The following is a 57,671-nucleotide window of genomic DNA, read 5'->3' as shown; positions in this document are numbered from 1 at the left end:
GGCCGACCGCGTCACCGCGGAGAACCCGCTCAACACCATGGTGGTCAACGTCTCCGTCACGGCCGGCACGGCCGAACAGTCGGTGCAGATCGCCGACGAGCTGACCAGCACGCTCAAAACGGCGATCGAGCGTTTCTCGCCGACCAGCGCCGAAGAGGGAGCGGCACGGGTGGAGGTTCGCCTCCTCGCCGCCGGCCCCGAGCCGCGCTTCCCCATCGCTCCGGTCACGCGCAACTACGTCGCCGTCGGAGTCTTCCTCGGTCTCATCGCCGGCGTCGCTTACGCGCTCAGCCGTGACGCACTCGACCGCAGCCGCGCAGCACGACTGCGGCACGAGCAGCGCGTCGTCCGCACGCCATGACTCAGCTCGACGCACTGACGGGCATCGACGACGCCGACCCGGCCGACCGAAGCCAGGCGGCGGAACGCACCCGCACGCGCTCGCACGTCGCGGAGCCGGTGGGTCCCGGGAAGTGGCTGGATTACACTACCCGTGAGTGGCTCGCGCCCGCAGTCGCGGTCATCACGCTCTACCTTCTCGGAGCTCGCGAAGAGCTGGTCGAAGGCCTGAGCTTCGGTTACCTGCTGTCATTCGCCCTCATTCCCGTCTGGGTGCCCGTGCTGAAGCAGTACAGCGGGGCCCGCGGGTTCATCGCCCTGGGCATCGCCGCGACCGTCGCCGGATTGGTGCTGACCGAGTTCTCCTCCGTCGACCATGAGATCTCCGCGCGCAACACGTTCACCAACACCTTTCTCGTGCTGGGCACGGTGTGCGGCGTCGGCGTCGTACTGTGGGCACGCGCCTTCCTCTCCGTGCGCGTCATCGGGCTGTCGTTCGGTCTCGGCATGCTCGTGACGGCCCTCACCAACTCGGCCCTGTCGTCGGAGAACCCGTGGAAGTTCTTCGTGGGTGTGCCGATCGCGATCGTCGCCCTGTCGATCGTCGCACGGGCCCACCGTCGGGTGCTGCAGATCATCGTGCTCCTCGCGCTGGCGATCGCGTCCGCGCTTCAGGACTCCCGCGCCTTCTTCGCTGACCTCCTCCTCGCCGCTACCCTCATCCTCGGCGCCATCGTCGCGTCGGCCCACTCGAAGCGCCTGACCGCCAAGGCCACCTTCGGTCTTTTCGTGCTGGTCGCGGTCATCGTGTACCAAGCAGGCACCATGCTGCTTCTGGCCGGTGTGCTCGGCCCGGAATCCCAGGCCCGATCGCAGGAGCAGTTCGACCGCGCCGGTTCCGTGCTCCTCGGTGGGCGTCCCGAGTTCGCCGCGACCGTGGCCCTGATGACGACGAAACTGTGGGGTTACGGCGCGGGAACTCTGGCCAACGCCAACGACATCCTGCAGGCGAAGATCGGAATGACGGAGCTGGCGTACGACCCCGACAACGGATACGTCGAGAACTTCATGTTCGGAAGCAAGATCGAACTGCACTCGGTGACCGGTGACCTGTGGGCCATCTGCGGGGTACTCGGCCTCGCCCTCGCCATTTACATCGCCGTAATCCTGATCCGTTACCTCTCGGTGTCGCTGTCCAACGCGAGTGCGACCGGTCTCGTTCTATTCCTCTCGGTCATCACGCTGTGGAATCTCGGCTTCAACACCATCTACACATCGTCGCTTCCGCTGATCCTCGGGGTGGGCCTCGCCCTCCTCCCGGTTCCGCAACGGCGCGCTCGGCACGTCAGCGAGACGCCGCCCGTCTGATCGCGACTTCCGTCAGATCGCGCGATCCGCTTCGCCGGCGGTCGGCTTCGTTCGCGGTCAGGCGCGGTAACGCAGGATCTTCGCGGGGATGCCGGCGACCACAGCGTTGTCGGGCACGTCGCTCGTCACCACACTTCCTGCCGCCACCACGACGCCGCGGCCGATGGTGACATTGGCGGTGATGGTGGCGCCGCTGGCGATCCAGCAGTCATCGCCGATCACCACCGTGCCCCGGACGACTCCCTGGCTCTTGATCGACGCCGCGGTGTCCTCGAACGCGTGATTCTCGGAGAAGATGCGCACCCCCGGGCCGAGCATCACGTCATTTCCGATCTCGATGCGTCCGGAGCAGCCGATGAAGCAGTTCGCGCCCGTGCTCGAGCGGTCGCCCATGAGGAGTCCCTCGCCGACCTCTCCGCCGTAGTAGCTCGACGGGCGGATCATCGAACCGGGTCCGATAGACACATCGCTGCCGAATCGGAGGCCCCGCCTGGCCAAGCCCTGCACTTCGGCACCGTCCTCGATCACGAGCCTGCCATCGTGGCGGATACGGCCGAGGTTCGAGAGACGCGCATTCCGTCCCACGAACAACGGCCCAGCGCTCTTTCCCAGCAGCGGCTTGCGAAGGAGCCCGCGAAGGAACATGGGAACGACGCGGCGCACGAAGCCGACGTCGGCGGCAATACCGGCCCGAGGCGACTCGAGGCCGGAGAAACGGCTCATGCGGCACCCTGGCCGAGGCGGGAGACCGCCCGGAACCAGCGCACGAGGGAGGCCGCGAGGATGAGCGCGTTGGCGACGAAGAGCGCCGTGTAGAGGCCCACGAAGAAGGGGCTGATCCAGGCGAACAGGAAGACGAGGCACAGCAGTCCGTAGTCGGCGGGGATGACAGCGAGGGAGTAGGCGAGGGAGGTGCGCCCGTCGTGCTTCAGGATCATGGCCGACGACCCGCGGTTGAGTCGGCGCAGCTGGTCGGTGAGGATCATCCCGAAGAAGAAGACGGCGGAGACGATCGTGTACCCCAGCGGTACGAGCAACCAGACGGGGTCGAGGTCGAGGAATCGGAACCAGCCGATCAGCACCGCGGCGTGCAGCGCGCTCGACTTGATCGCGTCGACGATGTGGTCGAGCCACTCACCGACCATGCTCCCCCCACCGCGCAGCCGGGCGAGTTGTCCGTCTGCCGAGTCGAGCGCGTAGCCGAGAATGAGCAGCACGCTCGTCAGCACGGCGAAGAGCGGCGTAGGCGGAAGCAGGGCGATCATGGCGATGCCGGCGAAGGTGACGAGCGCGCTCACCGACGTGACCATGTTCGGCGTGAGTCGCAGCACGTAGGCCAGTGCGGCGAAGCGACGGCCGAGCGGGCGGTTGACGTACCGCGAGTAAGCGGGAGCGCCCTTCGACGATTTCTGCGAGGACGCGAGCGAACGCACGGCTGCAGAGTAGGTGCGCGGCGTCGCCGTGTTCTCGACGACGGGTCGCGTGGTCCTGGTCACCCGCTCACCCCCTGTTTCGTCCGTCATGCGTTCTCACTTCCTGTTGTATTCCGAATAGGTCACACCGGCCGCGCCGGCGAGAAGGCCGGCTCCCCGGGCGAGAGTGCGAAGTCCGCGAGCCCGTTCCGACATTCTGCCGGTCACGAGGCCTCCCACGTAACGAGCGCCGCCGCCACTGAAGCGCACCAGTCCGCGGAACACGTGCTGGACGCGCAGCTGGGTGCGGGCGGTGCGCGAGGGAGCGGCTGCAAGCGTGGTGACAGCCCAGGAATTGCCCATCCGTCGCGCGCGCTGCAGCACCCATTCGCGGGTGAGCCGTTTGGCGGGTACGACGTCGTGCACGATGGCGTCGTCGTTCCACAGCATGGTTCCGCCGTGCTGAGCTATGCGCAAGCTCAGCATGGTGTCCGACCCTCCGCTCAGGCCGAAGCGCTCGTCGAAACGGATACCGAAGGCGGTCAACTGGTGCACGTCGAGGATCAGGTTATTGGTGGCCACGAGAGACACCGCGGTACCCGTAGGCAGGCGTCGACGGTCGAAGAAGCTCCCGGAGGCGACCCACGCGTCAGGCTGGGCGGCGAAGGTGGAGATCACCGGTCCGGCGACCGCGGTTGCGCCGGTCGACGTCGCACTCGTGAGGAGGGCGATCAACCAGCCCCGGGTCGGTCGCTCGTCGTCGTCGATGAACACGAGGTAGTCCGCTGCGGCCGCTTCGGCCAGCGCGCGATTGCGTGCGGCGGCGATCCCCGGCGCCGCCTCATGCGCGTAGCCGATGTGCTCAGCGCCCGGCATGCCCCGCACCTGGTCACGGGCGCCCCCAGCCGGGTCGTTATCGACGATGAGGAGCCGGCACTCGGCCAACGGGCCCGTCGCCTCGATCTCCTGCAGCAGGAGCGGTACCACCTCGTCCAGGTCGTCCGGCCTGCGATAGGTGAGAACGGCGACGACGACCTGCTTTTTCGTGCTCGTGAAATCCATAGCGCACACCTTTCCCCCGTGTTCCGCAATCGAACACTATCGCGTGGCAACGCGCCGAACGGCCGATGACACCAGGAAGGGGGGCCTCGGCGCAGCCGTAGCCCCCCTTCCCGATGCTGGTCGGGTCGTTCGGATTACTGGATGGGGGTGACGGTGAAGTCGTCCCAGCTGACGGTCAGGGGGAGGCTGGTCATGCCGGAGCCGATGTAGGAGCTGACTCCGGTGTGACCGGCGGTCTGGAGGGCCGCCGTGCCGTCCGTGGCCTGCACCTGCCAGGTGGTGGGCTCGGTGGTGCCGACCTTCCAGATCTTCGCCCGGATGGTGGTGGGCGAGGTCCCGGTGGTCTGGATGCGCAGGCGCATCTGATCGCCGGCGGCGTAGGTGAGTCCGCTGACGGTGGTCGAGTCCAGGGTGGTGCCGCCGCTGTAGATGCGGAGGGTGATGGATCCGTTCGCTGCCACGACCGCGCGGGTGCGGTAGTCGACGGTTCCGACCCGGCGACCGATGACGGACGCGAAGACGCTGCCGCCGACGTTCATCGGGGTGATCGCGAAGGTCGCCTGCACGTCGGTGTCGGTGCTGGTGACGCCGGGCAGGTAGTTCTCGATCGTGCGACCCGCGGTGCTGGTGGTGTGCCGTCCTACACCGTTGGCGACGGAGTAGTAGGACGAGGTGCTGCTGCTGTTCGTCCAGGCGCCACCGGTGTCCGCGCTGCCCCAGGTGACCGTGGCGGTGCGGGCGAAGGCGTCCGCCGCCAGGACACCGGCGGGCGGGGCGGTCGGCGCGGCCACCGTGACCGTTCCGGTCCGCGTCGCCGTCGCACCGTCATCATCGGTCACCGTCAACGTCACCGTGTACGTGCCAGCAGCCGCGTAGGTCCGTGACGCGGTCGCGCCGGTACCGGTACCTCCGTCGCCGAAGTTCCACGCGTACGACGCGATCGTGCCGTCGGCATCCGACGACGCCGATGCGTCGACGTTCGCGGTCAGGCCGTCGACCGAAGACGTGAACCGACCCACGGGAGCCGCATTCGGAACGGGAGCCGGCTCTTCGGTTCCCGGCTCTTCGGCGGGGGTGCTCCCCGCCGTGGTGGCCGTGAAGTCGTCCCAGCTGACGGTCAGGGGGAGGCTGGTCATGCCGGAGCCGATGTAGGAGCTGACTCCGGTGTGACCGGCGGTCTGGAGGGCCGCCGTGCTGTCGGTGGTTTCGACCTGCCAGGTGGTGGGCTCGGGAGTGCCGACCTTCCAGATCTTCGCCCGGATGGTGGTGGGCGAGGTCCCGGTGGTTTCGATGCGCAGGCGCATCCGATCACCGGCCGAGTAAGTCACCCCGCTGACGGTGCGGCTGTCGAGCGTCGTCCCCCCGCGGAAAATCCGGAGCGAGATCGATCCATTCGGTGCGATGACGGCACGGGTGCGGTAGTCCTCCGACCCGACGCGACGACCGATGACGGACGCGAAGACGCTTCCGCCGACGTTCATCGGAGTGATCGCGAAGGTGGCACGCACATCGGAGTCGGTGCTCGTGACCCCCGGCAGGTAGTTCTCGATCGTACGGCCCGCTGTGGATGTGGTGTGCCGTCCGACGCCGTTCGCGACGGAGTAGTAGGACGAGGTGCCGCTGCTGTTCGTCCACGCACCCCCGGTGTCCGCACTGCCCCAGTTGCCTGTGGCGCTGCGGGCGAAGGCATCCGACGCCAGCGGACCGGTCGCGGGCGGTGCAGCCGGAGCGGTCACCGTGACCGTGCTGGTCCGGGTCGCCGTGGCACCGTCGTCGTCCGTCACCGTCAAGGTCACCGTGTAGGTGCCGGCCGCCGCATAGGTGTGCGACGCCGTCGCACCGGTGGCCGTACCTCCGTCACCGAAGGACCAGGCGTAGGACGCAATCGTGCCGTCCGAGTCCGTCGAGCCGGAACCGTCCACGCTCACCGCGAGTTCGTTCACCGCACTCGTGAAGGATGCGACCGGGGCCGCATTGGGGACCGGGGTCACGGCGACCGTGACCGTCGACGTGGACACCGCGGTGGCGCCGTCGTCGTCCGTGACCGTGAGGGACACCCGGTAGGTGCCCGCCTCGGCGTAGGTGTGGCTCGCTCGAGCACCGGTGCCGGTGCGACCGTCGCCGAAGGACCAGGCGTAGGACGCGATGGTGCCGTCCGAGTCCGATGAGGCGGACGCGTCGAAGCTCGCGGCGAGCTCGTTCACGGAACTGGTGAACGATGCCGTGGGGGCTGCATTCACCGGCACACCGCTGGCGAGCGCGTAGTGCGCACGCACCTGCTCCGCGCTGAGGGCGGTGCTGTACACGGCCGCCTCATCGATGCGGGCGTTGACGAACGGGCTGGAACCCCAGGTGTTGTCCCCACCGATGCGCCAGTAACCGGCGTAACTGTCCGAACGATTGGCCGGATGAGTGCCGAGGAGCTCCCCGTCCACGTACAGACGCAGACCATTCGCCGCCTGGGTGGCGACTACGTGGTGCCAGCGTCCGTCGTTGTAGGCGGCGGGAGAGGTGATGATGTTGGCGGTCCCGTTCCAGATCCCGAATACGAGGCGCCCGTCGGGCTGCAGGTAGACGTGACGGTCGTAGTTGCCCGATGTGCCGGAGGATGCGTTGCCGAATCCGATCAGCTTGCCGCCCTGCTGGGAGGTGGAGGAGAACCAGAGCTCGGTCGAGTAGACCTGCGGGCCGCTGACCTGCCTGGAGCTGACGACATGCCCGCTGGAGCCGTCGAAGGCCGCGGATGCGTTGCCCTGAAGGACGCCCTCCTGCTGCTTCGTGACTCCGCCGATGTAGGTGCCCGGAGTGCCCGAGGGGCTTGCATCCGCGGCGATCGATCCGGAGGAGTCGTCGAGACGCCAGTAGAGGTCGGGGTCGTCGGCGAAGACCCGCGCACCGTAGGCGTCGGAGGGCGCCTTGGGGAGGGCGGACGGCCGACCCGACAGCGTGTAGTGGCGATCGACCTGCGCGGTGCTGAGGGCGTTGCCGTAGATGGCGACGTCGTCGATGTCCCCGGCGAAGTACGGCGCGGTGCCGCCCCACGAGGAGTCGCCGCCGATGCGCCAGTAGCCGTCGTAGGCCTGGGCGCTCGTCGTGTCGGTCCGCTGGGCGACGCGCTTGCCGTCCACGAACAGCTGCATGCCGATCGGGCCGAGGTTCGCGACGATGTGGTGCCAGTTGCCGTCGTTGAAGCCGGTCCCGCTGCTCACCGTGCGCTCGGCATTCGGGTACACGCCGAAGATAATGCGTCCGGCCCCGTCCATGTAAACGTGACGGTCGTAGCTCGACGAGTTACCGGTCTTCGCGTTGCCGAAGCCGACGATCTTGCCTCCGGCGGTGCTCGTGGTGCGCACCCAGCTTTCGATGGCGAAGCTGTTGCTGCCCGGCTGCGCCACCTGGCTGGCGACGAGCCCGGTGTTCGTGCCCGAGAACGTGGCGGACGAGTTGTCGTCGCCGCCGATCGCTCCGGCGGTTCCCCGGGTCACCCCGGCGCCGGCTACGGCGTCATCGAAGCCTGCCCAGTCGTAGACCGCTAGGCCGCTCGCTTCACCCAGGCGCCAGTACGAGGTCGGCGCATCGTCCAGCACGCCGGATGCGTACGCGCTGGAAGTACCCTCCGCGGCAATCGTCACCGGCACCGTGTTGCTCCAAGCCACGTTGCCGAAGGGATCCTCGGCGCGGAGGCGATAGGTGTAGGTCTCCCCCGGCACAAGTCCGGTGTCGAGGTAGCCCATGGCCGGTCGGTTCCATGGCGACGACTCGCCCACGATCTCGTGCACCGGCGACCCGGTGTTGCCGTTCCGGATGACCCGGTAGGTCAGGGAAGTATTGTCGCGGTCGAAGTTCGCGGGCCACGCCACGCGCGCGGTGCCGGCGGACAGCGAGACCACCGACGGCACCCAGTTGGAGCCGCTCACGCGCGGACCGTCGGCGTTCGGGGCGGAGTCGGCGACGACGAAGCGGGAGAGTCCCTGCTGGCGCGTCCCGTTGACCGTGGTGAATTCACCCGCGAATACGACGTACTTGCCGTTCCCCGTCACGCTCCAGGGGCCCTGGCTGGCGCCGGAAACGGTTCCGGTGTTGAAGGTGGGGTAGAAGTGCAGCAGCGTGGGCGAAGGGTTGCCCTCGAAGTTGAAGTATCCGTGCTTCTCGCGCTTCAGGGTGCCGGTCGCGTAGTTGGTGAAGGCGACACCGCGGTAGAACGTCCACGGTTCGGTCTGCTCGAAGCCGCCGTTGACGTTGCCGCAGTAGTGGGGGTGTCCCGCGACGTAGGCGACGTCGCCCGTGGCGTAGGCGGAGTAGCTGTCACCGTGGCAGTCTTCGAGCCAGACGAGGTCGCCGTTCTTCCAGTCGGCCCGGAAAGCGCCCTCGAGGTTGCCCCCGGACCCGAACACGTACCCGGTGCCGTGGACGCTGGTGCCGTCGGACGTGAGGCTCGTGATCGACGCGTCGGGGCCGCCGTTGCGGACGACGCTGTTGACGTTCCAGGGAAGGTTCGCGCCGGTGATCGCGTCGACGGAGGCGAGCCCGTAGCCGGGGTTGCTCGACCCGTTCATGGTCGTGAAGCTGCCGCCGAGCACGAGCTTGGAGTTATCGGGCGAGAGCACCATGGCCAGGACCCGGCCGTCGGGGTTGGCGAGAGGTGCCCAGGGCAGCACCGCGCCGTTCGAGGCCGATACGGCCGCCGAACGGCCAGGACGGGACACCCCGCTGACGGCGCTCATCGTGCCGCCGAAGTAGACGGTGTCGTTCGTGGCGACGACGGCGCTCACCCGGGAGTTCGCGCTCGGCGCGAACGACGTCACGAGCGCGCCCGTGGCGGTGCTGAAGGCGGCGATGCGGTTGCGGCTGACGCCGTTCACCGTGGTGAACTCGCCGGCCGCGTACAGGCGGGAACCATCCGGAGAGGCGGCCAGCGAACGCACCTGACCATTGAGGGTCGGCGCGAACGAGGTGACGAGCGCACCCGTCGTGAGGTTGTAGGCGAGCAGGTTCGCCCGGGGAACCGTCGAGGCGCCGGCCGCAGCGCCGGCCGGGCGGGCGGTGGTGAAGCTGCCGCCCGCGTAGACGGTGTTGCCGACGATGACCTGAGACCAGACGATGCCGTCGATCTGCACGGTGGGCAGCGAGTCCGTCGATACCGTGGCGGGGAGCGGCGGCACCGGGGATGTGTCAGCCGAGGCGGCCATGGTTCCGGTGAACAGCGACGCGATGAGCGCGGTAGCGAGGCCGAAGGCGACGATTGTTTTCTTGCGCGCGAAAGGAACTGGGGTGGGTAAGCCCATGAAGGTGTGCCTGTACTTTCGGGGGAATGGTGACGGGGGATCACCGGCGGGTACGGTCACCCTACGGGCTGCCGGGCACCCCCGGCTTTCGTTTGCTAAACGCACAGCACATTGACAGGTTCGGGCCGGTTCACCCGCGAACGGCAACGAAATCGTCGAAGGCGAACACGACGGTCCCGGTCGACGTGGAGGTCTGATCTCCACGCAACCCTACGTATCCGGCCTGCTGCAGGCCCGCCGTGGAATCGGTCGCACTGACCTGCCAACCGGCGGGCTCCGTCGTGCCCTGCGCCCACACCTTCGCCCGGATCGTGGTGGGCGCCGATCCCACCGCCTGCACGCGGATCATGAGCCGATCGCCCGTCGTATAGCGGATGCCGGGAACGCTCGCGTAGTGAAGGCTCGTGCCGCCCCGGGTGACCTGGATGCTGACCGCTCCTGTCGACAACACCTTGACCTTGCCGATGTACTCCCCCGCCGCGTTCTTCCGGGCGAGAAGGGAGAGATAGGACCCGCCCCCGGTGGCGGGCTGCAGCATCGACACGGTCGCACGCACGTCGCTGCCGATGGCCGAGACGTTCTGCAGGTATCCGCTGCGGACGGCGCCGGGCGGCGTCGATAACCGCGCGATACCACCGGATACCGAATAGCTCGAGGCGGACGACCCGAGGGTCCAGGCGCCGCCGGCATCGGCTGTGCCGAGGCCTCCGGTCACGGACCGGTCGAACCGGTCGGACGCGAGCACCTGCGGGTCGGGCGGAGGCGGTGGCGGCGGTGTGGAACCGGAACGACCCGATAGTGACCAGTGGGCGGCGACCTGGCTGTCGGACAGGGCGGCGCGATAGACCGCGACGTCGTCGATGTCGCCCCGGAAGTACCCCGACGTGCCGGCCCACGAGGTGTCACCGCCGATGCGCCAGTACCCGTTGTATGCCTGGCCCGTGGTCGTGTCGGTCCGCTGGGCCACCCTGACGCCGTCGAGGTGCAACTGCATGCCGGTGGGCCCGAGGTTCGCCACGACGTGATGCCACTGTCCGTCGTTCAGCCCGGCCGCCGTGCTGAGGGTGCGCTGGGACCCGGGATGCACGCCGAAGAAGACGCGCCCGGTGTTGTCCATGTAGATATGCCGGTCGTAGGTGGTGGAGCTGCCGGTCGAGGAGTTCCCGTAGCCCACGATCTTGCCGCCCGACGTTGTGGTCGTCCGGAACCACGCCTCCAGAGCGAAGCTGTTCGTCGTGGGCTCCACCGCGCCACCGGTCGAGACGAAGCCCGAACTGGTGCCGGAGAACGTCGAGGCGCGGTTGGCGTCATTCACGATCGCGCCCGACGTGCCACGGGTCACCCCGGAGGATGCCGCCGCGTTGGTGTACCCCGCCCAGTCGTACACGGTGGTCCCGGATCCCTCGCCGAGGCGCCAATACGACTCGGGGCGGTCGGCGAGAACCCGGGACGCGTACGAACTCACGGTGCCGGATCCGTTCACCGTGACGCTCACGGTGTTGCTCCAGGCCACGTTGCCGAACGGGTCCTCCACCCGGAGACGATAGGTGTGGGTCTCCCCGTTGCGCACTCCGGTGTCGAGGTAACTCATCGAGGGTCGATCCCACGGGGCGGAAGAGGCCTGCACCTCGTGGATCGGCGAGGAGGTGGCGCCGTCGCGGATGACGCGGTACGACAGCATCGCGTTGTCCCGATCGAAGTTGGCCCGCCAGCCGACCCTCACGGAGTCCTGCGCGAGCGACACGACGTTCGGCACCCAGTTGGATCCGCTGAGCCGAGGCCCGTCATCGTTCGGCGCGCCGGCGGCGGTGGTGAAGCGGGCGAGGCCCTGCTGGCGATTGCCGTTGACGGTGGTGAACTCACCGCCGAAGACCACGTAGTTCCCCGAGCCGGTCACGCTCCAGGGTCCCTGACTCGCTCCGGACACCGAGCCGGTGTTGAACGCCGGGTAGAAGTGCAGCAGGGTCGGGGACGGGCGTCCCTCGAAGTTGAAGTACCCGTGCGGTTCGCGTTCCAGCACCCCGGTTGCGTAGTTCGTGACGGCGATGCCGCGGTAGAAGCTCCACGGCGCGGTCTGCTCGAAGCCCCCGTTGACGTTTCCGCAGTAGTGCGGGTGCCCGGCGACGTAGGTGACGTCGCGCACCGTGTGAACGGAATAGGAATCGCCGTGACAGTCCTCCATCCACACCAGCCGGCCATCGCTCCAGTCGGCGCGGAACGCGCCCTCGAAGTTGCCTCCGCCCCCGAACACGTATCCGGTGCCGTAGACGCTGGTGCCGTCGGACGAGAGGTTGGTGATCGCCGCGTCGGGACCGGCGTTGCGGATGATCGAGTTCACGCTCCACGGAAGGCTGGCACCGGTGATGGAGTCTACTGCCGCAAGCCCGTAACCGGGGTTGCTCGAGCCGTTCATCGTCGTGAAGTTGCCGCCGAGGACGAGCTTGGTGCCGTCGGGGTTGATGGTCATGGCACCGACTCGACCCTCGGTGTTTGCGCGCGGAGCCCACTGCTGCACCGCACCGGTGCTCGCCGACACGGCTGCCGCCCGGCCCGGACGGGACACGCCGCTCACCGAGGTCAGCGTGCCGCCGAAGTAGACGGTGCTGTTGGTGGCGGCGACGCTGCTGACCCGAGCGTTCGCGCTGGGCGCGAACGATGGGACCAGCGCGCCGGTCGCCGTGGAGAATGCCGCGATGCGATTGCGGGTGGTCCCGCTCACGGAGGTGAACTCACCGACGGCGTACACCCGGGATCCGTCGGGAGAGGCGGCGAGACCGCGCACCTGCCCGTTCAGCATGGGGGCGAACGAGGTGATCAGCGCCCCGGTGTCGAGCCGGTAGGCGAGGAGGTTGCCGCGGGCGACCGTATTGACTCCCGCTGCGGCTCCCGCCGGCTGGGCGGTGCTGAAACTGCCCCCCGCGTAGACCGTGTTCCCGACGATCACCTGCGACCAGACGATGCCGTTGATCTGCACCGTCGGAAGAGAGTCCGAGGACACCGTCGCGGGAGTCCCGGACGGCGGTCGCGTGTCGGCCGAGGCGCCGGCCGGCGCCACCAGCATGCAGGCGGCGAGGAGCGCAGCCAACGCACCGCCGAGAAGTCGTCTTGAACGTGTCGGACCGGTGGCGACTGTGCCCATGGTGATGCTCAGCTCTGCTTGATTCCGTGGGGGAATGCGGACGGGTCGACGTCGGGTATTACGTCGTCGGCGATCGAGCGGTCACCGAAGTCTTGATGGTATCGCGCGGGCCGGGAGCCACCCGGTCCGCGCAGAACTGTTACCCTCCCGTTATTCCGGGCGGCACGGTCGGTTTCTCAACGCACGACCTCAGCGTGCGGTGCTGGCCACGAAGTCGTCGAACGTGAACGTGGACGAGGCGGACGCCGCCGAGCTCACGTCGGAGCGAAGACCGACGTGGCCCGCTTCCTGCAGCCCTGCCGTGCTGTCGGTGACGCTGACCTGCCAGCCGGTCGGCTCGGCGAGGCCATCACGCCACACCTTGGCACGCACGACGGTCGGCGACGTACCGACGGTCTGCACTCGGAGGTTCATCCTCTCGCCGGGAACGTAGGTGAAGTCCGGCACGTTCGCGTATTGCAGACTCGTGCCGCTGCGGGTCACCTGGATGCTCACGGCGCCGCTCCCAAGGATTTTCACCTTGCCCACGTACTCACCCGCGGCTGTACGGCGCGGCATCAGCGAGACGTACGCCCCGGTGCCGGTCACGGCCTGCGCGTGCGTCACGGTGGCGCGCACGTCGGTGCTGACCGATGCCACGTCCTTCAGGTACGCGCTCCGCACGGTACCCGCGGGCGTCTCGAGTCGAGCGGCCCCGTTCGAGATGGAGAACGCGGACCAGGTCGATCCGAGCGTCCATGCCCCACCCGCGTCCGCGGTGCCGAGGCTGTTCACCGCGACCCGCTCGAAGGCGTCGGACGCGAGGACCGCGCTCGCGGGCGGTGCGGCCACCTCGACGACGCTGGTGGTCTTCGCCGTGGCTCCGGCGTTGTCCGTGACGGTGAGGGTGACGGTGTACGTGCCTGCTGCTGCATAGGTGTGCGACGCGATCGCTCCCGTCGCCGTGCCACCATCACCGAACGTCCAGGCGTGCGACGTGATCGACCCGTCGGGGTCCTTCGACGCCGACCCGTTGGCGGACACCGACAGCCCGTCCACCGAGGTGGTCATCGATGCCGTCGGTACCACGTTGGCGGGCGGGGCGGTTGCTCCGGCGGAACGCAGCGTGAAGTCGTCGAAGGTGAACACCGACGTGGCCGTGGCGGCCGAGCTCAGGTTCCCGCGGATGCCCGAGTACCCGGCCTGCTGGAGGCCCGCGGTCGAGTCGGTGGCGGTGACCTGCCAGTCGGCGGGCTCCGCTGTTCCGTCGGCCCACACCTTGGCGCGCACCGTGGTCGGCGACGAGCCGACGGCCTGCACCCTCATGCGCACACGGTCACCGGGGGCGTACCGGAGCGCGGGCACGTTGGCGTAGGCGAGGCTCGTTCCCCCGCGGGTCACCTGGATGCTGACCGCACCGTCGGCGAGGATCTTCACCTTGCCGATGTACTCCCCCGCCGACGTCTTGCGGGCGAGGAGCGAGATGTAGGCACCCGTGCCGGTCACGACGCGCGAGTGAGTGGCGACGGCCTGCACATCGGCGTCGACCGCCGTGATCCCCGCGAGGTAGGCGCTTCGCGTCGACCCGGTCGGGGTGTCAAGTCGGGCTGCGCCGCCGGAGACCGAGAAGCTGGTCGATGCCGACCCGAGCGTCCAGTTGCCGCCGGTGTCGGCGGCTCCGAGGCCGGAAGCCACCGTCCGCTCGAAGGAGTCGGCCGCGAGGGCGGAGGGTGCGGGCGGCGGAGGCGGCGGAGTGGTGCCGGCGTCGCGACCGGAGAGGGCGTAGTGGGCCCGCACCTGGTCGGCGGTCAGGGCGGAGCGGTAGATCGCCACGTCGTCGATGGCGCCGCCGAAGTACATCGACGTGCCGGCCCAGGTGGTGTCGCCACCGATCCGCCAGAATCCGTTGTAGGCCTGGCCTTGAACGGCATCGCTCCGCTCCCCCACGAGCGCGCCGTCGACGTAGAGCTGCATCCCGGTCGATCCAAGATTTGCCACGACGTGGTGCCACTGGCCGTCGTTGAGGCCGGCGGCGGTGTTCAGCGTGCGGCGGCCGCCGTCGTTGACGCCGAAGAACACCCGTCCGGCATCGTCCATGTACACGTGACGGTCGTGCTGGTTCGATTCCCCGGAGAACTTGTTGCCGAAGCCGATGATCTTCCCGCCCCGCGTGGTGGTGGTCTTGAACCACCCCTCGATCGCGAAGTCGTTCGGCCCGGGCTGGATCGTCTTGGTGGCGGCCAGCCCCCAGGTGGCCCCGGAGAAGGTGGACGCGGTGTTCGTGTCATTGGCGATCGCCCCAGCGGCACCGCGGGTCACACCGCCGGACGCGTAGGCCGGATTCATGCCCGACCAGTCGTACACGGTGGTCCCGCTGGTCTCGTTAAGACGCCAGTACGCCTCGGGTCGGTCGGCGAGGACGCCCTTCGCGTAGTCGCTGATTGGACCGCTGCCGTTCACGGTGGCGGTGACGGTGCTGCTCCAGCCCACGTTGCCCAACGGGTCCTCGACGCGGACGCGATAGGTGTGGGTCGCCCCCGGAGCGACATCGGTGTCGAGATAGCTCATCGATGGACGGTCCCACGGCGACGACGACGCCGCGGTCGTGTAGATCGGCGACGCGTTGACGCCGTCGCGGATCAGCCGGTAGCTGAGCGACGCGTTGTCGCGGTCGTAGTTGGCGCGCCAGGCGACCCGCACGGAGCCGTCCGCGAGCGACACCACGTCCGGCACCCAGTTGGATCCCTGCGCGCGCGGCCCGTCGGCGTTCGGCGCCTTGGCCGTGGTGGCGAAGCGCGCGAGCCCCTGCTGACGTTTGTTGTTCACGCGAGTGAACTCGCCGCCGTATAGGAGGTAGCCGTTGCTGCCGGTTACGGTCCACGGTCCCTGGTTGGCACCGGACACCGCCCCGGTGTCGAACTCGGGGTAGAAGTGCAGAAGGGAGGGCGAGGGGTTGCCCTCGAAGTTGAAGTAACCGAGCGGTTCGCGACCGAGCGTGCCCGTCGCGTAGTCGGTGAAAGCGAGGCCGCGGTAGATGGTCCACGGCGACGTCTGCGGGAATCCGCCGTGGACGTTGCCGCAGTAGTGCGGGTGCCCGGCGATGTAGGCCACGCCGTTCGTGGCGTGGATGCCGTACGAGTCGCCGTGGCAGTCCTCGAGCCACACGAGGTCGCCGGTCTTCCAATCGGCGCGGAACGCACCCTCGAGGTTGCCCGCGCCCTTGAACACGTAGCCGGTGCCGTACACGCTCGTGCCGTCGGAGGTGAGGCTCGTGATCGACGCGCCGGACCCGCCGTTGCGCACGACGTTGTTCACGTTCCAGGGGAGGTTGGTGGTGCCGTTCACGGCATCGACCGCGGCCATGCCGTAGCCGGGACGGTCCGATCCGTTCATCGAGACGAAGCTGCCGCCGAGCACGAGCTTGGCGCCGTCGGGCGAGATGACCATCGACGTCACACGACCATCGGTGTCGGCGACGGGTGCCCACGGGAGTACGGAGCCGTCCTGCGCTTTGACCGCGGCCGAGCGACCGGGGCGCTGCACGTCGCTCACCGAGGTCAGGGTGCCACCGAAGTAGACGGTGTCGTTGGTGGCGACGACGCTGCTCACGCCGGCGTTGGCGCTCGGAGCGAAGCCCGGCACGAGCTGCCCGGTCGCCGTGTCGAACGCGGCGATGCGGTTGCGCTTCGTGCCGTTGACCTCGGTGAAGATTCCACCCGCGTAGACTCGCTTGCCGTCGGGAGAGACGGCGAGCGAGCGCACCTCTCCGTTGAGCGTCGGCGCGAACGAGGTGATGAGGTTGCCCGTCTCGATGTTGTAGGCGAGCAGGTTGGCGCGGGGCACCGTGTTCACGCCCTCGGCCGCACCCGCCGGCTGGGCCGTGGCGAAGCTTCCGCCCGCATAAACGGTGGTGCCGACCACCACCTGCGACCACACGATGCCGTCGATCTGCACCGTGGGCAGCGAATCGGTCGACACGGTCGCCGGGGTCGTCGACTCAGCGGGCCGGGTGTCGGCCGCCGCGACCGATGTGCCGGCGAACAGCGTCGCGATCAGTGCGGCCGTCGTTCCGACGGCGAGAAACCGCGTGCGGACGTGCGGGAGGAGGGTGGGTGAGCCCATGGGTGTGTGCCTGACGCTTGATGTCCAGGCGTTCGGGTAAACACCTGCGGGTGAGTTCATGGTATCGGCCAAGACCCGCCGGTGCGATACTGCCCAGAACTGGGGGTGACGGCCCGCCCGGGCGCGGAGAGAAGCCGCTGGCGTCAGCGCGGCGCGGCGCCCTGGAAGACGACCAGATCGACGTCGGTGGAGTAGTCGACGGCCACTCGCACGGTGTCGCGCTGATCCTCCGGCACGGTGAAGACGTACGCACCCGTGACGGTGGCGCCAGGGGCGGCCTCGGCCGGAACGTTGAAGACGTTCGGACCGCTCACGGACGGCGCGGGACGCTCATCCTCGCCGTAGTAGAGGTTGACGACGAGTGAGTCGAGATTCGCGGGCTCCGGGCCGGTGTTCGTCACATTGACCGTGAGACGGAGCGCCGGACCGGCGAGCTCGCCCGCACCGCGCGGCTCGCCCTCCACCGCGGTCAGTTCTCCCACCTCGACGCGGACGCCCGGGGCCGCCTCCGAAGTCTCATCGAACGCCGCAGGATTCTCCTCGGTGGCCTCCACGACCTCGGCGGAGGCGTTCGGCTGCTCCGCTTCCGGAGCAGGTTCCGCGGACGCCGTCTCCTCGGGTGTCGGTGCCTCGGTGGGCGTTTCCGATGGGCTCGGGGTTGGCGACGCACTCGCCGCGGGTGTGCCGTTCGGCGTCGGCGTCACCGCGTCGTCCGGGGTTCCCCTGCGGGTGAGCGACGCGACGATGGCCACGATGACGAGAACGATGAGGAGGAGCGCGACACCGCCCCAGATCAGGGCGCGTCGTCGCTGCGCCGTCGAGCGGTCACGTCCCCCGGGTACCGCATTATGTTCGCTCACGACGCTCCTGCTCCATCTTCATGTCGGGTTGACGTTCCATGCACCACAGCCCCCTGGCGCTGGTCGCCAGTGTACGGCGTGGCACCGGAGTGGACTAACGACCTCGGGTGATCGTTACCGGAGCGCCATCTGTGAAGAAATTTCCCCTCGACACCACCGTGGTGGACGGGGGTGCGATGATCGCGCAGTTGAAGTGCGAGGTGTTCCGGCCGAACACGTTGTTCGCGACGACGAGACCCCGAATGGGTCCGTAATCGTTCTCATCGACGTTCACGCTGCAGAATCCGTTGTCCACCTCGTTGCGGAGGAAGCGAACATTCGACACCGGACCCCGGTCCTGGGTGATCTGCATGACCGCTGCCCGCGGTCCGGTCATCACGTTGTCGGCGATCCTGATGTTCGCTCCGGCCTGGATCTGGATGGAGTCGTCATGGCTCGGCCCGCCGTTGTGATTCGGGTCGACGGCGAAGTGCAGATGGTCGCGTATCCATGACGACTCGACGACTACGTCGTCACCGGTGATGTGCACGCCGTCGACCACCGAGGAGATCACCACATTGCGCAGCGTGAAGTTCGACCCGATGACACCGTTGATGTAGGGCGAAGGATGGGTCGCGATCAGTTCGCTGTCGCGCACGGTGAAGGGGTATCCGGTGGTGAAGTTGCTCACCAGGGCCGAGTTCTTCTCCACCGGGCGTCCGCGCACGATCGTGTTCATGATGGTCACGTCAGGAGCCCGGATGAAGATCAGCCCGTGAACGTCGAGTCCGTCGACGTATGCCCCGGGCTCCTTGACGATGATGTCGCCCTCGTGCACGGTCAGGCGCGTCCCGGCCGGCACGCCCGGAGTGTTGGAGGTGAACTCCGCGCCGCTTACCTCCTCCTGCTGGTTCGCGCCGCGTCCGATGAACAGCACCGCGATGATGAGGAGAACGACGAGGACCCCTGCCGCCAGGGTGACCCTGTGGCGCCGAGGCGCGCGAGGGCCACTCCTCGCGGCTATTTCCGCGGTCGTCGACACATCCATGACTGGTGAGTGTACGTCGCCCGCCGGGGTGACTCATGCGAGCGGTTACTTGCCGAAAATCCAGATGGCCTGACCATTGTCGCGGAACGTGTTCGCGCTCATCGCGATCCTCGTGGTGTCGGGGGCGACGATGGCGCAATTCGGGTGACCCGTATTCCGACCGAAGGTGTTGTTCGACACCGTCAGACCCTGAATCGACGAGCGATCCCCCTCGGAGATGTTCAGGCTGCAGTGGCCGTTGTCGACGCGGTTTCCGGTGAAGGTGACGTTGGAGACGGCACCGGTGTCCTGGGTGATCTGCAGGACGGCGTTGTGCGGGCCGGTGAGGATGTTGCCGGCGATCCGGATGTTGTTGCCCGACTGTACTTGGATCGAGTCGTCGTGGCTCGGCGTGCCGCGGTGATTCGGGTCCCGGAGGAAGTGGAGGTGGTAGTGGAACCAGGACTTCTCGATCGTCACGTTGCTTCCGGTGATGTGCACGGCGTCGACCACCCGGCTGATCTCCGAGTTGCGGACGGTGAAGTTCGAGCCGATGATGCCGTTGATGTACGGCGAGCGGTGGTCGGCGATGAGCTCGCTGTTGATGACAGTGAACTTCGCGCCGGAGCGGTAGTTGCTGATGAGTGCGGAGTTGCCGTCGACGACCCGGCCCCGCACGATCGAGTTCTTGATCACGACGTCCGGCGCCTTGATGGTGATGAGGCCGCGGACGTCGAGGCTGTCGATCACGGTGCCGGCTCGCGTGACGACGATGTCCCCGTAGTGGACCCTGAGCCTCGTGCCCTCGGGCACGCCGACCTCGTAGCGCAGGCTCGCGCTGGCGGCTGTCGGCGCTGACAGCAGTGGGACGGCTGATGCCGGCGTGGACACGGGGCTGAAGCCTACGAGGACCAGCGAGAGGATGGATGCCGCACCGAGAGCGGTGAGCGGGCGGCGGTCGGATTTTGTGGCGCGCCGAAAGCGCGGTTTGGCGATGGCCATGACGGGGGATGTCCTTAAGTTCGTCCTGATGTGGGCGCATCAGGTGGTTGGAGAGGCGAAACTTTCGGGCGTTATGCGAACGTTACATTTCGCAGCTTCACAGTAACAAGAAAGCCGCGCATCTGCACGTTCACTGTGAATCGCCGTGTCGATTTGCTATTCCTTCGTATTTCCCCACTGTCCCTCGAAGGTGGGAAGGCGCCCCAATTCCACGCTCGAGGATGACAGGAAGGCCGCAGGCCGGATAATCTTCGTCAAGGCACGCGGTCGACTACCCACCGACAGCATTGCGAGCCGTCCACCCGAAAAGAAAAGCTGGCACGTGACCCGAAGAATTGGCTATGCAGCAGGCGCATTCGACCTGTTCCATGTTGGACACCTCAACATCCTCAAGCACGCGAAGAGCTCGTGCGACTACCTGATCGCCGGCGTCGTCTCCGATGAGATGCTCGAGTTGAACAAGGGCATCACCCCGGTCGTTCCGCTCGCGGAGCGCCTTGAGATCGTGAGCCACATCAGCTACGTCGATGAGGCGATCGCGGAGGTGCTGCCCGACAAGCTCGACACCTGGCGCCAGGTCGGTTTCGACATCTTCTTCAAGGGCGACGACTGGCGCGGCACCGAAAAGGGACTCCGCCTCGAGGAGGAGTTCGCCGCGGTGGGCGTGGAGGTCGTGTACTTCCCGTACACCGTGCACACGTCGAGCACGCGTCTCCGGAGCGCCCTGGATGCGCTCACCGGGCGCGTTACGCCGGTCGCTCAGGAGGCGTAGCCGCCACGACGGCGAGTACCCCCTCGCCGTACGACTCGAGTTTCTTCTGACCCACTCCGCCGATGACGGACAGGTCGCCGAGCGACGCGGGCCGGGCCGTCGCGATTTCCCGCAGGGTGGCGTCGCCGAACACGATGTACGCGGGCATACCCTGCTCGCGTGCCTCGGCGGCGCGCCAGGCTCGGAGGCGCTCGAACAGGTCCGCCGCGTCCGGTGACAGGTCGACGGCGGCGCCGCCCGCGCTGCGGCTCGTTCTGCCGTTCGTCGACGGACGCCTCGTGCGCTCGGCTTCGGCGCGCAGGGTGACGCTGCGCCGTCCGCTCAGCACCTCGGCGCTCGCCTCGGTGAGAACGAGCGTGCCGTAGCCGTCGTCGTTCACGGCGAGGAGACCCTGCGCGAGCAACTGGCGCACGACGCCGCGCCACTGCGCCTCGGCGAGGTCCTGACCCACACCGAACACCGTGAGCGTGTCGTGCTTCTGCTGCTCCACGCGCGGGGTTCGTTTGCCTCGGAGGATGTCGATGATGTGGCCCGCACCGAAGCGCTGGTTGCGCTCACGGTGCAGGCGCACGACCGCGGACAGCACTTTCTGCGCCGCCACCGTGCCATCCCAGCCCGCGACGGGTTCGAGACAGGTGTCGCAGTTGCCGCACGGGGTGCTCCGTTCCCCGAAGTAGTCGAGCAGCTGCACGCGCCGGCAGTCGATGGTCTCGCACAGGGCGAGCATCGCATCGAGGTGCGCGGACAGCCGGCGTCGGTGCGCCAGGTCGCCCTCCGACTCGTCGATCATGCGGCGCTGCTGAACCACGTCCTGCAGGCCGTACGCCAGCCAGGCGGTCGAGGGCAGTCCGTCGCGACCGGCCCGTCCGGTCTCCTGGTAGTACCCCTCCACCGACTTGGGCAGGTCGATGTGCGCCACGAACCTGACGTCGGGTTTGTCGATGCCCATGCCGAACGCGATGGTCGCGCACATGACGATGCCGTCCTCGCGGAGGAAGCGGGACTGGTGGGCCGACCGCGTGGCCGCATCGAGACCGGCGTGATAGGGAAGCGCGGGGATGCCCGAGTCCGACAGGAACTTGGCCGTCTTGTCCACCGTGGCCCGCGACAGGCAGTACACGATGCCCGCGTCCCCCGCATGCTGGGTGCGGAGAAGATCGAGCAGCTGCTTCCGCGGCTCGTCCTTCGACACGATGCGGTACTGGATGTTGGGGCGGTCGAACGACGACACGAACGTTCGAGCGCCCTCGAGCTTCAGTCGCGCGACGATGTCCGCCGCGGTTGCCCGGGTCGCGGTGGCGGTGAGGGCGATGCGCGGTATGTCGGGCCACCGGTCGGCGAGCAGGGAGAGCGCGAGGTAGTCCTTGCGGAAGTCGTGACCCCACTGCGACACGCAGTGCGCTTCGTCGATGGCGTAGAGGGATACCGTGGCGCGATCGAGCAGCTGACGGGTGCGCTCGAGGATGAGCCGCTCAGGCGCGAGGTAGAGCAGGTCGATCTCTCCGGCGAGCAGGCGCCGCTCCACGTCGCGGGACTCCTCGACGGACTGGGTGGAGTTCAGGTACTCCGCCCGCACGCCCACGGCGCGGAGCGCATCGACCTGGTCCTGCATGAGGGCGATGAGCGGTGAGATGACCACCCCGGTGCCGTTCCGCACGAGCGCGGGCACCTGATAGCAGAGAGACTTGCCACCCCCGGTGGGCATCAGCACGAGGGCATCGCCACCGGCGATCACATGCTCGATGATCTCTTCCTGGTCGCCGCGGAACGCGTCGTAGCCGAAGACCCGGCGCAGCCGTTCGAGCGCCGATCCGAGCGGGGCGGCGGGCGCCGTTCCCGAGGCGTTCCCCACGGCTCCTCCTGCGCCCTGCGGTGCTACGGCGGCGGGGCTGGAGTTCATCCCGGCAATGGTAACTCGGAAGACGCGGCACCGCACGGCCCACCCCACCACAACGACGGCGGCGGCGGCGGCGGCTCAGGAGAGTGCCCCACGAAAGCGGCCCCGCACGCGTGTCGCGTGCGGGGCCGCTTTCGCGACATGCGTCGGGGGGGGTGAACCTATTCGGTCTCCGCCGAAGCGGCGGCCTCTGCCTCGGCCTGCGCCTTGAGAGCCGGGATGTCGACGGCACGCACCTGCTCCAGCAGGGAGTCGAGCGCCTGCGGCGGCAATGCGCCCGCCTGGTTGAAGATCAGCGTCTGATCCTTGAACACCATCAGGGTGGGGATGGCGGTGATGCTGGCTTGCGCGGCGAGATCCTGCTGGGCCTCGGTGTCGACCTTGGCGAAGACGATGTCGGGGTTCTTCTCCGAGGATGCTTCGAACACGGGAGCGAACTGCTTGCAGGGTCCGCACCACTCCGCCCAGAAGTCGACCACCACGATTCCGTTGCTGTCGACCGTCGTCTCGAAGTTCTCTGCGGTCATCTCCATAGTTGCCATGCGGTTCATCCTTTCGTTTCGTCGTCGGGAATGCCAACCTCGACGGCCCGCCCAATATTTCATCGGGTGCACGGAGGCGGGGGCCCGGCATGCGCCGAGCCCCCGTGATCTTCCGGGTTGTGCGAGTAACGCCTAGCGCGAACGCCCCGGGCGGAGCGTGCCCGCGCGGCGAGCGACGACGCCCAGCCCGACGAGCAGCATGGCGATCAGCGCGATCGGGAGGGCGGCCGCATCGGCTCCGGTCGACGCGAGCTTGCCGCCGTTGCCGTTGCCGTTCCCGGCTCCGTTCCCGTTCCCATTGCCGTTTCCGGCTCCGTTCCCGTTGCCGGCCCCGTTGCCGTTCCCGTTGCCGTTCCCGTTCCCGTTCCCGTTCCCGTTCCCGTTCCCATTGCCAGGCCCGTTCCCGTCCTCGACGGAGACCGGGAGCGCGAGAACCGCCTCCGTGCCCGTCTCGGTCACGGCGACCGTGAGGTCGAAGACCCCGGCCTCGAGGCCGTTCGGCACCTCGAAGGACAGGGTGGCGCGACCCTGTTCATCCGTGGCGGGGACCACCGTGCCATCGATGGCACCGGAGGCCACTTCTTCCCCATTCAGCGACAGGGTCACCGTGCCCGTGGTCGGACCGCCGTTGCTGAACAGCAGCGATGACAGGTCGACCGTGACGGTCTCCCCCGCGACGTATCCCGCGGCGTCGGCCGGGGCCGACAGGGTGGCGCCTACCGAGCGCTGACGGTAATCCGGGGTCGCCTCGGGGTTGCCCTCGAAGTAGTCGACCATGCTCTGCAGGTCGATGCGTCCGGAATCCGCGCGATCGGTGCCCGCCGCGAAGGTGGTGAAGTTGTCACCACCGCTGGCGAGGAAGGCATTCACGACCACCCGGTAGCTCTCCGTCGCCTCGATCGGCGAACCGTCGAGGTACGCGGCGGTGATGCGCTCGCCACGCGCCGCGGTCGGGTCGTAGGTGTAGGAGAAGCCCTCGGAGACCCCGAGCTTGAGGAACGGTCGCGACGACCCCTCGGGCTGCCACTGCTCCTCGAGCACCGACACGATCTGCTCCCCGGTGAGGCTCATGGTGAAGAGCGAGTTCGCGAACGGCTGCACCTCCGCGGCTTCACGGTAGGTGACCACGCCCTCGGCGTCGCCCGTGGTGTCCGGGTCGGCCTCGTAGTCGAGGTCGGCGCGAAGGCCACCGGGGTTCATGAAGGCGATGTCCGTGTCCAGGTCCTCGGTGGCCGACAGCTGCACGTCGGCCACGAAGTTGCCGAGTGTCGACTCGCCGCCGCGGTTCTCGCCGATGCCGGCATCGGTCGGCTGAGTCGCGCGACCCAGGTCGGCCGTGATGCGGCCCACCTCCACGGCGCCCAGCTCGTCCGCGACCTCGACGGCGTCCGCCACGATCTGCACGACCTCCGGTGTTGCCCCGGACGGGTCGAACGTCGGCGTGGTGACCGTGTCCGGCGGTGTGCCGGTCGTGATGGTGAGCGGTACGACCTCGCTGACGATGGAGATCAGGTCGCCCGTGAGCGAGTCGATCTCCATGTTGAGGTGGCCGATCGCCGTGCCGTACTCGCCCGACTGGAGCACGGGGCGCACGGTGGTGGTTCCATCGATGGTGACCGGGTGGTTGTACTGCTGGTGCGTGTGTCCCGACACGATGGCGTCGACGTCGGACGACGTCTCGGTCGCGATCCGGCCGAACGCCGAGTCGTCGGTCGACGCGGAGATGTCGCTCACCGCGGCGCCCTCGTGCACGAGCAGCACGGTCACGTCGGCCTCGCCGTTGCTCTCGTCCCCGTCGCGCAGGTCGGCCGCCACGCGGTTGACCTCCGTCACGATGTCCCGGAACTCGAGCGTCTCGATGGCCGACGGCGTCACGAGCGACGGCATGTCCTCCGTGATCGCGCCGATGAAGCCCACACTCACCCCGTCGACCTCGGCGACGAAGTACTCGTCGTAGGCCGGCTCACCGGTGTTGCGGTCGTAGATGTTCGCGGCCAGGTACGGGAAGTCCGCATCCTGCAGCACGCGGTCGTCCACGTCGGCACGGCCCTGGTCGAACTCGTGGTTGCCCAGAGCGGACACGTCGAGTCCCATGGCATTCAGAGCGTCGAGAGTCGGCGCGTCGTCCTGAATGAACGACGTGAACGTCGACGCTCCGATGTTGTCCCCAGCCGACGCGAACAGGGTGTTGGGGTTGTTCGCGCGGAAGAAGTTGACGGCGCTGCTGAGGACAGCGGCTCCCGCCGTGGTCCCGTTCGCCTCGAGGCGCCCGTGGAAGTCGTTGATCGACACCACGTCGACCGTGACCGTGGGCGTGTCGATGCCGACGAGGATCGGGTCGTGGTCGCTCGAGCGGTAGACGGTTCCCGCCTCGGCGGCGCCGAAGCGGTACTCGCGGTCGCTCCACTCGGCGGAGTTGATGTTCCACACGCCCGCACCGGTGATCCGCTCCACGAGGGACGGCGTCGCGATCGCGTGGTCGAGCGATCCGAGCTCCCCGTCGAAGGTGTAGGTGTACGAACCGGGGGCGACGGCAGGCACCAGGTCGGTGTACCCCGCCGCCTCGAACACGTCGATGGGGTCTTCCTCGGAGTAGGCGTTGAAGTCGCCGACGAGCAGAACGTCGTCGCTGCCGCTGGCCTCCTGCACCGTGCCGACGAAGTCGACCACCGCTTCGGCCTGAGCCACCCGGTCGGCGTTGAAGAGGCCCTGGCCGTCGGCCGGTTCCTCGCCGTCGCCGCCCTTCGACTTGAAGTGGTTCGCGATGACCGAGATCGTGAGGCCGTCCACGTCGAACGCCTGGGCGATCGGCTCGCGGGCGTTGTCCCACACCGTCTCGTCCACCTGGGTGAGGCTGTCGCCCACCGGGGTCACCGAGGTGGCGCGGTAGATGATGGCGTTGGTGATCTGATCGGTCTCCGCGGTGCCGTCGACGAGCGGCGCGGGGGTCGGCACGTAGTCCCAGACCTCGGCGCCGATGGCGGCGTTGAGCGCGGCCACGAGGTCGGCGGTAGCGGTGTCGGCGGGCTTGCCGAAGGCGACCGAGTTCTCGATCTCCTGCAGCGCGACGATGTCGGCACCGAGCGCGTTGATGGCCGCGACGATCTTGCCCCGCTGCAGCTCGAAGAGCTCGGGAGTCGTGGCTCCCCGCTCGCCGAGAGTGGTGAAGTAGTTGAGCACGTTGAAAGCGGCGACGGATGCGTCACCGCCGACGGCGGGCGGCGCGATCGGGCGCGGGTTGGTCGACTCGAAGGTCGGCACGAGACCGGTCGCGTTCGTGTCGTTCACCGGCACGGTCGGCTGCAGGCGCCAGTCGTCGAACCCGTAGGAGAGCACGTACGGCGCCTCGGGGAAGACGACGGTATCGCCGTTGCGCACGACGGTGGCGGCGCTCAGGTACGGCTGCTCGCCCGGGTGATCGGCGTTCGAGATCTGGATGCTGTAGCCGTCGTCGAGCAGGATGCGGCTCGCACGGTTGGCGGCGGCGATCGCGTCGGCACCGGCGCCGGGCTGCACCTGCTCGGTGCTCTTCACGGGCAGGGTGTCACCGGCGGAGAGCCACAGCGAACCGAAGTTGTAGGCCTGGTGCGTGGAGGCGAGCAGGTAACTGCCCGTCGGTGCGACGAGCATGCCCTCGAAGGCCTCGCGGTCTCCGCCGACGACGTCGTCGGGGAGCGGTGTGACGGCCGGGGGCGCGAGCGGTGCGGACAGCGCCTCCAGAGCGCCGTCCGCCGAAGCGGTGATCTGCGTGAGCCCGAAGTACTCACTGACCGGCCCGGTCACCCGGATGCTGTCGCCCAGAGCGAGTTCCGTGGTCGCGGCGGCGCTTCCGAGGAAGACGAAGATTCCGTCGGAGGCGCCGGGGGTCGCATCCGAGTCGCCGCCGCTGGCGGCCGTCTGCAGGTAGAAGCCGGCGTAGCCACCGGTGCGGTGATCCGCCGTGACGACGCCCTCGACCGTGACGGTGGATCCGACCAGGGGGGACGCGCTTCCCGTGCCCTGCACGTCGGCGATGGTGTGCGTGACCTCGGCCGCGGAGGCCGGGATCGCAACGAGAGTGGAGAAGCCGAGGGCGCCTGCGGTGACCACGGCCGCGGTGGCGAGTCTCCCTGTGTGCTGGCGCGCACGACCTCTGGCGGCGTGGGCTGGTCGGACAGGGGATTGCATACCGGGGGACTCCTTCGTGCGAACGATGTGCCGGCTCACCCGCATGGGGGCCAGTGCTGAGCCTAGGGTCCGGGGCGCGACCACCGCTAGAGAGGAGTGCCCTCGCGTAACCCGCCGTTAACCCCGACTCGCCGTCCGGGTATCGCGCCCCGCCCGAAGTGCAACGGGGGCGGGGTGCGAAACGGCGAGCCCGGTACGGCGGCGTGCGGCGCGGCTAGAGCGCGGCCAGTTCGTCGAGCAGCACGTCTCCCGGTACGGCGGTCTGCGTGGAGGCCGAGATCTCCGCACGGTCGAGCAACTCGTCCATGCGACGGCGACGCGACCGGTTGATCAGCGTGACGACGGTGCCCTGCTTGCCCGCACGGCCGGTACGGCCGGAGCGGTGCATGTAGGTCTTGTACTCGTCCGGCGGGTCGGCCTGGATGACGAGGCTGATGTCGTCCACGTGGATGCCGCGAGCCGCGACGTCGGTCGCCACCAGCACTCGCACCCTGCCGCTCGTGAGCAGCTGGAGGTTGCGCGTGCGTCGCGCCTGGTTGAGGTCGCCGTGCAGCGATGTGGTGGGCACGCCGGCGTCCTCGAGCTGGTCGGCCAGCTGGTCGGCGAAGGCCCGGGTGCGCGCGAAGATCAGCGTCTTGCCCTCGCCCTGCGCCAGCTGCTCGATGATCGCGGTCTTGTCGCGCTGCTCGATGAGCAGCACCCGGTGGTCGATGGTCGAGGATGCCTGGTCCTCACCGGCGACCTCGTGCACGGTCGGGTTCGGCAGGAACTCGTTCACGAGCTGCGCCACGCCCTTGTCCAGCGTCGCGGAGAAGAGCAGCTTCTGCCCACCCTCTGCGGTCTGGCGCAGGATGCGCTGCACCGGCTCGAGGAAGCCGAGGTCGCACATGTGGTCGGCCTCGTCGAGCACGGTGATGAGGATCTCGCTGAGGTCGAGACGCCCCTGCTCGATCAGGTCCTCGAGGCGGCCGGGCGTCGCGATGAGGATGTCGACGCCGCGCTGGAGCGCACCGACCTGGCGGTGCTGGGGCACGCCGCCGAAGATCGTGGTGGTGAAGAGCCCGACGCTCCGGGCGATGGGCTGCACCGTGCGGTCGATCTGCATCGCCAGTTCGCGGGTGGGGGCGAGGATGAGCGCGCGGGGCTTACGGCCCATCTTGCGGTTCTTGCCACCGTTGTTCTCCATCAACCGCTCCACGAGGGGCGCGCCGAAGGCGATGGTCTTGCCGGAGCCCGTGCGGCCGCGGCCGAGGACGTCCTTGCCGGCGAGAACGTCGGGAATGGTGGCCGCCTGGATCGGGAACGGCGCGCTCGCACCGAGCTCGCCGAGCTGGCGCACGATGTTGCCGCCGAGACCGAGGTCCGCGAAGGTCACGCCCTCGACATCGGTCGCCGTAGTCGTCTGAGCCTCGAGGCGCTCGAGCACCACGTCGTCGTTCGGCGTGAAGCGGGCCTTCTCGTCGCGGCTGGGGTAGAAGGAGCTGTCGGATTGGCGGGGTGCGCTGTCCCGGCGGGGACGGTCGCCGTACGACGGACGCTCGCCCCGCGACGGGCGATCGTTGTAGGCCGGGCGCTCGCCCCGCGACGGGCGATCGTTGTAGGCCGGGCGCTCGCCGCGCGACGGACGGTCGTTGTACGCGGGACGCTCGCCACGCGACGGGCGATCGTTGTACGCAGGACGCTCGCCGCGCGACGGACGATCGCCGTACGCGGGACGCTCACCCCGCGACGGACGATCGTTGTACGCAGGACGCTCGCCGCGCGACGGACGGTCACCATACGCGGGACGCTCGCCCCGCGACGGACGATCGTTGTACGCGGGACGCTCGCGCGGCTCCCAGTTGGGTCGCTCGCTACGGGGAGCATCGGAGCCGCGTCGTGCTGCCCGCTCATCCGCGTTCCACCGCTGCTTCTTCGGCGCCGCGTCGTCGACCGGCTTATGGCCGCGATGGCCCGGACTGCGACTGCCGGACTTGGCCCCGCTGCGCTTCGGGTCGTAGTTCTTGGCGGCGCGGAGGCCGCCGGTGCTGGTGTTTTTCGGCATGACGATGTGTTTCTGGGTTTTTCTCGATTGCATGACAGAGCACAATGCAAGCGGCACGACGACTCGCCCCGGACGCCGAAGGCGGAGGGGGATCATCGGAACTACTAGAAACCCGGGCAGTCGTTGACCGGGGCCGTGTCAATACGTGACATTCTCGCGCGGAGTAGCGAAGAAACCGGCCCACCTGACTTACAAACCCATCCGCCCGGCGTGGAACCGAGGCAGTGTCAAGAGCCGACCGACCAACGTTACCCCACATCCCCGCTTTCCGCACGGCTTCGCTGGCAATAGGGTGCGGGCGCGCGAGTTCCGCCGCACAGCGGGTGGCACAGGAATAGCGTTTCGGAACACGCCATCTACGCGAGGAGAGTGCCATGAAGGTTCTTCCACCGTTCCGCTACATCTCGGTGCTCGAAAACGCCACGGGCCTTGATCCGGCCATTGACAAGGTGAAGTCGGTCGTCGTCGGCCTGCTGCACCCGCGGTGGCTCGAGGACATCCTGCACGGGGTGCCGATCGGGCATCCGTTGCACCCGGTGGCCGTGCTCGTGCCGGTCGGTGCGTGGACCTCGGCCGCGGTGCTCGATCTCGTGCCGGGCACGGAGAAATCCGCCCGGCTGCTCGTCGGCACGGGAATCCTCTCGGCCCTTCCCTCCGCGGCGGCGGGCTGGGCGGACTGGTCGCGACTGCACAAGCAGCAGCAGCGTGTCGGCCTGGTGCACGCGGCGACGAACATCACCGGCGTGGTGCTGTACAGCGCGGCCTTCGTGCAACGCAGTCGCGGGAAGATCCTCTCCGGCAAGGTCCTGTCGTTCGCCGGCTTCGCCGCCGTGATGACCGGGGGCGTGCTCGGCGGTCACCTGTCGTTCCGGCAGGCGTCCGGCGCGAATCACGCCGAGGACGTGCCGCATCGCATCGAGCCCGGCTGGCACGATGTCGGCACGGTGGCCGACATTCCGCTCGGCAGGCTGACGAAGCGCATGGTCGGCGACGAGCCCGTCGTGCTGCTCCGCTCGGGCGACGACATCCACGCCCTCTCGAACACCTGCAGCCACCTGTCCGGGCCGCTCGATGAGGGAGAGCTGATCGACGGGGACGACCCCTGCGTCACCTGCCCCTGGCACGCCAGCATGTTCTCGATGACGACGGGCGACGTGGTGCACGGCCCCGCTACCTCCCCGCAGCCCCGCTTCGAGACGCGCGTGTCGAACGGTCGACTCGAGCTGCGCCTCCCCACGACCGGCCAGATCTAGCCGACGCGCCCGGCACGTCGGCCGAAAGCGGCGCCCCCGACCCGGGGGTTTCGGACGCGTGCCCGCGTCCCCTAGTCTCGACCCAGCTCCCTTCTCGGCGTTCGCGGATCGGGTGAGTTCCACCACCCGATCCCGCGTTCCCCCGGAGCCCGAATGAAGCACAGGATGCTGATCCTGGCCGCCGCCCTGGCCACGACCACCATCGCCCTTGTGCACACCGCCACCCCGGTCGCCGTCGAATCGGCAGTGGCGGAGTCCCCGACGGTCGGCATCCTCAGCTGGCTCGGTTCACCCGACGTCACGGTGGTGCCCGATCTCGTCTACGGCACGGCCCCCGACGGTACGCCGCTCACCGCCGACGTATGCCTCCCCGCGGCCTCGGCAACCGGCGGAGAAGCCCCCCACGACGACGCGGTGGGTGATGCGGACGGCGCCGCGGCGCTCCGACCGGCGGTGATCGAGGTGCACGGCGGCGGGTGGTCCCGAGGTGACAAAGCGGAGCCCGAATGGCGACTCACCTGCCAGTGGCTCGCGTCCGAGGGTTTCGTCGTGGTGAACGTGAACTACCGTCTCGCTCCGCAGTTCCCGTTCCCCGCCGCGATCGACGACGTCACGGCCGCGGTCCGCTGGCTCCGCTCCCCCGCCGTGGCCGAACGCTTCGCGGTGGATCCCGAGCGGATCGGGGCGTTCGGCGGCTCGGCGGGCGGCAACCTCGCCGCCCTCCTCGGCACGCGGGGCTCCGGTGACGTCACGAGCGGCGAGCGCGTCGCCGCGGTGGTCGCCGTGTCCGCCCCGTTCGACCTCACTGCTCACGGCCAGACGCTCGGCGCCTACCCCGGCTGGCTCACGGATCGCGAACTGTCGTACCTGGGTTGTGCGGCATTCGACGGCTGTGCGGCCGCCATCGACGCATCACCGGTGTCCTTCGTGGATCGCACCGATCCGCCGATGCTGGTGGCGCAGTCCGCCGACGAGTTCATTCCCCTGGCGCAGGCCGAATCGTTCGCGGCCGCTCTCGCGACGGCGGGCGTGGATCACACGCTCGAGGTGGACGCGGGCATCGAGCACTCGACCGCCGCCCTGGACGAATCGCTGCGCGCCCGGGTGGCGGACTTCCTGCGCGACGCCCTCCGCTGAGCGGTCAACCCTGCGAGCGTCGCAGCCCGCGCACCACCGACCGGAGTCGACGCGCTGGGCGGCGCACCACCGCCCACACTCGACGCGCTAGGCGGCGCACCATCGACGGCTGGCCCTCCGCACGCCGCTCGCCGTAGCCCTCGACGAGGTAGTACAGCACCGGCAGCACTACCAGGGTGAGGAGGGTCGACGACACGAGCCCCCCGATCACCACGATCGCCAGCGGCTGCGAGATGAAGCCCCCGCTTCCCGTGAGCCCGATGGCGAGCGGCACGAGCGCGAAGATCGTCGCCAGGGCGGTCATGAGGATGGGTCGGAGCCGCCTGCTGGCGCCGTGCACGATCGCGTCGCCCACCCGCATCCCGCGATTCCGGTACTGGTTGATCAGGTCGACCAGCACGATCGCGTTCGTGACCACGATGCCGATCAGCATGAGCACGCCGATCAGGGACGCAACCCCCAGCGGGATGCCGGAGACGACCTGCAGTGCGATGGCGCCGGTCGCCGCGAACGGAACGGAGACGAGCAGCAGAAGCGGCTGCCGCAGGCTGCGGAATGTGGCCACCATGACGATGTAGACGATGAGGATGGCGACGAGCAGCGCGATGCCCAGTTGCTCGAACGCGTCGCCCTGCTGGGAGGTGACGCCGCCGAGCTGCGCAGACGCGCCCCCGGGAAGGTCGATGGCGTCGACCGCCTCCTGCACCACCGCGGAGGCGGTGCCGATGTCGTCGCTGTTCGGCGTGACGCTGATCGTCGCGCTTCGGAAGCCCTGGGTGGTCGTGATGTTCGCCGGACCGTCGACGACGTCGACCGTCGCGAGGTCGGTGAGCGGAACGACGCCCGCCGGGGTGGGGATGCTGAACGACCGGAGCTCGTCGAGCGTCGTGGGCGCGTTCGCGTTGGCGATGTAGATGCTGAGCGTGTTCTCGTCGATCACGACCGACCCCACCGCCGCGGGCAGCCTCGCCTCGGCGACGATGCCACCGACCACGATCTCGCTCAGCCCGGCGGCGGCGGCGGCCGTCCGGTCGACCTGCACGGCGATGTACGGGCGGGTCTCGGAGAGGTTGCTGCTCGCTTCGGCGACCACGTCGAGGTCGCGCATCTCGGCGAGCACGGCCTCCGCGGCCTCGTTCAGCTCCGACTGTCCGTTCGCGGTGATGTTCACCTCGATGTCGCTGGACGAGAAGCCGGAGCCGGCCGCGGCCACGGTGACCTCGCCGACCTCGTCGAGTCCGCGGACCGAGGTGCGCACGTCGGCGCGCAGCTGCTCCTGGTCCACGTCCGCATCGGTGGTGATGGAGAAGGTGACGGCGCCGCCGCGGCCGAACGCCGAGCTGAGGAAGCCGCCATCGGAGCCGATGGAGAGCTGCACCGTCTCGACGCCGTCCACCTCGAGCAGCGCGTCCTCCACCGCGCTCGCGGCGACATCCTGCGCCTCGAGGCTCGTTCCGGTGGGCAGCTCCTGGGAGACCGTGAGGGTGTTCTGCCCGCTGTCGCTCAGGAAGTTGGTCTTCATGCTCGGGATGAGGGCCACCGTGCCGCCCAGCACGAGCAGGGCGATGAGGATCGTGGCCACGGGGCGTCGGAGGGTCCAGGAGATGACCGGCAGGTAGCCGCGCTGGAGGCGCGTGGGGGTGTCGAGCTCGTCCTCCGCGTCATCCTGTGAGAGTGCCTGCCGCCGCGTGCGGGGGTGAGCGGCGGCGACAGCCGTGGAAGACGCGCTCGTGGTGGCGGCACCCGCCGTCGCCGCCTCGAGTTCGGCGAGCGCGTCGGTCCCGCCGCGGGGTGCACGCGTCCGCGAGGGGCGGAGGAACCAGTACGCCAGCACCGGAACGATGGTCAGCGCGACGAACAGCGAGGCGACGAGCGCGATGGTCACCGTGAGAGCGAATGGACGGAAGAGCTCTCCCGTCACATCGCCGACGAGCGCGAGCGGCAGGAAGACGGCGACCGTGGTGACGGTCGACGCCGTGATCGCGCCGGCGACCTCCCGCACGGCCTGGGTGATGGCGATCATGCGGTCCGGGGTGAACGAGAGGTGGCGTTTGATGTTCTCGATCACGACGATGGAGTCGTCCACCACCCGCCCGATGGAGATGGTCAGCGCACCGAGCGTGAGGATGTTGAGCGTGTAGTTCGACGCCTGCAGACCGATGAAGGTGATGAGCACCGATGCCGGGATGGAGATCGCCGTGACCAGCGTGGATCGGAGGGACATGAGGAACACGAGGATCACGATCACCGCGAACACGAGCCCGAGCAGGCCCTCGGTGGTGAGGCTCTCGATCGACTGCTCGATGAACGGAGCCTGATCGAACACGACGGTGAACTCGGTGTTGCTGCCGATGTCGCTCGCGAGCGTGGGCAGGAGTTCCTGAACCACGTGCGACACGTCGACGGTGTTGCCGTCCGGGGTCTTCGTGACCGCGATGGTGAGCGACGGCTGACCGTTCACCCGCGAGATTCCGGTGACGGGGTCGTCGTCGAGCTCGACGGTGGCCACGCTGCCGATCGTGGGCACGGCCCCGCCCGGAGCGGCTCCGCCCGGAGTGGAGTCGCCCGGAGTGGAGTCGGCACCGGCACCATCGGCGGCCAGGAGCGGTATGCCCGCGATGTCGTCGATGCTGCGGGTGCGCGACCCGGTCTGCACGCTCAGCGTCGAGCCGTTCTCGGTGATCTCCCCGGCGGGCAGCAGCACGCCGTTCGCGTCGAGCGCGTCCCGGATGGACCCCGTACTGAGGCCTGCTGCGGCGAGCGCCGCGGGGTCCGGGGTGATGACGACGCGCTGCCCCAGGGTGCCGAGCAGGCTCGCCTCGCGCACGCCCTCGAGCGCCTGAATGTCGGCGAGCACCGCGCCCTCGAGGGCGGTGGTCAGCTCTCGCTGGTCGAGATCGCTCGTGACCGCGACCTGGAGAACGGGCAGGTCGTCGATGGTTCCGGTGATGACCTGCGGGTCGATGTCGGTGGGCAGCTGCGAGCTGATCCGGTTGATCGCCTGCTGCACCTTCTGCTCGGCCGTGGCCAGATCGGTGCCGAACGCGAACGACGCCGAGACGGTCGAGACGTTCGTCGTCGACGTTGCCGTCGTGTCCTCGAGGCCCGGAACGGCCTGCATCGCCGTCTCGATCGGCGTGCTGACATCGTCGTTGACCACCTCGGGTGCCGCGCCCGGATAGGCGGTCACCACGACGAGCCGCGGGAAGGAGACGGAGGGGATGAGCTCCTGCTTGAGCGAGTTCAGCGCCAGCCCACCGAAGATGGCGATCACCACGGTGACCAAGGCGATCAGCGCCCGGTTACGGAGGCTGAAGACGGCCAGAAGGTGCACGATTGCTCCCGTGAGTGTGTCGCCGCGGGGGCGGCAGAGGGCGGAGAACTCGCGCGGCGAAGCGCTCGCACAGTATGCCATTCCGCAATGGGGAAACCGCCGTGCGGAATCCCGGCCGATGCGTCGCCGGGGCTTCTAGAGTCGGGGCATGCCAGCGCTCCGACTTCCCCTCGCTCGTGCGGTGTTCGGGAGGGTTCTGCCCGCCCTTCTTCTCGCCGGCGCCGCGCTGGTGCCGTCCGTCACCGCGCCGCTGTCGGCCGGTGCCGCGTCGCCATCCACGGCAACCGCGGCATACGCCGCCGTACGCGGTACCGACGACTTCCGCTTCTCCTCGTTCGAGGCCGACTACTACCTCGAACGGGCGGATGACGGATCGTCGCGCCTCCGCACCGTGGAGACTCTGGTGGCCGAGTTCCCCGAGAGGGATCAGAACCGCGGCATCGTGCGCGCGATCCCTACGGGGTACGAGGGAGCAGACGTCGGGTTGCGCATCACGTCGGTCACCGACGCGGAGGGGAACCCGGTGCCGTTCGAGGAGGACGAGGAGGACGACTTCCGGGTGCTCGCCCTCGGCACCGACGAGTTCGTGCGCGGGACACAGACCTACGTGCTCGAGTACGAGCAGCGCAACGTCACCCGGAGCTACGACGACACGAGCGCCGACGAGTTCTACTGGGACACCAACGGCACCGGATGGGACCAGCCCTTCGGCACCGTGAGCGCTCGCGTGCACCTGACCGCCGACCTCGCGGGTGCCCTCACCGGCAACGCCGCCTGCTACGTCGGGGGCGAGGGATCAGCGGATCCCTGTTCGATCGATCTCGACATCGACGATGGAGGCGCCGTGTTCACCGCTTCTGCGGATGATCTGACCGCCGGTGAGAACGTGACGGTGGCGATCGGTTTCGAACCGGGCACCTTCACCGAGCCCGCCCGCGCCAAGGACGCCGCGTGGGTCGGGATCGTTCCCGGTGTCCTCGCCGCACTGTCAGCGGCAGTCGCCGTTGCCGCCGCGCTCGTCCGCCGTTTCCGGTTGCGGCACGCGGCCGGACGCCCGGTGATCATTCCCGAGTATGCGCCACCCCGTGGCATCACCCTGCTCCTGGCCGGCGACATCGTCGGCCGTCCGTCCTCGGCGCTCGCCGCCCAGCTCATCGACTTCGCCGTTCGGGGGATCGTGCGGGTGGTCGACGACTCCGGAACCCCCACCGACAGGGACGGCCGCACCGAGGAGCCCGCGCCCGAGTCGGACGACTCGCAGTACACGTTGGTGCTGGTCCGCAGCGACGACATCGACGACTCGGAGCGGGAAGTGCTCACCGCGCTCTTCGGCAGGAAGCTCACGCCGGGCAGACGGCGCCCCGTGGACGACGTGGACGAGACGATGGCGGAGGCGCTGCACGAGCACCTCTCGGCGGTACCCCGGCAGGCACTCGACCGCGGGCTGCGGAACACACCCCGGGTGCCCGCCCGGGTCGCGCTCCTCACGGCGGCGTGGCTCCTCATCGCGGTGACCGGTCTGGTGCTGGTCGTGCTCGCCGTGATCGACGCCCTTGTCCTGCCGTCGGTGCTCCTGATCGGAGGGACCATGGCGCTCGCCGTGCTCGCGATCGTAGTGCTCTCGAGCGGTCCGCGCCTCACCCCGGCGGGGGCAGAGGTCCGTGACCACCTTCTCGGTCTGCGCGACTACCTCGAACTGGCGGAGGCCGATCGATTCCGCATGCTGCAGAGCCCGCTCGGAGCGGAACGGAGCAGCGACCGTGCGCACGCCGGTCGTGTGGCGTGGCGTCGCGACGCCGGTCGTGCGGCCGGCCGCGGGTCGGATGCCAGCGCATCTGCGGGCACAACCGCGGACGGGGGTGCAGCGGATGAGCAGCAGGTCGTGCGCCTCTACGAGCGCTTGCTCCCCTATGCGGTGCTGTGGGGCATCGAGGAGCAGTGGGCCGAGGAACTCGATCGTCTCTACGCATCGTCGGGCACCGGACCCGACTGGTACGCCGGACCCCGGCCGTACAACTCCGCATCTTTCGTAGGACTGACGGGATCACTGCATGCGCAGGCGACGTCGGTCAGCGCCACCGCGTGGGCCGCGAGCGGGGGAAGCGGGGGCACGGGAGGCTCCATGGGCGGCGGGTTCTCCGGAGGTGGTGGCGGGGGCGGCGGCGGGGGCGGGCGATAGGGAATCGTCCCGCTGTGCTTGGATGAACCGGTGACGAGACGCATAGCCCAGCTGCTTCTCGGCCTGTTCCTCTACGGCATCTCGCTCAGCATGATGATCCGAGCCGCGGTCGGCGTGAGCCCGTGGGACGTGCTCGGCCAGGGCGCCGCCCTCCGAGCCGGGATTCCCTTCGGCGTCGCGACGAATCTGGTCGGCCTCGCGGTGCTCGTGTTGTGGATTCCGTTGCGCCAGCGGCCGGGGATCGGCACCGTGCTGAACGCCCTGCTCGTCGGCCCCAGCGCCGAGGTGGGGCTCGCCCTCCTCGAGCGCCCCGACGCGCTGTGGGCACGGGTGCTGCTCTTCACGGGTGGGCTGGTGCTGCTCGCCGTCGCGACCGGGCTCTACATCGGCACACGGTTCGGCCCGGGCCCGCGGGACGGTCTGATGACGGGGCTGCATCAGCGCACCGGCTGGCCGATCTGGTCGGTCCGGGGTGGTATCGAGCTGACCGTGCTCGGTATCGGCTGGCTGCTCGGCGGCAACGTGGGACTCGGCACGGTGGCGTTCGCGCTACTCATCGGACCGCTGGTGAATCTCGCCCTGCCCGTCTTCGCCATCCCGGCCCGCCCGGCCGACGACCGCACCGGACTCGGAGGAGACGTCCCTCCCTCCACCCCGGTGCTCGATTCCCCGGCCCACTAGGGCCGGATTCCGATGCCGTCGCCGGAAACGGCCTGACAGGTCGGGCCTCGACGCGTCAGAGGTTGTGCTCGGCGTACGCCCGCATCGCCTCCCGCACGAATCCCGCGTACTCGACACCGTCCCGCGCGTAGTTCCCGGCGAAGCGCGGGTCAGCGACGTACATATCGGCGAGCCCGAGGAAGTAACCCTTGGACACGGTTCCCGTCGAGGTCTTCAGCCAGTCGTAATGGCGCTGCGCGATCGCCTGGACCTCGCCGCTCGCCGGATCCTGGCCCGCTGCACTCGCCGTACCGTAGTCGGCCGCAATATCCAGGTGCTGCTGCCCGACGTCGCGCTTCTGCTGCGCGGTGAGCGACCGCCACCAGCGGTCACCCGTCGCGTACGCCTCGGCGCCCCATCGCTCCTCCACCTCGTCTCGGTAGACGGTGTGATCGAAGCCCTCGAACATCTCCTGTGCCATCAGTTGTTCACCTCCCTCCCATTTCGCGATCGTGGTTTCGACGGCGGCGATCTGCCGCTCGAGTCGCTCCGACTCGCGCCGGAGAGCAGCCAACTGAGCCCGCAGGGCGGTTCCGTTGTCGGTCTCGCCCGTCATCACCCGGCCGATTTCCGGCAGCCCCAGTCCAAGCTGGCGCAGGATCCGGATGCGCTGCAGGCGCACGAGGGCGTCCGCGTCGTAGAAGCGGTACCCGTTCGCGCCGATCCGCTTGGGCTTGAGCAGACCGACGTCGTCGTAGTGACGGAGCGCACGAGACGTCACGCCGGAGGCGCGCACCACCTCCTGAATGGACCATTCCATCGCTGCTCCCCTCTCTCGGTGCGTCCGATCGAGCCGGTTTCATCAGCGTACAAGTTGACGCAGCGTCAATGTCAAGCACCCTGCCTCGCCGGAAGGGACGCTCAGGAAACGCCTCGTCGTACCCGTTGCCGAGTGGTCTCCCATTCCTCGCGGAGGAGCTCGAACCGCACATACCGGGACGGCTGGCCGAGGAAGGACTCCTCGTTCCCTACTCCGGTCTCACGCATGCCTAGCCGACGCAACACCTGCACGGACGCCGCATTGGCCTCCACCGCCTCCGCCCACACGCGATGCAGACGCATGTCGCCGAAAGCGCGGGCGAGCGCCGCTCGTGCAGTCGCCGTGCCCAGTCCCTCACCCCACCGCGCCGACGGCGCGATGAGGTAGCCGAGTTCCCGTGCATCCGGTTCGTCGCCGTGGAGATCCGCGTAGCCCACGGGCACCCCGTTCGACACGGCGAGCAGGCGCAGGAGGAACGGATCCGGGGAGACGATTCGATCGCGCCACCAGGCGGTCGCTTCCGCGTATGGCCGGTGTGGACGCCACCTCGCGTGCGCGCAGAACACCTCATCCGCTTCCCAGCCCACCAGCACCGGCACGTCCGACTCCCGAAGCGGACGGAGTTCGACGGACGGCGGTCGCATGGTCACCCTCGCGGCCATCCGGGCTGGGGTGCGCGCGTGTCGTCGCGGCCCAGCCGACCGGTCCACGACGGCGTGGAAGCGCCATCCCGGCCGAGAGTCATCCCGTCGCGCTGTCCCGTGTACCGGTAGCCGACCTTTTCGGCGACGCGCAGCGAAGCATGGTTCCCCACCACGCATTCCCAGAGCACATCGGTACGTTCGGTTCGATCGAAGGTCGCGTCGATGACCGCGGTGAGCGCCTCGGGCATGATCCCGCGGCCACGGTGAGGAGCACCGAGCCAGAAGCCGACCATGCCACTGTCGACCCGGATGCAGATCACCCCGAGGAGGGGTTGCCCGCTTCCGTCCCGGATCGCCCATGTCCACTCGTCATCCTGAGCCCACCCGCCGGGCACATGCTCGTTCACGAAGTATTCGGCGTGCTGTCGTTCGTACGGCCACGGGGTCACCACGAACATCTCGAACACCGGGTCGGAGCAATACGACGCAATGTCGTCCACGTCATCCACGGAGGGCTGGTCGAGGATGAACCGCTCGGTCCGCAGGGGGAAGGGCTGCATGCCACCCGACCATAGCGCCATGCCGACCGGCGTCGATCCTTCCCCATCACCTCGGCCATGAACGACTAGGCGGCGTGTGCGCGATCCTCGACCCGGCGCCGTCCCGGCATCCGTCCCGCAGAGGCGGCCCGGTGGACATGGACGAGGAGTGCGACGGCGGCGAGGGGCGCGATGAAGCCGGCCATCGGAACCAGGGCGAGCCCGATCACCGAGGCGGCGACCCCGGCCCCGACGACAATGCTGGCGCGACGCAGTGGAGCACCCGGCACCAGTCGCACCACGGGCAGCGCCAGGCCGAGTCCCAGCACGAGCGCGGCGGTCAGAGTGAGCGGCCACTGGGATGGGTGACCCGCTCCGAGGAATTGAGCGCCGGCTTCCACGATCAGGCTCACCGAGACGAGGAGGGCCGACCCGTGGACGATTACGCCGAGACGCCGTTCCAGGACTGCGGCCGAGGCGAGAACGACCGGGATCGCTGCAAGCGCTCCCGCGGCCAGGCCGAGATTCATCGCCCGGGTCGCATCCGCCACTCCGATCGACCAGTCGCTGCCGGTGAGGGCGAACACCGCGCAGGCCAGCCCGAGAACGGGCGACACGAGCGCACTCACCCGAACCGCCGTGCGCGGACCGGGAACTGGCCCTGGTCCGTCGTCCACGAGCCTCCGGCTGTCGGCGGACTCGGCCACCGGCGCCGCCACGCGACTTTCCCTGTGCTCGGCGCGCAAAGCCATGATCAGCAGGACAGCGGCGGCGATCGCTCCCAGCATGTATCCGGTCACGCTGAGAACGCCTATGACCATGGCCGCCGGCATCGCACAGACAACGCTCAGCCCGACACGAGCCCCCAGGGAGCGGCGGATGCCGATGAGCGCGTCGACGAGTGGCGCGAGACACGCGGTTCCCGCGACGACAGCCGCAGCGAAGAAGTACCCTCCCGCCGAAGCGAACAGGCCCGACTCCGTGCCGGCGTCGGCGTCGGCGAAACCGGCCGACCAACTGGCGGCGGTGAGAACCGCGAAACCGCACGCGGGTATCGCACACGCCGCCACGATTCCCGCAGCCGGAGACGAGATACTGCCGCGTCGATGCACCAGAACGAGCGTGGACAAGCTGAGCGCGAGCGCCCCGATACCTCCCGACAGAACGAGGTGGGCGAGGCCTGCCCCGGGGAGGAGGATGGCGTCGGTGAGCAGGACCGCCGTCGAAGCCGCGTAGGAGACCAGCGCGATCGCCGCGAAGACCCCCGCCCACCGAGGCGTCGCCCGCGCCCCCAGGCCATGTGCGCGGAGCGACCATGCCTCCGCTCCGGACGGTCGCGCGAGGCCGCGATCATCGGCGTGCTGTTCGAGGCTGTCCAACACGACGGCGCCGTTCTCGTCGCGCCAGTCCCGGGGATACCAGCGCAACAACCGTGAGTAGTGGTTCCTCCGAGCCTCCGTCACCACGCCTCTCTCCACGACATCGTCGCCGGCGCGGGCCGGGCAGGGCCGAGGCGGTGCGCACTCAACCGCGTCTCCGCAGCACGGAGCTTGGCGGCGAGCCGGTCGGTCTCCGCTTCGAGGTCTTCACGGCCCTCGTCGGTCAGCTCGTAGTACCGGCGCGCACGCCCGTCGACCACGTCTTCGCCCGCCCGACGCACCCGCCCATCGCGTTCGAGCCGCTCCAACGTCGAATAGAGCGTCGAGATCCGGATGGACACCGCACCGGCGGTGAGCTCCTCCACGTCGCGGAGGATGGCGTATCCATGCCGGGTCTTCGCCACCAGTGCGGTGAGGATCCAGAAGGTGACTTCGGTCATGCCCGTAATATACCCACACCGGGAATATGACGAACAGAGTCGGTCACCCGCCGTTCGGTGTGGGAGGGGAACCGACCAGCGCATGCACTCTGCGCGCGAGCAGCCGACCGGCCCGATTGGCGCCGATAGTGGACGCCTGCGGACCGTACCCGGCGAAGAAGACCCGGGGATCCCGCTCCGCGACACCGTCGACCACCGAGATGCCGCCGGTCGATTCGCGCAGGCCGAGAGCAGCAAGGTGCCGTACCTCCGGGCGGAATCCCGTCGCCCACAGGATGGCGTCGATCTCGTCCGTGTCACCGCCGCCGACACCGCCGCTCGCCCACACCACGGAGTTCCCCTCGAACCGTGCGATGCGGCCACGCGATTCGAGAAGCCCGCGATCGATGGCGTCGCGAACACGACGGGTCTTCGGGATCCCTGTTCCGCTGACGATGCTCGGCAGAACCTTTCCCGCCCGAGCCGCGGCATCCTGCTGGGCCACGGCGCGAACCGCGGACTCGAGGTCGAGGTCGGTCTGCTCCGAGAAGGAGACCGGGCGGCGGGTGGACCACAGCGTGCGAGCCGCGACGCCCTCGAGCTCGAGCAGGAAACCAATGGCCGACGAACCGCCGCCCACCACGAGCACCCGCTTCCCGGCATAGGCGCTCGCCGACACGTAGTCGGCCGTGTGCGCCTGGGTGCCGGGGAACTCGGGCGCCCCGGGATAGAAGGGTACGTACGGAGCGCCCCAGGTGCCGGTGGCATTCACCACCGCCGCAGCGCGGAACCGGCCCGCCGACGACTCGACGACGAGATCGGTGCCCTCCGAACGCACTGCGGTCACCGCGACAGGGCGTCGCACCCGCAGGTCGTAGGCGTTCTCGTACCGTCGGTAGTAGTCGGCCACCACCTCCCGGGCGGGCGCCCCGCGGTCCGCGGTGTCGAAGCTCAGCCCGAGTGCCGCCATGCCGGGCAGGTCGTGCACCCGGTGCGCCGTGCCGAGCCGGAGCGACTCCCAGCGGTGCTGCCATGCTCCCCCGGTTCCCGGTCCGCGGTCGAGGATCATGACATCGCGATCCGTCCGCAGGCCGAGGCGAGACAGGTGGTACGCCGTCGACAGGCCGGCCTGCCCGGCACCGATGACGACGATCCGCGCCTCGATATCGACGTCGCCCGGAGTCGGAGGGTCGATCTCCGACAGAGCCCTCAGCTGTCCCAGTTCGACTCCGGCGTTTCACAGGTGTCGCGGAACACGTACTGCGACGGCCGCTTGCGCTGCCGACTCGACCAGTCGATGGCGGGGCGCTTGGCGTTCTCGGGCAGGTACCCCAGCCGGTACACGGCCATCAGTTCAAGGTCGTCGGGCACGTGCAGCAGACGCTGGATGCGCTCCCAGTTCTCCGGCACCTCCATCGGGAACGACACGAACTGGATGCCCATCCCGATCTCGCCCGTGGTGAGCCAGACGTTCTCCATGGCGGCACCCATGCTGAAGAGTGAGTAGAAGGAGGACAGCTGACCGGGACGGTACTCCGCCCTATCGAGCAGCACCGCGAGAAGGAGCGGCGACCCCTCCACCAGCCTGCGGTTCTCCTCGCCGAGCTTCTGCGGCACGCGCAGACGATTCATCATGGCCTGGCCCTGCTCCGTGAAGACGCGCTTGGTGAACGGACGGAGCAGCAGGGGCAGCTGATCGAAGAGCATGCCGTTCCGCTTCTCCTCCATCTCGGCCTCGCTGAACCGGAAGTACGGCTTGTAGCGCTCGAAGAAGGTTCCCTCCGCCATCACCTTCGTCATGCTCTCGCCGCTGATCGCGGCGATGGTCTCGATGGTCTGCCGGTCTTCGATGATCACGAACCGCCACGGCTGGCTGTTGAGCTGAGACGGCGCGGCTCCGGCCACCTCCATGAGCAAGCGCTGGTGCTCCTCGGTCACCGGATCCGGCCGGAACGGTCCATTGGTGGTCTTGCGCGCCCGCAGCACGTCGAGAAACTGCATTCCTACCTCCAGGAGACGATCAGGCTGACGAGAAAGAAGGGCGCAGCGAGCAGGGCGACCACGACATGACGGCGGGAACGGGACGCGGCATAGGGAAGGGCGGCGAGCGGAATCGCGGCGGGAAGGAGCACCCAGCCTGCAACATCCTCGGACCACAGCAGGCTGCTCACGGCCGCAGCACCGAGAACGCAGGTCGTGATGTACACCGCGTGGTGCACCCAGCGGAACGACCGAGTGCTGAACAGTCGGAGCTTCACGCCGGACCCCAGTACGACGTTGCCGAGGTACGCCGAACTGGCGGCGGTGAAGAGGAGGGACGGGTGCACGGAAATGGGGTCCTCCTGATCGGGCGCCGCGTCGCGGGCATGCGGTGTCGTCGGCAATCCTGCCACGCCCGCCGATGTGCGAGCCCTAGGGTGGGATGCGGAGGTTGTCGATGCCGAAATCCCACGCCCTCGCGCTCGTTCCCGAACCACGTCTGGTTCGGCCCGGGGAGGGGCGCTTCCGACTCGCGGGCATCAGCCAGGTGCGACGCACGCTCGACGGGTTCCTGTCACCGGAGGCGTACGTGCTCTCGGTGGGGGACGGCGGGGTGGTGCTCCGTGGTGGGGACGACGCGGGACTCTTCTACGGGATGCAGACCCTGCTGCAGCTGCTCCCGTCCGATCGCTGGGCGCCGACCCTCGAGGCGGTGCTCGAGCGCGGTCCGGTGGAGCTGCCGCACGTGCACATCGAAGACGCTCCGGCCTTTCGCTGGCGGGGTCTGATGCTCGACGTCGCGCGGCACTTCCAACCGGTCTCCTTCCTGTACCGGGTGATCGATTTGCTCGCCGCACTGAAACTGAACGTGCTGCACCTGCACCTCACCGACGACCAGGGCTGGCGCATCCCGATCCCGGGATATCCGCGGCTCACCTCGGTCGGGGCCACCCGGTCGAGCACCATCGTGGGATACGACGACGGACGACCGGAGCCCTCCTACGACGGCGTGCCGCACGGGGGTGCGTACACGAGGGCCGAACTCGCGGCGGTGGTCGCCTACGCCGCCGAGCGCCATATCGAGATCGTGCCCGAGATCGACCTGCCGGGGCACGCCTCCGCGGCGATCGCCGCCTATCCCGAGCTCGGAAACGGGGAACCCGCCGAGGTGTGGACCCGCTGGGGCATCAGCCGCCGCATCCTCAACCTCGACGACCCCACGCTGGAGTTCGTGCGGGCCGTGTTCGCCGAGGTGGCCGACATCTTCCCCGGCACGTTCGTGCACGCGGGCGGCGACGAGGTGCCGAAGGCGGAGTGGGAGGCGTCACCGGGAGCGCAGATCCGCATCGCCGAACTCGGACTCCCCGACGAGGAGCGGCTCCAGGGCTGGTTCACCACCGAGACCGCCGGGATGCTGCGCGAGCTGGGTCGCCGCATGGTCGGGTGGGACGAGGTGGTGGACGGCGGCGCACCGAAGGACACCGTGGTCATGGCGTGGCGGAGCGCCGCCCACGGCACGGCGGCGGTGCGCGCTGGGTACGACGTGGTGATGTCGCCGTGCGAGTACGTGTACCTCGACCACGCGCAGTCGCTCGACACTCGGGAGCCGGTCACCTTTCCCCACAGCGCCGTGTCACTTCGGCGGGTGTTCGAGTTCGAGCCGGGCGCCGGCGCGGCGGCCGAGCCGGGGCATGCGGGAGAGGACCGCCACGGCACGATCCTCGGCGGGCAGGCCAACCTGTGGACCGAGTACGTGCCCACGGCCGAGCACGCCGAGTACATGCTGTTCCCGCGGCTGCATGCGCTCGCCGAGGCGGTGTGGCGTCAGCCGCTCGCACCGGGCGGCGCACCCGGCGACTCCCGCGATTACGACGACTTCCTGCGACGGCTTCGTCCACAATTGGCTCGATTGAGCGCCACGGGGGTCGCGTTCCGCCCGCTCGACGGCGAACCCACAACCAGCTAGGGCGTCGGACGCCGCATGCTAAGCTGACAGTTAGATTTTTCCCATTTCTGTTCATTTCTTCGGGTGACTCTTGCTCACTCGGCCCGAGTTTGTGAGGGGGTCACGCATGGGGCGCGGCCGTCAAAAAGCGAAGCACACCAAGGTGGCTCGCGAGCTGAAGTACTTCAGCCCCGAGACGAACTACAACGAACTGGAGCGTGAGCTCACCGGACACGCCCACAGCGAGCTGTCCGAAGAAGAGCTGGCGAAGTGGTCGGAGTACGACACCGACAAGTTCGAGTCGGAGGACGAGCAGAAGCTCGCCTAGCGTTCCCCGCTCATCTCCCGCGGCACCCGTAGGTCCCGCGAATCAGGCGTAGCCCGTCAGTCGGCGTGAGGCCGTCGGTCGACGTCAGTCAGGCGAGACCGGTCAGTCGGCGTAGGAGCCGACCATCCGCACCGCGCCGCCATCGACGCCCTTCGCACCCTGCTCGTAGCCCGCGAGGTCGAGGGGCGCAGCCGTGACGTCGCGCACCTCCCCCACCTGCCAGGTGGGAATGCCGTCGGCGGCGAGCGCGGCGATCGCGTCGTCCGCCGCATCGGGCGCGATCACGACGAGCATCCCGATGCCGAGATTCCAGGTGCCCTCGGTGCTCTCCAGCGTCGCGCCCGACAGTGCGGCGAGCGCTCGGAAGACGTTCTGCGGCGACCACGTGGACCGATCCACGTCCACGAACATGCCCCGCGGCAGCACACGGGCCAGGTTGGCCGCGATGCCCCCGCCGGTCACGTGGCTGATCGATCGCACCGACGCCCCGAGCGGCTCGGTGTCGAGCAGCCGCAGGAGCGGCGCGGTGTAGAGCCGGGTCGGCTCGAGCAGCACCTCGCCCACGACGCCGCCGAGCTCGGGCGACCGGTCGGTGAAGCCGATCCCGGCCGTGGAGAGGATGCGGCGCACCAGCGAGAACCCGTTGGAGTGCAGCCCCGACGACTCGAGGGCGAGCACCACGTCACCCGCACGCACCCGGTCGGCGCCGAGCACCGCATCCGCTTCGACGGCGCCCACCGCCGCCCCCGCCACGTCGTAGTCGTCGACCCCGAGGAGGCCGGGGTGCTCGGCGGTCTCGCCGCCGACGAGCGCGGTGCCGGTCGCGGAGCACGCACGGGCGATCCCGGCGACGATCTCCGCGATGCGCTCCGGCACCACCTTGCCGCATGCGATGTAGTCGGTCATGAACAGGGGCCGGGCGCCCACGACGACGATGTCGTCGACCACCATGCCCACGAGGTCCTGGCCGATCGTGTCGTGCTTGTCGAGCGCCTGCGCGATCGCGACCTTCGTGCCGACGCCGTCGGTCGAGGTGGCGAGCAGAGGGCGACGGAACGCGGTGAGGAACGACACGTCGTACAGACCGGCGAATCCGCCGACACCACCGAAGACGTTCGACGAATGGGTCGCCGACACCGCCTGCTTCATGAGTTCGACGGCGAGGTCTCCGGCAGCCGTGTCGACCCCGGCAGCGGCATAGGAAGAGGATGCGGTCGTCATGGCTACCACGATAGCGTCGGCGCCCATCCGCCCCGCGGCCGGGGCAGGGGATCGCCGTCGGGGAACACGCCACCGGCGTGAGAAACTATGATCGTGCGGGCCGCGCGGCGGCCACCCGATTCCGGCCCCCTCGGTCGATCCCTCCTTCAGACCCTCACCACGTCCCCTCTTACACACTGGAGCTGCCTGAGCATGTGCGGCATCGTTGGCGTCGTTTCCCCCCTGCCCGTCAACCAGCTGATCTACGACAGCCTCCTCCTGCTGCAGCACCGCGGTCAGGACTCCACCGGGATCACGACCGTGGACGGCAGCACCTTCCACATGGTGAAGGCGAAGGGTCAGGTTCGCGAGGCGTTCCGCACCCGCGACATGCGGAACCTTCAAGGCACGATCGGCCTAGGCCACGTGCGCTACACGACGAAGGGCTCGGCCGCGAACGACGAGGAGGCCCAACCGTTCTACGTGAACGCGCCGTACGGCATCATCCTCGTGCACAACGGCAACCTCACGAACACCCGGGAGCTCACGCAGGAGCTCTTCCACATCGACCGGCGGCACCTCAACACCACGTCCGACACGGAGCTCCTGCTCAACATCTTCGCCCATGAGCTGCAGGCGCAGGTCTCCGGTCTGGCGCTCGACCCTGATCAGGTGTTCACCGCGGTGGAGCGGGTGCACGAGCGCGTCGAAGGTTCGTACGCGGCCATCGCGCTCATCGCCGGTCACGGTCTCCTCGCGTTCCGCGACCCCTACGGCATCCGGCCGCTCAGCCTGGGCCGGCACACGGGCGAGGACGGCAAGGAGGAGTGGATCGTCGCCTCCGAATCGCTGGTCATGGAGAGCCTCGGCTACGAGTCCGTGCGGGAGATCGCCCCCGGCGAGGCGGTGTTCATCACGATGGACGGTGAGATGATCTCGCGGCAGACCGCCCAGGACCCGCGTCTCGTGCCGTGCTCGTTCGAGTACGTCTACCTGGCCCGTCCCGACTCGGTGATGAACGGCATCTCGGTGTACGAGGCTCGGTTGCGGATGGGCAACCGCCTCGCCGACACGGTGGCGCGGTACGCCCCGACCGGGAACATCGATGTCGTGATGCCCATCCCGGACTCGTCCCGGCCCGCGGCCATGCAGGTCGCTCAGAAGCTCGGCATAGAGTACCGCGAGGGCTTCTACAAGAACCGCTACGTGGGCCGCACGTTCATCATGCCGGGGCAGGCGGAGCGCAAGAAGTCGGTGCGGCAGAAGCTCAACGCCATGAGCTCGGAGTTCGCGGGCAAGAACATCCTCATCGTCGACGACTCGATCGTGCGCGGCACCACGTCGAAGGAGATCGTGGAGATGGCGCGTGCGGCCGGCGCCAACGAGGTCACCTTCACGTCGGCCGCTCCCCCCGTGCGCTACCCGCACGTGTACGGCATCAACATGCCGTCCCGCACCGAGCTCGTCGCGGCCGGCCGCAAGATCCCCGAGATCGCTCGCGAACTCGGGGCGGATCACCTCATCTATCAGGAGGTGGAGGACATGCGCGCCGCCATCACGGAGGGCTCGACGGTGACCGACCTCGAGATGAGCTGCTTCACCGGCGATTACGTCACCGGCAGCGTGACGCCGGAGTACCTGGCCTGGGTGGAGGCCACCCAGCTCAGCTGACCGGACGCGGTGACCAGTCGTGCGATCAGTCGGTCGTGCGCGCAGGTTCAGTCGGTTCGAGACGCCGCTGACCGGATGATTTCGGCGAGGTCTCGAGGGCGGCTCCACATAGGCCAATGCCCTGTGGGGAGGTCGCTGACATCGAGGTGCGCGAGGTTCGCGACTTCGGCGAACAGGGGATGGCCTCCCCGGGCCAGTTCCAGCACCTGCGCGCTCGGGATCGAGCAGCACACCAGGGTGGTCCGGACCGTGCGGCGAGCTTCGTTCGTGAGCTCGACGGCCTGACGAAGCACGGGACCCGGCTCAGGGACGGCCCGGGCGCGAAAACGGTCGAGGACCTCTGCGCTGAGGCCTTCGAGACTCGCCTGCTGCGCGAGGACGTCGAAGGACGGCAGCGGGAGCTCCTCCACTTCGTCCGGGAGGTCCGGGGCGAACGCGCTTCCCGGCGCCGTCGGGCCGGAGTCGACCCACACCACCCGATGAACAAGCTCCGGGTGCCGGTCGAGGATGAGGCTGACGGGCGCGTTCGCCCCACTGTGAGCGACGATGGTCGCGGGCTGGTCTGGGGCGACTACGACACGAGCAAGGACGTCGAGGATCGCTGCGGTTTGATCATCGAGAGTCCTCGCCGCGCGCCCACGGTCGTCACCGTCGAGACCGGGCAGCGTCATCGAGATTGCACGGATGTCGGCGGCGTGCAGGTGCTCGAGGACGTCATCCCACGCCCACGCGCCCAGCCAGTGGCCGGCGATGAGGATGACGGTCGAATTGCTCGTGATAGGTGTCATATCCACATCTTCGGAGGCGCCCCGGGCACCTGTGTGTCACCATTTTTGTCATGAATTCGGTGCGGGTCGAACGGTGAAGCGAGCGGAACGACTGCATGCCCTGTCCGAGATGCTGCGCCGTAACGGAACCCGAGGGTGCTCCGCCGAGCGGCTGGCGAGAGAATTCGGCGTGTCGGTGCGCACCGTCAAGAGAGACCTCGCAGCGCTCGGGAACAGCGGCGCGCCCGTGTGGTCGCGCCCGGGTCCGGGCGGTGGGTACGGGCTGGCGGTAGGTGCGTCCTTACCGCCGGTCGCCCTGTCTCCCGCGCAGGCCGTGGCGCTCATGGCAGCCGTATCCGCCGCGCCCGATGCCCCCTACGCTGATCTGGCTGCGGCCGGGGTGCAGAAGATCCTCGACGTCCTCGATCCCCGAACCCGAGCACGAGCCGATGAGCTGGCCGGCCGCGTCTGGGTCAACGCGGACCCCTCCTCTTCGCGCTCGATCCGGTCGGCGCTGGAGGAGGCGATGGCCGAGCAGCGAGTGCTCCGCATCCGATACACGCCGAGGGATGGGACGACGACCACCCGCGACGTCGAACCCGTGCTGTTCGCCTCCACGAACGGTCAGTGGTACCTCGTGGGGTGGTGCCGACTGCGCAACGCGATCCGATGGTTCACGGTGTCGCGCATCGATCGAGCCAGCGTTACCGGGACGGCGTGCGGTGACCATACCGTTCTGGAGGTCGGAGAACCGCCGGTGAACGCCAGACCCGTGCACGGTCGGGGCGCGTGAGCGACCCTCTCCGGTCGGTACTGCTAGCGCCCGGTCGGCGGGGTGCCACGGGCGGCGTCGTCGGCGTCGCCCTCCTGCTGCGAGTGCACGTTCACGCGCTCCGCCTCCACGGTCGACGCCCGGCGGCTGCCCACCCGATCGAGCACCAGCGCCACGATCCCCCCGAGCGTTCCGAACAGCACCACGGCGAGCAGGGCCAGGAAGCCGAAGATCTGCGTCCTCGTGTAGTCGAGGCCCGCTTCGAACGTCATCGTCAGGATGAGCGCCAGCACGAGGCCCAGGATGGCACCGACCCCCATGAACCGCAGGTAACGCGGCGAGCGACGGATCGTGACCTGGGCGGTCGGCTGCGGCTGCGGCTGGCTGGGATTCGACACCGTTCCATTGTCGCGCACCTCCCCGGGAAGAACGCCCGCCTACGTGCGTTGCCAGCCGACGGGCAGGATGCCGGCGAGACTCGCCCGCGACCCCGACGCCTGCACCCGCCCGCTCTCGACACCGGCCTCCCAGGCGAGGGCACCGGTGGCCAGCTCGAGCCAGGTCGCCGCGTCGGTCTCGACCACGTTCGGCGGTGTGCCGCGCGTGTGCCCGGGGCCCTCCACGCACTGCACGGCACCGAACGGCGGCACCCGCACCTCGAGGGTGTTCCCGGGCGCCTGCTCGGCCAGCACCTGCAGTGTGTACCGCACGGCCAGCGCCGTCCCGTCACGATCCTCCGCCACGCCCACCTCGAGCGTCTTGCGCACCGCTGCCTCGCCGACAACCGCCACTATCTTCCCTTTAGCCATGCGATCCAGTGTGACGCAGACCGCGGGATTCCCGCGCCGCGGGACGTCGTCGATCCCGCCGTCCGCGCCCCGGGCACCCGCCGATAGTCTGGTGCCGTGAAGATCCTGGTTCTCGGTTCCGGTGCTCGCGAGCATGCCATCATCACCGCGCTTGCCCGCGAGGAGCCGCGCCACGAGATCGTGGCCGCTCCGGGTAACGCCGGCATCGCCGAGGACGCCGCCGTGGTGCATCTCGACCCCAACAATGCGGGCGTGGTGGCGACCTACGCGTTGGAGGAGAACGTCGACCTCGTGGTGATCGGGCCGGAGGCACCCCTGGTGGCCGGTGTCGCCGACGCCCTGCGCACCCGAGGCATCCCCGTGTTCGGCCCCGGCAAGCGAGCCGCCGCACTCGAGGGCAGCAAGGCCTTCGCCAAGCGCATCATGCAGGCCGCCGGTGTGCCGACCGGATCGGCGACCCGTGCGGCATCGCAGGCCGAGGTGAGCGAGGCGCTCGACACCTACGGGGCTCCGTACGTGGTGAAGGCCGACGGCCTCGCGGCGGGGAAGGGCGTGATCGTGACCGGCGACCGGAACGCCGCGGTCGCGCACGCCGACTTCTATCTCCAGCAGGGCACCGTGCTCGTGGAGGAATACCTGGCCGGGCAGGAGGTGTCGCTGTTCTTCCTCTCCGACGGGAACACCGTGCTGCCGCTCTCCCCCGCGCAGGACTACAAGCTGCTCCTCGATGAGGATCGCGGACCGAACACCGGCGGGATGGGCGCATACTCGCCGCTGCCGTGGCTGCCCGACGGCTTCGTTCAGGAGGTGCTGTCGACCATCGCCGAGCCGACGGTGCGGCAACTCGCGAACGAGCAGACGCCGTTCGTCGGACTGCTGTACTGCGGGCTCATCCTCACCGAGCGGGGCGTGCGCGTGATCGAGTTCAACGCGCGCTTCGGCGACCCGGAGACCCAGGTGGTGCTTCCGCGGCTGACGACGCCGCTGTCCGGCTTGCTCCTCGCCGCCGCCACCGGATCGCTCGCCGGCCACGACTGGCCGGAGTTCTCCGACGACGTCGCGGTGACCGTGGTGCTGGCGAGCGAGGGCTACCCCGAGGCGCCGCTCACCGGGCGGGTCATCACCGGGCTGGACTCCGCGAGCGCCGTGGAGGGCGTGACCATCGCTCACGCCGCCACCGCCACCACCGCGGCGCACTCGGGTGCGGTGATCGCCACCGGCGGCCGCGTGCTGAGCGTGGTCGCCCGCGGAGCCCACTTCGCCGAGGCTCGAGAACGCGCCTACGCGGCGATGGGCAAGATCTTCCTGGAGGGCGGGCAGTACCGCACCGACATCGCCGCGCGGGTCGTCTCGTGAGCGGGCCCGGGTCCTCCCGCGACACCGGTGCACTACTGCTGCCCGGCTGGGAGCACGACTACTCCGGCAAGGTACGCGAGCTGTTCGTGCCCACGCCGTCGCCGCGACGGGACGAGGAACTCGAACGGCAGCCCCGGGTTCTCGTCGTGGCCACCGACCGGGTGAGCGCGTTCGACCATGTGCTCGAGCCCGGCATCCCGGGCAAGGGTGAACTGCTCACCCAGCTCAGCCTGTGGTGGTTCGACCAGCTCGACGACGTTCCGAACCACCTGCTCCCCCCCGACGACGTCTCGCCGATTCCCGATGCCGTGGCCGGTCGCTCGATGCTGTGCAAGGTGCTCGAGATGCTGCCCGTCGAATGCGTGGTGCGCGGCTACCTCGCCGGATCAGGCGAGGCGGAGTACCGCCGATCGGGAACGGTGTGCGGCATCCCCCTGCCGCCCGGACTTCAGTCGGGCGACCGGTTGCCCGAACCCATCTACACGCCCGCGTGGAAGGCGCCGCAGGGTCAGCACGACGAGAACATCTCCTTCGAACGCACTGTGGAACTGGTGGGCGAGGAGACCGCGACCGCGTTGCGCGATGCGTCCCTGCGGATCTACTCGCGTGCGGCGGAGCTCGCCTCCGACCGGGGACTCCTGCTCGCCGACACGAAGTTCGAGTTCGGCATCGACCCGGTGACCGGCGTGCTGACGCTCGGTGATGAGGTGCTCACCAGCGACTCCTCGCGGTACTGGGACGCCGAGGCATGGCGGAGCGGCAACCGCACCGACAGCTTCGACAAGCAGATCGTGCGCGACTGGCTGGCGGCCCACTGGGACCGCTCGGAGCACACCCCGATCCCGCGGTTGCCGCAGGAGATCGTGGAGCGGACCGCATCCCGGTATCGCGAACTGCTCACCCGGATGACCGGCGCATGAAGGTCGAGGAGTACGACTGGGACGACCAGGTGTCGGTGCGACTGCGCGCCGCTCAGCAACTGGAGATCGCGGAACGGTACGGCACCACCGAGTCGGAGCCGGGCGTTCCGCCATCCGCTGCCGACATCGCCGTGTTCTTCGTCGCGACGAGCGTCGACGGAGAGCCCCTCGGCTGCGGCGGGCTCCGGTACCTCGGGGGCGGTGAGGCGGAGATCAAGCGGATGTACGTGCTGCCTGCCGCGCGCGGACACGGCGTCGCGACCGCCATCCTCGGCCACCTGGAGGATCACGCGCGACACCTGGGCTGGCTGCGCCTGAAGCTCGAGACGGGCGAGCAGCAGCCCGACGCGATGCGCTTCTACGAGCGCGAGGGGTACACCCGCATCGCGAACTTCGGCGCCTACGCGGGCGTCGCCGACTCCGTGTGCTACGCCAAGGATCTCTGAGCCGTCACCATGCGGGGTCTGAGCGTCACCGTGCGGGGTGCGCGCCCGATCCGGCCTCGGCGCTCGCCTCCGCGCTCGAACCTTCGCCCGTCGGCGGAGCCGCGGCCATGCCGTCCGCGTCGGTACCCTTCTGCCACGGCCACTTGCCGGTGATCTCCAGCTCGAGCGAGAAGCTCAGGAACGTGCGGATGAGCACGATGATCGCGAGCACGCCCACGCTCTCGAAGGTGGGCGTCACGGCCACCGTGCGGATGATGTCGGCGGCCACCAGGAACTCGAGGCCGAGCAGGATCGTGCGGCCGAGCTGCCGCCGATAGGGCCGGTAGACCGGGCCCTTCCCCCGGGCCAGTTGAGCGAGGGCCACCACCGTGGCGAGGATCGCCCCGACCACGATGACGATCACCCCGACCGCGTCCACGCCCTTGCCGACCGTCTCCATGATCTCCGAGAACTCCACGGCGCCTCCTGTCGCTGGTGTGCCAGTTGCTGTGCCGCACACGCTACTCGGCTCGCTTCCCGGTGCGACTCCGTGGACGCGGGTGCGCGCCTCGGAACGTCAACGGGCGCCGTTACCCTTGCCGACATGAGCACATTCGACATACGCCGCGAGGGGAACCTGACGGTGCAGGACCACGAGGACATCACCCGGATGCTGGCCCTGTCCTTCCCGAGCTACGCGACCGGCTTCCACGGCACGGCCAGTTGGTCCGGAATGCAGCCGGAGACCCGGATAACCGCATCGGATGGCGCCGGGATCGCGGCACACGCGGGCGTCAAGCGGCTGTTCGTGCAGACGGGCGACTCGTCGTTCGCGAACGACCAGCTCGTCGGCGCCGTGGGCATGGTGTCGGTGCGACCCGATCTGCAAGGCACCGGCCTCGGCGGCGCCCTCGCCGCCGCCATCCGCGGGGTACTGGACGACATGGCGGTGCCGTTCGGTCTGCTGGAGACCGGAGCCGAGACGTCGGGATACTACGAGCGGCACGGCTGGCATCCGCTGCCCGGCACCGTCGGGTCGTACAACGGGTTCGCCATCGAGGAGCCGGCCCGGGTGGTTCGCGGGCACACGGGATGGCTCGTGCTCCCGGTCGCGAGTCCCCTCGAGGACTGGCCGCAGGGCGACATCCGCTGGAACGGGCAGATGGTCTAGGGCCTCCCGGTTCACCGGCCCGTTCCGGATCCCGGTACCGTCGAAGCATGCCCATCCCCGTGCACATCCACGCGATTCGGGAAGCGGACTGGCAGCTCGCTCGCGCGCTTCGCCTGGAGATGCTCGCCGACACGCCGCTCGCCTACCTGGAGACACGGGAGACGGCCGAGGCCCGGGCCGAGAGCGAATGGCGGCAGCGCGCCGGCCGCAACGAGCTGCTCGGCAACGCGGCCTTCGCGGCGGTGGATGTGTCGAGCGGCCGATGGCGGGGCAGCATGAACTGCTTCGTGCGGGAGGATGCGGCGCACCTCGTGAGCGTCTACGTGGCACCCGACAGTCGGGGCAGGGCCCACGGGGTCACCGACGCACTACTGGATGCGGTGATCGAGTGGTCCCGCGCCCAGGGGGTCGATTCGCTCGTGCTCGAGGTGCACGAGCGCAACGCGCGAGCCGCCGCCTACTACGAGCGCCGGGGATTCCGGGCAACCGGACGATACACCCCGTACGCGCTGAACACCGCGGAACGCGACCTCGAGATGGTGCTCGACCTGACAGCGGAGGGTTCCCGATGATCAGCCTCGCCACCGCCCGCGCCCTGGACGCCGCCGATCCGCTGCGCTCCTACCGCGACCTCTTCGCGACCGCCACGGCCGGTGACGCCGGCGGGAGCACGGAGGGGGGAACCGGCACCGACCCGTTCGGCACCGTCTACCTCGATGGCAACTCGCTCGGGCGCCCCACCACCGCGAGCATCGAGAACGTGCACCGCTTCCTGACGGAGGAATGGGGGAGCCGCCTCATCCGCGGCTGGGACGAGCGGTGGATGGCTCTTCCCGAAGTCATCGGCGACCGCATGGGCCAGGTGGCGCTCGGTGCCGCGCCAGGACAGACGATCGTCGGCGACTCCACCACGGTGCTGCTCTACAAGCTCATCCGCGCGGCGCTGCGGGCACGGCCCGACCGCGACGAGGTGGTCATCGACGCGGACAGCTTCCCCACCGATCGGTTCGTGCTGCAGGGGATCGCAGCGGAGTGCGGCGTCACGCTGAGGCTGGTGCACACCGATGCGGCAGCGGGCGTGGTCCCGGAGACGCTCGCCGACGTTCTCGGACCACGGACGGCCCTGGTGGTGCTCAGCCAGGTGGCCTACCGTTCCGGCTTCCTCGCCGATGCGCCTGCCATCACCGACATCGTGCACCGCGCCGGCGCCCTGATGCTCTGGGACGTCTGCCACTCGGCGGGCGTGGTGCCGACGGAGCTCGACGCCTGGGGCGTGGACATCGCCGTCGGTTGCACCTACAAGTACCTGAACGGCGGACCGGGCTCGCCCGCATTCGCCTATGTGCGCGCCGATCTGCAGACCGAGCTCGAACAGCCCATCTGGGGGTGGATGGGCGCAGCCGACGTCTTCGCCATGGCCCCCGACTACGCGCCGGCGCGCGGGATGCGCCGCTACCTCAGCGGCACGCCACCGATCTCGGCGATGATCGCGATGCAGCACACCCTCGAGCTGATCGCCGACGCCGGTATGGGTCCCATCCGCGAGAAATCCGTGGCGCTGACCGAGTTCGTCATCGAGCTCGCCGACACCACGCTGGCACGTCACGGGGTGCGCGTGTCGTCGCCGCGGAACGCGGAGCGCCGAGGCAGCCACGTGACGCTCTCGCATCGCTCCTTCCGAGCCGTCACTGCAGCCCTGTGGCGGCGGAATGTGATTCCGGACTTCCGCTCCCCCGACGGGTTGCGGGTGGGCCTCGCCCCGCTCAGCACCAGTTTCGAGGAGGCCTTCCGCGGCATGGCCGCAATCGACGACGAGCTGGACGCCGCGGCTCACCGGAACGACGGTGCAGCGCCGAGTGGCACCGAAGTGAGCGGTGCGTCGTGAGCAACGCCGCTGGTAACCCCGGCACGCCGCGGACGCTCGAACACCTCGTCGATGCGGTGACGCAGGTCGCATCCGGCCGCCATCGCACGGTGGTCGGCATCGCCGGGTCGCCCGGTGCCGGGAAGAGTACGGTCGCCGGACGACTCTCCTCGGCACTCGGGCCGACCGCCGTTCTCCTGCCGATGGACGGCTTCCATCTGGCCAACCGCCAGCTCGCACGGCTCGGGCGGAGCGACCGGAAGGGTGCGCCGGACACATTCGACGCGGCGGGGTTCACCGCGCTCCTGGCGCGCATCCGCACGTCGGCGACGGACGGACCCGAGCCGGCCACCGTGTACGCGCCCGAGTTCGACCGCCGGATCGAGGAATCGATCGCCGGGGCCATCGCGATCCCGCCCGAGGCGCGCGTCGTCATCGTGGAGGGCAACTACCTGCTGCTCGACTCGCACGGCTGGGGCCGGGTTGCGGGCATGCTCGACCTCACCTTCTTCGTCAGCGTGGATCCCGCACTGCGGATGCGCCGGCTCGTCGCCCGGCACGAGGCTCACGGGCGCACGCACGCGGAGGCTGTAGCGTGGGCGGGCGGCACCGACGAACGCAACGCCGTGCTCATCGAAGCGACCCGTCCCCGCGCCCAGTTCGTCGTCATACTCGATTAACAGGGGTTGGCACAACCCCGTAGCCGGGGAAATGTCAGCCGTGTAGTTTCGTAAACGGTTGCCCGAGCCCCGGTCGTGTCTTCGTCTCGACGAATGCCAGCGACCGGGCACCCACAGACGGGTATGCCGGAGAAACGTCGTCTCCCCCCTATCGACGATCGCAGCATTCGCGAATCCATGACGGTCCTTCCGTCGAAAACCCGCCAGGTCGTGTCGCCCTCGCCAATCGCTCCGCACGTCGGAGCCGAGGGTGAGCGAGAAACACAGCGTCCGGCCGCTCGAGAAACACACAGCACCGCAGGCGTCGATTCGCCCGTAGTGAATCTGCACCCGCGCCGGTGTTCACCGGCTCACTGCATCATCCCAACCGCCCAGGAGGCAAGAATGGCAAACAACACCAATCCCCGCGCGAACTCCACAGCA

The 57,671-nt window shown here is 69.0% G+C and carries 46 protein-coding genes (2 of these 46 running past the window's edge); 19 read left to right on the top strand and 27 right to left on the bottom strand.

All coding sequences use genetic code 11. The annotated features are described in order from the left end of the window. Both EY822_RS07240 and EY822_RS07235 read left to right on the top strand, forming a co-directional pair. A protein-coding gene (locus tag EY822_RS07240) for a YveK family protein (RefSeq protein WP_227497104.1) crosses the window boundary here: on the top strand, positions 1-361 show its 3' portion. The gene continues 293 nt to the left of window position 1, outside the view; only the last 361 of its 654 coding nucleotides appear in the window; its start codon lies off the left edge, out of view; the stop codon is at positions 359-361. Continuing rightward, positions 358-1,707: a hypothetical protein gene (locus tag EY822_RS07235; protein WP_150307660.1), complete on the top strand. Its 1,350-nt coding sequence runs from the start codon at positions 358-360 to the stop codon at positions 1,705-1,707. The genes EY822_RS07240 and EY822_RS07235 overlap by 4 nt, the downstream gene beginning before the upstream one ends. Before the next feature lie 57 nt (positions 1,708-1,764). Here the strand turns inward: EY822_RS07235 and EY822_RS07230 are convergent, their stop codons facing one another. The 9 genes from EY822_RS07230 to EY822_RS07190 all read right to left on the bottom strand — a co-directional run bounded on the left by EY822_RS07230 (position 1,765) and on the right by EY822_RS07190 (position 19,574). Next, on the bottom strand, positions 1,765-2,430 hold the full coding sequence (locus tag EY822_RS07230; RefSeq protein WP_150307659.1) for an acyltransferase: 666 nt from the start codon (positions 2,428-2,430) through the stop codon (positions 1,765-1,767). Continuing rightward, positions 2,427-3,230, bottom strand: a complete 804-nt coding sequence (locus EY822_RS07225; protein ID WP_150307658.1) for a CDP-alcohol phosphatidyltransferase family protein — start codon at positions 3,228-3,230, stop codon at positions 2,427-2,429. The genes EY822_RS07230 and EY822_RS07225 overlap by 4 nt, the downstream gene beginning before the upstream one ends. 6 nt (positions 3,231-3,236) lie before the next feature. Next, positions 3,237-4,181 carry a glycosyltransferase family 2 protein gene (locus tag EY822_RS07220; protein WP_150307657.1) on the bottom strand — a complete coding sequence of 315 codons (945 nt, stop codon included), beginning with the start codon at positions 4,179-4,181 and terminating at the stop codon, positions 3,237-3,239. A gap of 134 nt (positions 4,182-4,315) precedes the next feature. Further along, positions 4,316-9,466: a PKD domain-containing protein gene (locus EY822_RS07215; RefSeq protein WP_150307656.1), complete on the bottom strand. Its 5,151-nt coding sequence runs from the start codon at positions 9,464-9,466 to the stop codon at positions 4,316-4,318. A 130-nt stretch (positions 9,467-9,596) separates the two neighbouring features. Beyond that, entirely contained in the window at positions 9,597-12,605 is a 3,009-nt protein-coding gene (locus tag EY822_RS07210) for a LamG domain-containing protein (RefSeq protein ID WP_150307655.1), read from the bottom strand. 189 nt (positions 12,606-12,794) lie between these two features. Next, positions 12,795-16,706 (bottom strand): LamG-like jellyroll fold domain-containing protein, encoded by a 3,912-nt coding sequence (locus EY822_RS07205; RefSeq protein ID WP_227497103.1) that lies wholly within the window; start codon positions 16,704-16,706, stop codon positions 12,795-12,797. 143 nt (positions 16,707-16,849) lie between these two features. Continuing rightward, a complete protein-coding gene (locus EY822_RS07200; protein ID WP_150307653.1) occupies positions 16,850-17,566 on the bottom strand; it encodes a hypothetical protein in 717 nt (238 codons plus the stop codon). A gap of 94 nt (positions 17,567-17,660) precedes the next feature. Next, a complete protein-coding gene (locus EY822_RS07195) occupies positions 17,661-18,593 on the bottom strand; it encodes a right-handed parallel beta-helix repeat-containing protein (protein ID WP_150307652.1) in 933 nt (310 codons plus the stop codon). A 45-nt stretch (positions 18,594-18,638) separates the two neighbouring features. Continuing rightward, entirely contained in the window at positions 18,639-19,574 is a 936-nt protein-coding gene (locus EY822_RS07190) for a right-handed parallel beta-helix repeat-containing protein (protein WP_150307651.1), read from the bottom strand. Positions 19,575-19,896: 322 nt separating this feature from the next. Here EY822_RS07190 and EY822_RS07185 point away from each other — a divergent pair, with 322 nt between their 5' ends. Further along, positions 19,897-20,346, top strand: coding sequence for an adenylyltransferase/cytidyltransferase family protein (locus EY822_RS07185; protein WP_150307650.1), 450 nt, complete (start codon positions 19,897-19,899; stop codon positions 20,344-20,346). Here EY822_RS07185 and recQ read toward each other — a convergent pair. From recQ to EY822_RS07165, 4 genes are all read right to left on the bottom strand, one after another. Then, positions 20,321-22,246, bottom strand: coding sequence for a DNA helicase RecQ (gene recQ / locus EY822_RS07180; protein WP_150307649.1), 1,926 nt, complete (start codon positions 22,244-22,246; stop codon positions 20,321-20,323). The two genes, EY822_RS07185 and recQ, sit on opposite strands and share 26 nt — an antisense overlap. Positions 22,247-22,404: 158 nt before the next feature. Next, on the bottom strand, positions 22,405-22,785 hold the full coding sequence (trxA, locus tag EY822_RS07175; protein WP_406610080.1) for a thioredoxin: 381 nt from the start codon (positions 22,783-22,785) through the stop codon (positions 22,405-22,407). Between the two features lie 132 nt (positions 22,786-22,917). Beyond that, entirely contained in the window at positions 22,918-26,874 is a 3,957-nt protein-coding gene (locus EY822_RS07170) for an ExeM/NucH family extracellular endonuclease (RefSeq protein WP_227497102.1), read from the bottom strand. A gap of 292 nt (positions 26,875-27,166) precedes the next feature. Next, a complete protein-coding gene (locus EY822_RS07165) occupies positions 27,167-28,996 on the bottom strand; it encodes a DEAD/DEAH box helicase (protein ID WP_150307646.1) in 1,830 nt (609 codons plus the stop codon). Between the two features lie 374 nt (positions 28,997-29,370). Here EY822_RS07165 and EY822_RS07160 point away from each other — a divergent pair, with 374 nt between their 5' ends. Together EY822_RS07160 and EY822_RS07155 are read left to right on the top strand one after the other, a co-directional pair. Beyond that, a complete protein-coding gene (locus EY822_RS07160; protein ID WP_150307645.1) occupies positions 29,371-30,249 on the top strand; it encodes a Rieske (2Fe-2S) protein in 879 nt (292 codons plus the stop codon). 153 nt (positions 30,250-30,402) lie between these two features. Then, the gene (locus EY822_RS07155; RefSeq protein WP_150307644.1) at positions 30,403-31,386 is read left to right on the top strand and encodes an alpha/beta hydrolase; all 984 of its coding nucleotides are present in this window, start codon (positions 30,403-30,405) and stop codon (positions 31,384-31,386) included. A 4-nt stretch (positions 31,387-31,390) separates the two neighbouring features. Here the strand turns inward: EY822_RS07155 and EY822_RS07150 are convergent, their stop codons facing one another. After that, entirely contained in the window at positions 31,391-34,720 is a 3,330-nt protein-coding gene (locus tag EY822_RS07150) for an efflux RND transporter permease subunit (RefSeq protein WP_150308812.1), read from the bottom strand. 148 nt (positions 34,721-34,868) lie between these two features. On the opposite strand from EY822_RS07150, the gene EY822_RS15380 reads away from it, so the two are divergent. Both EY822_RS15380 and yczE read left to right on the top strand, forming a co-directional pair. Next, positions 34,869-36,899 carry a DUF2207 domain-containing protein gene (locus EY822_RS15380; protein WP_227497101.1) on the top strand — a complete coding sequence of 677 codons (2,031 nt, stop codon included), beginning with the start codon at positions 34,869-34,871 and terminating at the stop codon, positions 36,897-36,899. A 30-nt stretch (positions 36,900-36,929) separates the two neighbouring features. Next, the gene (gene yczE, locus EY822_RS07140) at positions 36,930-37,580 is read left to right on the top strand and encodes a membrane protein YczE (protein WP_227497100.1); all 651 of its coding nucleotides are present in this window, start codon (positions 36,930-36,932) and stop codon (positions 37,578-37,580) included. Between the two features lie 55 nt (positions 37,581-37,635). On the opposite strand, the gene EY822_RS07135 is transcribed toward yczE, so the two are convergent. From EY822_RS07135 to EY822_RS07105, 8 genes are all read right to left on the bottom strand, one after another. Further along, positions 37,636-38,379, bottom strand: a complete 744-nt coding sequence (locus EY822_RS07135; protein ID WP_150307643.1) for a MerR family transcriptional regulator — start codon at positions 38,377-38,379, stop codon at positions 37,636-37,638. Positions 38,380-38,480: 101 nt separating this feature from the next. Beyond that, positions 38,481-39,023, bottom strand: coding sequence for a GNAT family N-acetyltransferase (locus EY822_RS07130; RefSeq protein WP_227497099.1), 543 nt, complete (start codon positions 39,021-39,023; stop codon positions 38,481-38,483). Between the two features lie 2 nt (positions 39,024-39,025). Next, positions 39,026-39,583, bottom strand: coding sequence for a GNAT family N-acetyltransferase (locus EY822_RS15375; RefSeq protein ID WP_227497098.1), 558 nt, complete (start codon positions 39,581-39,583; stop codon positions 39,026-39,028). A 65-nt stretch (positions 39,584-39,648) separates the two neighbouring features. Next, positions 39,649-41,028, bottom strand: a complete 1,380-nt coding sequence (locus tag EY822_RS15370) for a hypothetical protein (protein ID WP_227497097.1) — start codon at positions 41,026-41,028, stop codon at positions 39,649-39,651. Then, a complete protein-coding gene (locus EY822_RS07120) occupies positions 41,022-41,381 on the bottom strand; it encodes a PadR family transcriptional regulator (protein WP_150307641.1) in 360 nt (119 codons plus the stop codon). Before EY822_RS07120 ends, EY822_RS15370 begins: the two co-directional genes overlap by 7 nt. Before the next feature lie 43 nt (positions 41,382-41,424). Then, complete coding sequence (locus tag EY822_RS07115; RefSeq protein WP_406610317.1) at positions 41,425-42,555, bottom strand: FAD-dependent oxidoreductase; 1,131 nt, start codon at positions 42,553-42,555, stop codon at positions 41,425-41,427. Between the two features lie 14 nt (positions 42,556-42,569). Next, complete coding sequence (locus EY822_RS07110) at positions 42,570-43,361, bottom strand: nitroreductase family protein (RefSeq protein ID WP_150307639.1); 792 nt, start codon at positions 43,359-43,361, stop codon at positions 42,570-42,572. A gap of 2 nt (positions 43,362-43,363) precedes the next feature. Beyond that, positions 43,364-43,687, bottom strand: coding sequence for a hypothetical protein (locus tag EY822_RS07105; RefSeq protein WP_227497096.1), 324 nt, complete (start codon positions 43,685-43,687; stop codon positions 43,364-43,366). Positions 43,688-43,797: 110 nt separating this feature from the next. Here EY822_RS07105 and EY822_RS07100 point away from each other — a divergent pair, with 110 nt between their 5' ends. Next, positions 43,798-45,306, top strand: a complete 1,509-nt coding sequence (locus EY822_RS07100) for a beta-N-acetylhexosaminidase (protein WP_150307638.1) — start codon at positions 43,798-43,800, stop codon at positions 45,304-45,306. 106 nt (positions 45,307-45,412) lie between these two features. Then, complete coding sequence (locus EY822_RS07095) at positions 45,413-45,613, top strand: DUF3073 domain-containing protein (RefSeq protein ID WP_150307637.1); 201 nt, start codon at positions 45,413-45,415, stop codon at positions 45,611-45,613. Positions 45,614-45,715: 102 nt separating this feature from the next. Here EY822_RS07095 and purM read toward each other — a convergent pair whose 3' ends face one another. Continuing rightward, positions 45,716-46,834, bottom strand: a complete 1,119-nt coding sequence (gene purM, locus EY822_RS07090) for a phosphoribosylformylglycinamidine cyclo-ligase (protein WP_150307636.1) — start codon at positions 46,832-46,834, stop codon at positions 45,716-45,718. Between the two features lie 192 nt (positions 46,835-47,026). On the opposite strand from purM, the gene purF reads away from it, so the two are divergent. Beyond that, complete coding sequence (gene purF / locus EY822_RS07085; protein ID WP_150307635.1) at positions 47,027-48,484, top strand: amidophosphoribosyltransferase; 1,458 nt, start codon at positions 47,027-47,029, stop codon at positions 48,482-48,484. A gap of 47 nt (positions 48,485-48,531) precedes the next feature. Here the strand turns inward: purF and EY822_RS07080 are convergent, their stop codons facing one another. Beyond that, positions 48,532-49,272 (bottom strand): alpha/beta fold hydrolase, encoded by a 741-nt coding sequence (locus EY822_RS07080; RefSeq protein ID WP_150307634.1) that lies wholly within the window; start codon positions 49,270-49,272, stop codon positions 48,532-48,534. A 73-nt stretch (positions 49,273-49,345) separates the two neighbouring features. On the opposite strand from EY822_RS07080, the gene EY822_RS07075 reads away from it, so the two are divergent. After that, positions 49,346-50,044: a helix-turn-helix transcriptional regulator gene (locus tag EY822_RS07075; RefSeq protein WP_150307632.1), complete on the top strand. Its 699-nt coding sequence runs from the start codon at positions 49,346-49,348 to the stop codon at positions 50,042-50,044. Positions 50,045-50,067: 23 nt separating this feature from the next. On the opposite strand, the gene EY822_RS07070 is transcribed toward EY822_RS07075, so the two are convergent. Further along, positions 50,068-50,421 carry a hypothetical protein gene (locus EY822_RS07070; protein ID WP_227497095.1) on the bottom strand — a complete coding sequence of 118 codons (354 nt, stop codon included), beginning with the start codon at positions 50,419-50,421 and terminating at the stop codon, positions 50,068-50,070. Between the two features lie 39 nt (positions 50,422-50,460). After that, positions 50,461-50,832, bottom strand: coding sequence for a sterol carrier family protein (locus EY822_RS07065; protein WP_150307630.1), 372 nt, complete (start codon positions 50,830-50,832; stop codon positions 50,461-50,463). 96 nt (positions 50,833-50,928) lie between these two features. Here EY822_RS07065 and purD point away from each other — a divergent pair, with 96 nt between their 5' ends. Genes purD through EY822_RS07050 form a run of 3 tightly spaced genes read left to right on the top strand, consistent with a single transcriptional unit; the run spans position 50,929 to position 53,554 of the window. After that, a complete protein-coding gene (purD, locus tag EY822_RS07060) occupies positions 50,929-52,188 on the top strand; it encodes a phosphoribosylamine--glycine ligase (protein WP_150307628.1) in 1,260 nt (419 codons plus the stop codon). Then, positions 52,185-53,108: a phosphoribosylaminoimidazolesuccinocarboxamide synthase gene (locus EY822_RS07055; protein WP_227497094.1), complete on the top strand. Its 924-nt coding sequence runs from the start codon at positions 52,185-52,187 to the stop codon at positions 53,106-53,108. The genes purD and EY822_RS07055 overlap by 4 nt, the downstream gene beginning before the upstream one ends. Then, positions 53,105-53,554 (top strand): GNAT family N-acetyltransferase, encoded by a 450-nt coding sequence (locus EY822_RS07050; protein ID WP_150307627.1) that lies wholly within the window; start codon positions 53,105-53,107, stop codon positions 53,552-53,554. The genes EY822_RS07055 and EY822_RS07050 overlap by 4 nt, the downstream gene beginning before the upstream one ends. 25 nt (positions 53,555-53,579) lie before the next feature. Here the strand turns inward: EY822_RS07050 and EY822_RS07045 are convergent, their stop codons facing one another. Then, a complete protein-coding gene (locus EY822_RS07045; protein WP_150307626.1) occupies positions 53,580-54,011 on the bottom strand; it encodes a DUF1622 domain-containing protein in 432 nt (143 codons plus the stop codon). A 126-nt stretch (positions 54,012-54,137) separates the two neighbouring features. Between EY822_RS07045 and EY822_RS07040 the strand changes: the two genes are divergently transcribed. The 5 genes from EY822_RS07040 to EY822_RS07020 all read left to right on the top strand — a co-directional run. Beyond that, a complete protein-coding gene (locus EY822_RS07040) occupies positions 54,138-54,704 on the top strand; it encodes a GNAT family protein (protein ID WP_150307625.1) in 567 nt (188 codons plus the stop codon). A gap of 47 nt (positions 54,705-54,751) precedes the next feature. Continuing rightward, positions 54,752-55,276: a GNAT family N-acetyltransferase gene (locus EY822_RS07035; protein ID WP_150307624.1), complete on the top strand. Its 525-nt coding sequence runs from the start codon at positions 54,752-54,754 to the stop codon at positions 55,274-55,276. Next, positions 55,273-56,589, top strand: coding sequence for a kynureninase (locus tag EY822_RS07030; RefSeq protein WP_150307623.1), 1,317 nt, complete (start codon positions 55,273-55,275; stop codon positions 56,587-56,589). The genes EY822_RS07035 and EY822_RS07030 overlap by 4 nt, the downstream gene beginning before the upstream one ends. Further along, on the top strand, positions 56,586-57,248 hold the full coding sequence (locus EY822_RS07025; RefSeq protein WP_150307622.1) for a nucleoside/nucleotide kinase family protein: 663 nt from the start codon (positions 56,586-56,588) through the stop codon (positions 57,246-57,248). The genes EY822_RS07030 and EY822_RS07025 overlap by 4 nt, the downstream gene beginning before the upstream one ends. 384 nt (positions 57,249-57,632) lie before the next feature. Further along, positions 57,633-57,671 carry the beginning of a hypothetical protein gene (locus EY822_RS07020; protein ID WP_150307621.1) on the top strand. 663 nt of this gene lie beyond the right edge of the window, so only the first 39 of its 702 coding nucleotides appear in the window; its start codon is at positions 57,633-57,635; the stop codon falls past the right edge of the window.

The organism is Planctomonas psychrotolerans (genome assembly GCF_008642235.1).
GTDB lineage: Bacteria > Actinomycetota > Actinomycetes > Actinomycetales > Microbacteriaceae > Planctomonas > Planctomonas psychrotolerans.
Note: the sequence above shows the minus strand (reverse complement) of the source record. Positions and strands in the feature narration are given on the sequence as shown.

Excerpts from the sequence above, each read along its gene's own strand:
- EY822_RS07210 (WP_150307655.1), bottom strand. The coding sequence starts at position 12,605 with ATGGGCACAGTCGCCACCGGTCCGACACGTTCAAGACGACTTCTCGGC.
- recQ (WP_150307649.1), bottom strand. The coding sequence starts at position 22,246 with ATGAACTCCAGCCCCGCCGCCGTAGCACCGCAGGGCGCAGGAGGAGCC.
- EY822_RS07215 (WP_150307656.1), bottom strand. The coding sequence starts at position 9,466 with ATGGGCTTACCCACCCCAGTTCCTTTCGCGCGCAAGAAAACAATCGTC.
- EY822_RS07205 (WP_227497103.1), bottom strand. The coding sequence starts at position 16,706 with ATGGGCTCACCCACCCTCCTCCCGCACGTCCGCACGCGGTTTCTCGCC.
- EY822_RS07100 (WP_150307638.1), top strand. The coding sequence starts at position 43,798 with ATGCCGAAATCCCACGCCCTCGCGCTCGTTCCCGAACCACGTCTGGTT.
- EY822_RS07110 (WP_150307639.1), bottom strand. The coding sequence starts at position 43,361 with ATGCAGTTTCTCGACGTGCTGCGGGCGCGCAAGACCACCAATGGACCG.
- EY822_RS07130 (WP_227497099.1), bottom strand. The coding sequence starts at position 39,023 with ATGCGACCGCCGTCCGTCGAACTCCGTCCGCTTCGGGAGTCGGACGTG.
- EY822_RS07155 (WP_150307644.1), top strand. The coding sequence starts at position 30,403 with ATGAAGCACAGGATGCTGATCCTGGCCGCCGCCCTGGCCACGACCACC.
- EY822_RS15375 (WP_227497098.1), bottom strand. The coding sequence starts at position 39,583 with ATGCAGCCCTTCCCCCTGCGGACCGAGCGGTTCATCCTCGACCAGCCC.
- EY822_RS07080 (WP_150307634.1), bottom strand. The coding sequence starts at position 49,272 with ATGACACCTATCACGAGCAATTCGACCGTCATCCTCATCGCCGGCCAC.
- purM (WP_150307636.1), bottom strand. The coding sequence starts at position 46,834 with ATGACGACCGCATCCTCTTCCTATGCCGCTGCCGGGGTCGACACGGCT.
- EY822_RS07220 (WP_150307657.1), bottom strand. The coding sequence starts at position 4,181 with ATGGATTTCACGAGCACGAAAAAGCAGGTCGTCGTCGCCGTTCTCACC.
- EY822_RS07035 (WP_150307624.1), top strand. The coding sequence starts at position 54,752 with ATGCCCATCCCCGTGCACATCCACGCGATTCGGGAAGCGGACTGGCAG.
- EY822_RS07095 (WP_150307637.1), top strand. The coding sequence starts at position 45,413 with ATGGGGCGCGGCCGTCAAAAAGCGAAGCACACCAAGGTGGCTCGCGAG.
- EY822_RS07195 (WP_150307652.1), bottom strand. The coding sequence starts at position 18,593 with ATGGATGTGTCGACGACCGCGGAAATAGCCGCGAGGAGTGGCCCTCGC.
- EY822_RS15380 (WP_227497101.1), top strand. The coding sequence starts at position 34,869 with ATGCCAGCGCTCCGACTTCCCCTCGCTCGTGCGGTGTTCGGGAGGGTT.
- EY822_RS07120 (WP_150307641.1), bottom strand. The coding sequence starts at position 41,381 with ATGACCGAAGTCACCTTCTGGATCCTCACCGCACTGGTGGCGAAGACC.
- EY822_RS07190 (WP_150307651.1), bottom strand. The coding sequence starts at position 19,574 with ATGGCCATCGCCAAACCGCGCTTTCGGCGCGCCACAAAATCCGACCGC.
- EY822_RS07225 (WP_150307658.1), bottom strand. The coding sequence starts at position 3,230 with ATGACGGACGAAACAGGGGGTGAGCGGGTGACCAGGACCACGCGACCC.
- purF (WP_150307635.1), top strand. The coding sequence starts at position 47,027 with ATGTGCGGCATCGTTGGCGTCGTTTCCCCCCTGCCCGTCAACCAGCTG.
- EY822_RS07135 (WP_150307643.1), bottom strand. The coding sequence starts at position 38,379 with ATGGAATGGTCCATTCAGGAGGTGGTGCGCGCCTCCGGCGTGACGTCT.
- EY822_RS07160 (WP_150307645.1), top strand. The coding sequence starts at position 29,371 with ATGAAGGTTCTTCCACCGTTCCGCTACATCTCGGTGCTCGAAAACGCC.
- EY822_RS07230 (WP_150307659.1), bottom strand. The coding sequence starts at position 2,430 with ATGAGCCGTTTCTCCGGCCTCGAGTCGCCTCGGGCCGGTATTGCCGCC.
- EY822_RS07165 (WP_150307646.1), bottom strand. The coding sequence starts at position 28,996 with ATGCCGAAAAACACCAGCACCGGCGGCCTCCGCGCCGCCAAGAACTAC.
- EY822_RS07050 (WP_150307627.1), top strand. The coding sequence starts at position 53,105 with ATGAAGGTCGAGGAGTACGACTGGGACGACCAGGTGTCGGTGCGACTG.
- EY822_RS07030 (WP_150307623.1), top strand. The coding sequence starts at position 55,273 with ATGATCAGCCTCGCCACCGCCCGCGCCCTGGACGCCGCCGATCCGCTG.
- EY822_RS07235 (WP_150307660.1), top strand. The coding sequence starts at position 358 with ATGACTCAGCTCGACGCACTGACGGGCATCGACGACGCCGACCCGGCC.
- trxA (WP_406610080.1), bottom strand. The coding sequence starts at position 22,785 with ATGGCAACTATGGAGATGACCGCAGAGAACTTCGAGACGACGGTCGAC.
- EY822_RS07040 (WP_150307625.1), top strand. The coding sequence starts at position 54,138 with ATGAGCACATTCGACATACGCCGCGAGGGGAACCTGACGGTGCAGGAC.
- EY822_RS07065 (WP_150307630.1), bottom strand. The coding sequence starts at position 50,832 with ATGGCTAAAGGGAAGATAGTGGCGGTTGTCGGCGAGGCAGCGGTGCGC.